This window comes from Anaerobiospirillum succiniciproducens DSM 6400 (assembly GCF_000482845.1).
Taxonomy (GTDB): domain Bacteria; phylum Pseudomonadota; class Gammaproteobacteria; order Enterobacterales; family Succinivibrionaceae; genus Anaerobiospirillum; species Anaerobiospirillum succiniciproducens.
In genome coordinates this window covers 1-57,671 of the sequence record NZ_AXWV01000017.1, presented here as the reverse complement: position 1 = coordinate 57,671, position 57,671 = coordinate 1, and the positions used below count along the sequence as shown (strand labels likewise).

At 43.9% G+C, this 57,671-nt stretch carries 36 protein-coding genes and 3 tRNA genes; 23 read left to right on the top strand and 16 right to left on the bottom strand.

Annotated elements, in window-relative coordinates:
• Window positions 1–241: 241 nt before the first annotated feature.
• Complete coding sequence (gene sstT, locus H524_RS13820; RefSeq protein WP_044121312.1) at window positions 242–1,492, bottom strand: serine/threonine transporter SstT; 1,251 nt, start codon at window positions 1,490–1,492, stop codon at window positions 242–244.
• Between the two features lie 904 nt (window positions 1,493–2,396).
• On the opposite strand from sstT, the gene H524_RS0102465 reads away from it, so the two are divergent.
• Window positions 2,397–3,311 (top strand): hypothetical protein, encoded by a 915-nt coding sequence (locus H524_RS0102465; protein ID WP_027939093.1) that lies wholly within the window; start codon window positions 2,397–2,399, stop codon window positions 3,309–3,311.
• Window positions 3,312–3,475: 164 nt separating this feature from the next.
• Here the strand turns inward: H524_RS0102465 and H524_RS0102460 are convergent, their stop codons facing one another.
• Complete coding sequence (locus H524_RS0102460) at window positions 3,476–4,306, bottom strand: sulfite exporter TauE/SafE family protein (RefSeq protein ID WP_052338859.1); 831 nt, start codon at window positions 4,304–4,306, stop codon at window positions 3,476–3,478.
• 400 nt (window positions 4,307–4,706) lie between these two features.
• Here H524_RS0102460 and H524_RS0102455 point away from each other — a divergent pair.
• From H524_RS0102455 to H524_RS0102440, 4 genes are all read left to right on the top strand, one after another.
• A tRNA-Arg gene (locus tag H524_RS0102455) sits at window positions 4,707–4,783 on the top strand.
• A 34-nt stretch (window positions 4,784–4,817) separates the two neighbouring features.
• Window positions 4,818–4,893: transfer RNA gene (locus tag H524_RS0102450), tRNA-His, on the top strand.
• Window positions 4,894–4,919: 26 nt separating this feature from the next.
• Window positions 4,920–5,003 (top strand) — tRNA-Leu (locus tag H524_RS0102445).
• Between the two features lie 380 nt (window positions 5,004–5,383).
• Entirely contained in the window at window positions 5,384–10,375 is a 4,992-nt protein-coding gene (locus H524_RS0102440; RefSeq protein WP_027939091.1) for an SNF2-related protein, read from the top strand.
• 423 nt (window positions 10,376–10,798) lie between these two features.
• On the opposite strand, the gene H524_RS0102435 is transcribed toward H524_RS0102440, so the two are convergent.
• The 3 genes from H524_RS0102435 to dacB form a co-directional block, all read right to left on the bottom strand.
• Window positions 10,799–11,089 carry an addiction module antidote protein gene (locus tag H524_RS0102435; protein ID WP_027939090.1) on the bottom strand — a complete coding sequence of 97 codons (291 nt, stop codon included), beginning with the start codon at window positions 11,087–11,089 and terminating at the stop codon, window positions 10,799–10,801.
• A 213-nt stretch (window positions 11,090–11,302) separates the two neighbouring features.
• Window positions 11,303–12,517, bottom strand: a complete 1,215-nt coding sequence (locus H524_RS0102430; protein ID WP_027939089.1) for a pyridoxal phosphate-dependent aminotransferase — start codon at window positions 12,515–12,517, stop codon at window positions 11,303–11,305.
• Between the two features lie 476 nt (window positions 12,518–12,993).
• Window positions 12,994–14,496: a D-alanyl-D-alanine carboxypeptidase/D-alanyl-D-alanine endopeptidase gene (dacB, locus tag H524_RS13815; RefSeq protein ID WP_052338855.1), complete on the bottom strand. Its 1,503-nt coding sequence runs from the start codon at window positions 14,494–14,496 to the stop codon at window positions 12,994–12,996.
• 834 nt (window positions 14,497–15,330) lie between these two features.
• Here dacB and fabV point away from each other — a divergent pair.
• The 3 genes from fabV to H524_RS0102405 all read left to right on the top strand — a co-directional run bounded on the left by fabV (window position 15,331) and on the right by H524_RS0102405 (window position 20,389).
• Window positions 15,331–16,530 carry an enoyl-ACP reductase FabV gene (gene fabV, locus H524_RS0102420; RefSeq protein WP_027939088.1) on the top strand — a complete coding sequence of 400 codons (1,200 nt, stop codon included), beginning with the start codon at window positions 15,331–15,333 and terminating at the stop codon, window positions 16,528–16,530.
• A 171-nt stretch (window positions 16,531–16,701) separates the two neighbouring features.
• On the top strand, window positions 16,702–17,559 hold the full coding sequence (gene folD, locus H524_RS0102415) for a bifunctional methylenetetrahydrofolate dehydrogenase/methenyltetrahydrofolate cyclohydrolase FolD (protein WP_027939087.1): 858 nt from the start codon (window positions 16,702–16,704) through the stop codon (window positions 17,557–17,559).
• A gap of 457 nt (window positions 17,560–18,016) precedes the next feature.
• Entirely contained in the window at window positions 18,017–20,389 is a 2,373-nt protein-coding gene (locus H524_RS0102405) for a hypothetical protein (protein ID WP_027939086.1), read from the top strand.
• 157 nt (window positions 20,390–20,546) lie between these two features.
• Here H524_RS0102405 and H524_RS0102400 read toward each other — a convergent pair whose 3' ends face one another.
• From H524_RS0102400 to aroQ, 5 genes are all read right to left on the bottom strand, one after another.
• The gene (locus H524_RS0102400; protein ID WP_027939085.1) at window positions 20,547–20,951 is read right to left on the bottom strand and encodes a hypothetical protein; all 405 of its coding nucleotides are present in this window, start codon (window positions 20,949–20,951) and stop codon (window positions 20,547–20,549) included.
• Window positions 20,952–21,167: 216 nt separating this feature from the next.
• A complete protein-coding gene (locus H524_RS13810) occupies window positions 21,168–21,566 on the bottom strand; it encodes a hypothetical protein (protein WP_211232148.1) in 399 nt (132 codons plus the stop codon).
• Between the two features lie 115 nt (window positions 21,567–21,681).
• A complete protein-coding gene (accC, locus tag H524_RS0102390; RefSeq protein ID WP_027939084.1) occupies window positions 21,682–23,046 on the bottom strand; it encodes an acetyl-CoA carboxylase biotin carboxylase subunit in 1,365 nt (454 codons plus the stop codon).
• 241 nt (window positions 23,047–23,287) lie between these two features.
• Window positions 23,288–23,773 carry an acetyl-CoA carboxylase biotin carboxyl carrier protein gene (gene accB / locus H524_RS0102385; protein ID WP_027939083.1) on the bottom strand — a complete coding sequence of 162 codons (486 nt, stop codon included), beginning with the start codon at window positions 23,771–23,773 and terminating at the stop codon, window positions 23,288–23,290.
• Window positions 23,774–24,458: 685 nt separating this feature from the next.
• Window positions 24,459–24,911, bottom strand: a complete 453-nt coding sequence (gene aroQ, locus H524_RS0102380) for a type II 3-dehydroquinate dehydratase (RefSeq protein WP_027939082.1) — start codon at window positions 24,909–24,911, stop codon at window positions 24,459–24,461.
• Window positions 24,912–26,572: 1,661 nt separating this feature from the next.
• On the opposite strand from aroQ, the gene glyA reads away from it, so the two are divergent.
• From glyA to H524_RS0102340, 7 genes are all read left to right on the top strand, one after another.
• Window positions 26,573–27,829 carry a serine hydroxymethyltransferase gene (glyA, locus tag H524_RS0102370; RefSeq protein WP_027939080.1) on the top strand — a complete coding sequence of 419 codons (1,257 nt, stop codon included), beginning with the start codon at window positions 26,573–26,575 and terminating at the stop codon, window positions 27,827–27,829.
• A 332-nt stretch (window positions 27,830–28,161) separates the two neighbouring features.
• Complete coding sequence (gene ribD / locus H524_RS16245) at window positions 28,162–29,958, top strand: bifunctional diaminohydroxyphosphoribosylaminopyrimidine deaminase/5-amino-6-(5-phosphoribosylamino)uracil reductase RibD (RefSeq protein ID WP_052338854.1); 1,797 nt, start codon at window positions 28,162–28,164, stop codon at window positions 29,956–29,958.
• A 296-nt stretch (window positions 29,959–30,254) separates the two neighbouring features.
• Window positions 30,255–30,923 (top strand): riboflavin synthase, encoded by a 669-nt coding sequence (locus tag H524_RS0102360; RefSeq protein WP_027939079.1) that lies wholly within the window; start codon window positions 30,255–30,257, stop codon window positions 30,921–30,923.
• Between the two features lie 362 nt (window positions 30,924–31,285).
• On the top strand, window positions 31,286–31,762 hold the full coding sequence (ribH, locus tag H524_RS0102355) for a 6,7-dimethyl-8-ribityllumazine synthase (protein ID WP_027939078.1): 477 nt from the start codon (window positions 31,286–31,288) through the stop codon (window positions 31,760–31,762).
• Between the two features lie 322 nt (window positions 31,763–32,084).
• On the top strand, window positions 32,085–32,543 hold the full coding sequence (gene nusB, locus H524_RS0102350; RefSeq protein ID WP_027939077.1) for a transcription antitermination factor NusB: 459 nt from the start codon (window positions 32,085–32,087) through the stop codon (window positions 32,541–32,543).
• Window positions 32,544–33,113: 570 nt separating this feature from the next.
• Window positions 33,114–34,235, top strand: coding sequence for a thiamine-phosphate kinase (gene thiL, locus H524_RS0102345; protein ID WP_084281612.1), 1,122 nt, complete (start codon window positions 33,114–33,116; stop codon window positions 34,233–34,235).
• Between the two features lie 433 nt (window positions 34,236–34,668).
• Entirely contained in the window at window positions 34,669–35,448 is a 780-nt protein-coding gene (locus tag H524_RS0102340) for an FKBP-type peptidyl-prolyl cis-trans isomerase (RefSeq protein WP_027939075.1), read from the top strand.
• Window positions 35,449–35,550: 102 nt separating this feature from the next.
• Here the strand turns inward: H524_RS0102340 and pseI are convergent, their stop codons facing one another.
• Both pseI and H524_RS0102330 read right to left on the bottom strand, forming a co-directional pair.
• On the bottom strand, window positions 35,551–36,606 hold the full coding sequence (gene pseI, locus H524_RS0102335) for a pseudaminic acid synthase (protein ID WP_027939074.1): 1,056 nt from the start codon (window positions 36,604–36,606) through the stop codon (window positions 35,551–35,553).
• Window positions 36,607–36,931: 325 nt separating this feature from the next.
• A complete protein-coding gene (locus H524_RS0102330) occupies window positions 36,932–39,460 on the bottom strand; it encodes a protein-disulfide reductase DsbD family protein (RefSeq protein ID WP_027939073.1) in 2,529 nt (842 codons plus the stop codon).
• An 865-nt stretch (window positions 39,461–40,325) separates the two neighbouring features.
• On the opposite strand from H524_RS0102330, the gene H524_RS0102325 reads away from it, so the two are divergent.
• From H524_RS0102325 to H524_RS0102300, 6 genes are all read left to right on the top strand, one after another.
• The gene (locus H524_RS0102325) at window positions 40,326–40,988 is read left to right on the top strand and encodes an FxsA family protein (protein WP_027939072.1); all 663 of its coding nucleotides are present in this window, start codon (window positions 40,326–40,328) and stop codon (window positions 40,986–40,988) included.
• Window positions 40,989–41,359: 371 nt separating this feature from the next.
• The gene (locus H524_RS0102320; protein WP_027939071.1) at window positions 41,360–42,550 is read left to right on the top strand and encodes a DMT family transporter; all 1,191 of its coding nucleotides are present in this window, start codon (window positions 41,360–41,362) and stop codon (window positions 42,548–42,550) included.
• Window positions 42,551–43,066: 516 nt separating this feature from the next.
• Complete coding sequence (locus H524_RS0102315) at window positions 43,067–43,357, top strand: co-chaperone GroES (RefSeq protein WP_027939070.1); 291 nt, start codon at window positions 43,067–43,069, stop codon at window positions 43,355–43,357.
• Window positions 43,358–43,384: 27 nt separating this feature from the next.
• Window positions 43,385–45,037 carry a chaperonin GroEL gene (gene groL, locus H524_RS0102310; protein WP_027939069.1) on the top strand — a complete coding sequence of 551 codons (1,653 nt, stop codon included), beginning with the start codon at window positions 43,385–43,387 and terminating at the stop codon, window positions 45,035–45,037.
• Between the two features lie 221 nt (window positions 45,038–45,258).
• Complete coding sequence (locus tag H524_RS0102305; protein ID WP_044121301.1) at window positions 45,259–45,903, top strand: lipid-A-disaccharide synthase N-terminal domain-containing protein; 645 nt, start codon at window positions 45,259–45,261, stop codon at window positions 45,901–45,903.
• Window positions 45,904–46,432: 529 nt separating this feature from the next.
• Window positions 46,433–49,000, top strand: a complete 2,568-nt coding sequence (locus H524_RS0102300; RefSeq protein WP_027939067.1) for a hypothetical protein — start codon at window positions 46,433–46,435, stop codon at window positions 48,998–49,000.
• A 296-nt stretch (window positions 49,001–49,296) separates the two neighbouring features.
• Here the strand turns inward: H524_RS0102300 and H524_RS0102290 are convergent, their stop codons facing one another.
• From H524_RS0102290 to H524_RS0102280, 3 genes are all read right to left on the bottom strand, one after another.
• Window positions 49,297–50,415 (bottom strand): IS630 family transposase, encoded by a 1,119-nt coding sequence (locus H524_RS0102290; RefSeq protein ID WP_027939066.1) that lies wholly within the window; start codon window positions 50,413–50,415, stop codon window positions 49,297–49,299.
• Between the two features lie 84 nt (window positions 50,416–50,499).
• Window positions 50,500–51,777 (bottom strand): MFS transporter, encoded by a 1,278-nt coding sequence (locus H524_RS0102285; protein ID WP_027939065.1) that lies wholly within the window; start codon window positions 51,775–51,777, stop codon window positions 50,500–50,502.
• Between the two features lie 127 nt (window positions 51,778–51,904).
• Entirely contained in the window at window positions 51,905–54,796 is a 2,892-nt protein-coding gene (locus tag H524_RS0102280) for a penicillin-binding protein 1A (RefSeq protein WP_027939064.1), read from the bottom strand.
• A gap of 409 nt (window positions 54,797–55,205) precedes the next feature.
• Between H524_RS0102280 and H524_RS13800 the strand changes: the two genes are divergently transcribed.
• On the top strand, window positions 55,206–55,808 hold the full coding sequence (locus tag H524_RS13800; RefSeq protein ID WP_052338853.1) for a shikimate kinase: 603 nt from the start codon (window positions 55,206–55,208) through the stop codon (window positions 55,806–55,808).
• Window positions 55,809–56,032: 224 nt separating this feature from the next.
• Window positions 56,033–57,118 carry a 3-dehydroquinate synthase gene (gene aroB, locus H524_RS0102265; protein ID WP_027939063.1) on the top strand — a complete coding sequence of 362 codons (1,086 nt, stop codon included), beginning with the start codon at window positions 56,033–56,035 and terminating at the stop codon, window positions 57,116–57,118.
• Between the two features lie 231 nt (window positions 57,119–57,349).
• Here aroB and H524_RS13795 read toward each other — a convergent pair.
• The coding region (locus H524_RS13795; protein WP_044121300.1) for a hypothetical protein at window positions 57,350–57,671 on the bottom strand (322 nt) is incomplete at its 5' end.

Here is a 57,671-nt window from a genome sequence, read left to right as displayed (position 1 = left end):
GATATGACTTTACTTTAGTTGCTTGCTACATACAAAAAACGCAGTTGCTTTTGAGGGCCACTGCGTTTTTTGTTTTGGCGCAGTTGGTTTTGATTGCAACTGCGTTTTTTGTTGGAGCCTTGTACAAGAGCTTGGCTGCTTAAGTTAATCAAGCAGCCATGCTATTAGCTCTAATGCGGACACTTAAGTGCTCTACAAAAGCAAGTTTAAGTGCGCACTGCATTAGTGGCTCTTGAAAAGCTTAGGCTTTCTTAATTGGGTCTTCAAAGTCTGCTGGAACTTCAATCTGACGGCATGCAACAGCGGTGAATACAACGTCAGATGAAGAGTTTAAGGCAGTCTCGGTTGAGTCCTGAATGACACCGATAATAAAACCGATACCCACAACCTGCATAGCAATGTCATTGCTAATACCGAAGATAGAGCAAGCAAGTGGGATGAGCATTAAAGAGCCACCAGCAATACCAGAAGTACCGCAAGCACACAGCACAGAGGCGATACACATTAATAAGGCAGAGGCAAAGTCAACCTCGATACCTAAGGTACGTACTGCAGCCATGGTCATGATAACGATGGTAACAGCAGCACCGGACATATTGATGGTACAGCCAAGTGGAATAGAAATAGAGTAGGTGTCCTTTGGCAGCTTGAGGCGCTCGCACAGAGCTAAGTTCATTGGGATGTTAGCTGCAGAAGAACGGGTGAAGAATGCAGTTACCGCACTTTGAGTGATGGACTTAAACACTAGTGGGTATGGATTCTTGCGGCAGATGATGAAAGCCATCAGTGGGTTGAGCACGAAGGCGATGAGCAGCATGGTAGCAACTAACACCAGCACTACTTGTAAGTAGTTGATAAGGTTGGCAAAACCACCTGGCTGGGTGCAGGAGTTGTAAACTAAGCCCATAACGCCAATTGGAGCAAAACGGATGATGATGCGTACTACACCAGCAACAGTCTGAGATAAGTCATCTAATACTAATTTGGTAGGCTCGTGAGCAACACGGAACATCAGACCAAAGGTGATACCCCACACTAAGATTGCAACATAGTTACCACGTAATAAAGCATTGACTGGATTGTCTACAGCCTGCATCACGAAGTTGATGAGAACTTCAGAGATACCTTGTGGAGGAGCGATATCTTTAGCTGCATCAGCTAAGGTTGGGAAGGTAACAGGGAAGATGTAGGACATGGATAAAGCCAGTACGGAGGCTAAGATCATGGAGAAGAAATACACCACGATCACAGGCTTCATATTGGTCTTAGTGCCCTTGTTGTGACGTGCAATAGCTGAGGAAACCAGCACAAAAACTAAGAGTGGAGCAATGGCTTTTAAGGCGGATACGAAGAGGCTGCCTAAAGCTGGCATCACAGTAGTATCGTGCGGATAGATTAACGCAATGATGATACCTAAGATAAGGCCGATGATGACCTGCATGATGAAAGGAATTGCGTTAAAGAACCTAGCAATAGGATTGTTTGGGCTGATTGGCTCAAGCATGACAAAGTTCCCGTGTTGAGTTGCCGATAGCTAAGACATGGCACAGTTAATAAGCGCAGGCACCGACCTACCTAAACTTAGGTAGATAAAGTACTTTGAGCTTTAGTGAATGTGCTATGTAAAGTGGCCAATTAGCTAGCAAAAATAAAAGATGCCAGGTGCTTTCTTGCACAAGCGTAAGCGAGCTTACAAAAATAAGCTAAAGTAAGCTAATGCAAGCTTCCACAAGTAAGCTAAAGTAAGCTTAGGCATCGGGCGCATAATCAGATCTTAGCAGCTGTAATTTATCAAGCATTGAAGCCTACAGAGCTAAGCTAGCTAAGTATTAAAGCCTAATACAGCTATCTTGTAATCAAGACGGTTGTAAAATGGCTTATATATGCCACTTCTGTCTCTTGTTAAGGCCGCTATTATAGCCCCAATATCATAAAAGTTAAATGTAGATCACGTCCTTTAGCTAACATATTATGCGCATTGCGCACAGCTTAGCCATTCCTTAGCTTATTAGCCTTGGCTAATCTTTTATCGATATTTGTCCGACCACTGAGTTTGAGAAACGTCACAGCATTTGCTCTTCTCAACATAGTTATTAAAGAGCAAACAATTTAATGAGCTTATCCATTTAGAGCGTGCTCATTAATCTTCTTGCGATGCATGAAATAGCACCACTTGCGTACCATTGAGATGCATATAGTGGCGAATAAAAGAAAGTTTTGGCCTAGTGTGGTAACATTTGCACAGCAAGATCATCACATAACATGGTCATAATCATGGAAAATCCCTTATATATGCAGATGGTGCATAAAGGGTGCTGTGATTTTAAGTATGATGTGGATGGCTTTGCGGGGGATGCCGAGGTCAGGCAAGAGCATCAATTGTTGGAGAAAAAGGCGTGCAACTAGGATATCGCTCAGTCTCATTTGATTTACATGGCAATGAGTATGTAGCGCTGCAAGGTGCAAATGATAAGTTTCTGGCTTTGCAGGGATCTGTAAAGGCTAATAAGAAGCGTATTACCCGACAGTTTAAGAGCACGCAGGTATTCCGTGATCTTGCGCCTAACCATATTCTTGAGGGTATTTCATTGAAGTCTGACAATGAATACACCTCTGCTGTATTTGCTTATCAGAATGTGGGTGAGTTCAAGAACTTCTTATCCGTAGTTGATCCGCACTTACAGTACGCTAACGGCAAGAAGCTAGGACGAGCCATTGCACTTATCCATCAGGATACCCTGACTGGTCCACAAAAAGATAAGGCCGAAGCTCGTCGTGATGTAGTTCATGAGAAGCTGACCTCTTATCTAACTAAGGGCCCACGTTTCAATCACGAAACCCCAATTTTATCTGCCATCATCGATCGTATTGATGGTCTGGGCGATTACAAGCTTACCCGCCGTTATGGTGGCTTACGCTTAGATAACGTCTTTTTAACCGACACTGGTAACATCATCTTAAAGCCGTCAGCTAGTTATGGTTTTGGTGATGCTATTGAGGATTTAGTGCTCTTTGAGTGTGAAGACGCCGGAGCCATGCCTTGTGCCGTTGCTGGTGTGATTGACGGCTATTTTGGTGGCGTTACTGTCCCTGCTAATTTCTGGGTTGGTTTTGCTATTTATAGCGCTATTTACTCTTTAACCCGCTGCTCCGAGCACGCACGTAAGTCTAAAGAAGAGCAGGCACGTATGGTGGCTCAGTCTAAGCGCATTATGCAGGATTTTGAGGGCTTTACTCGTCCAATTCCACGTTGGTATCGCTCTAATATCGTTAAAAAGGCACGTGCTGAGGTTAAGCGTTTAGGTATTTAATCTACGCATGCAGTGCACTAAACAAAAGGGCCGGTCTAGTTAATAAGACCGGCCCTTTTGTTTTTTGATGTTTCTTTGTTTTTTATGCTGCTTTGTTTTTAATCTGCAGCTACGGCCAAAAAATGAATGCTTCGCGGCAAGAGGCGCTGCTTCATTATTTTGCTTTAGCTAATGCCAGTTACGATCATACGTACGGACACGATGAACATGGCAACAGCAAAGATACGCTTGAGGGTAACTGGGCTGATTTTCTTTCCGATGGATACGCCAAATGGAGCAGTTAGTACGGATAAAGGAATAACACAAGCTGCAGCTAATAAGCTGACATAGCCAATGGTAAACATTGGGGCATTGTCAGGAGTTGAGCCAGTTAAGAACAGTACGATAGCACCAGGCACAGCTACGAATAAAGAAACGGCTGATGAGGTACCGATAGAGCGATGTGGTTCTTCACCGCAAGCATTGAGCACAGGAACAGTAAGGGTACCACCGCCAATGCCGAGCATTACAGACAAGAATGAGATGCAAAAGGCAATGACGCGTTGAATGAAGTTGTTTGGCATATGGTCAAGCATTGGTTTGGCTTTAGCGCGGAAGAAAGTATTGAGCGCATTTAAGATCATGATGCTGCCAAACAAAATAGCCAGCCATTTACCGCCATAGAATGAAGATATTAAAGAGCCAGTTAGCACGCCTAATAACATGCCTGGAGCCCATACCTTGATAGTGTTGAGGTTTGTATTGCCGCGTTTATATTGGGCAATTGCCGCTGTAATCGAGGTTGGGATCATACAGGTAAGGGAGGTGCCGGTGGCCAAGACCATGGCAACGTCAGGACTTACATGAAAGACGCTCATAAAGACATAGAAGAAGACTGGCACAAAGATAATGCCGCCACCAATGCCCAAAAGTCCTGCAAAGAAACCAGCTAGAAGGCCACAGCTAGCTAGCACTCCCACGGTCATAATAATTTGTGACCATTCAAGTCCAAACATTTGAATCTCCATTCGACTAATACCTAGACTGTCAAAAAGATAAGACAAATAGTTCTAGGTACCAAAAACATTGCTTGTAATAAAGTTTACTCTCAAAGCATTAAACTCGCACCTTTTGCCATTGCTTTGTTTATGAAAAGACCAGGCAAGGTAGCAAAAGGTAAAAGCTCGTGGCTATAAAGTGGGTGTAGAGGCAAAAAATTGGTAGCATTAAGTTTGTGACGGCTCCAATACCAAAGCCTAAAACAGGCTATAAATGGCATTTCTATGCTATTTTGAGGCGTGCTTGTGGCTAGATTTGAAAATAATTTTACAAACTGTTGACAAGGTAGGTTCAAATCATTATCATATGCCTCCGTTGAGACGACAGGCTTATGCGTAGCTTGAAGTCACCTGCAGGGCGTCCTTAGCTCAGTTGGATAGAGCAACAGCCTTCTAAGCTGTGGGGCGAAGGTTCGACTCCTTCAGGACGCGCCATGCGTCAACAAAAATTGATTTCTAAATCTCTATGGTGGCTGTAGCTCAGTTGGTAGAGTCCCGGATTGTGATTCCGGTTGTCGTGGGTTCGAGCCCCATCAGCCACCCCATTTAACGATTTAGTAATCACCACTCTGCGGGAGTGGCGAAATTGGTAGACGCACAAGATTTAGGTTCTTGCGCCTTCGGTGTAAGGGTTCGAGTCCCTTCTCCCGCACCATCCATCAAGCTTCGGCTTGATTTTTTTTTGCCTATACTCATAGATACAACATTATCAAGACACAACACCTACCTCATTTACTTCATTCCCTGGCTTATCTACGCCATTTTTTTTCTTCTCACTTATTTCTTTCTAGCCGCCGCACTCATCATAGCTAAATGGCATGCAATGCTCGCATTACTCTAATGATCCTTATGCGATAACTTTATCCTTTAGCTTGTCATGTGGGTCTGTCAGGTATTTTCTCGATATGAATAAGCATTATGCTTATATGCCCTTGGCTATAAAAGATCTTGCCTTTTTGTCAAAAGGTTCTACATATGCTGTAAAATAACGGGTTCGTAGATTCAACAAAGTGCAATAAGGTTAAGGCTTTTGTTATGGCAAGAAAGCAGTATGGAACTACCTGGTGGGGTAAGAAGTGGCTCGACTCTTTAGAAGGAATCGATTTAGCTAATCGTATTCCTCGAGGTCTTACCTATGCTCGTACCGACAAGGTATTTGATGTTAAGGCCGATGTTACTACAGGCCGTATTACTGCCTGCGTAGTGGGTAGATTTCATCCATACTACAAAGTAACCTTAGCCTTTGATAGGGTGAGTGCTAAAGCTCGTGATCATTTTATTGATGCTTTAATTAGCGATCTGGCAGTGATTTCACGTCTGTCTAATCGTGAGCTCGACCCTCGTATCTTTAAGATTGCACAAGAGAACGGCATCAAGCTTTTCCCAACATCATGGCATGACATTGGGATGAAGTGCAATTGCCCTGATTACGCCATTCCTTGTAAGCACATTGCTGCTGTTATCTACGTTGTAAGCGAGCTTATCGATACCAATCCTTTTATCTTGTTTGACCTCATTGGCGTCAACTTAAAAGATGAGCTAGAAAAAAGAGGTATCTTCAATGACGATGCCACTGGTGTTGAGACTCCTGATATGGATGCACTCTACATCAAGGCTCTATGCTTGCCAGGTGATATCGTCAAGATCGCTAAAAAGCTCGATTTCAATCTGAATTTATTAGCAGTATCACCAATGGATGCTGCCTCCTTATTCTTCTCAGATGACATAATTACTTACTCTGAAGATGTTGTGGTTTTAGATGAGAAGCTCAATAACGATCTTAAGAGCGTTGACTATCAAGAAGTTAAACTTAACGCCACCAAAAAAGAGATCGATGAGGCCCGTGAACGAGCTGTAAACCTCAATTCTGCCATTATTGTTAAAAAGCAGGATATCCAAGATCTTGAGATCTCTTTGTCCGGCACAAAGAAAAGCGGACGAGGTCGCCCATCAGCGAAAGCTCTTGCAATGACTGAGCGTCTAAGCGAGTTAAATTTAGAGCTTGAAGATGCACAAAAGAGCTTAACTCGCGAGCAGCTACTTATTGAAAACAATAAGCATAAGTTGGAAACCTTAGTCTCTGAGATAGCTGCCCATGTGCAAAGCTGCAAGTCACGTCTGCAAGAATACAATCAGCACACTGCCGAGGTCTTGCGCCTTGGCTATGATCCAAGTCTGTTAGATGAGGCAGAAGCTGCGCTCTATCGTGAAGATAGAATCGAGCCAGCCTTACCTAGCGATGCTAATAAAGAAGCCCCTGATGCCAATGAGAGCGCCTCATCAAATGAGGATTACATTAGCTTTGGCGATGAAGAAGGTGACAGCCTTGCTGATGCAGAGGCACAAAAGGCAGATGAGCAAATCTTAAAAGAACTGCCTGACTATGTGCGTCGTTATCAAGGCAGTATTAGCAGCTTAGCTATGCTTACTTATACCGAGATTCCAGAAATTGGCGACTCGCTTTTAAGTATGTATAACAACGATGCTAAAGGATTTACTCAAGGATCACTTAAAAGCTGGATTAGTGCCGCTTTAGAATGCGCCTCAGATTTAGCCTTTAAGCAGCTAAAGGATGTGCGTGAGCGCGAGGTGCTTATTTTCGATGAGCATCGCTTCAATCTTGATATGCAAAATGCCTTGGATATTGCGCATAACGGTACTAAGGATGATTTTGCAGCTTTATTTGGCAAAGTTCCTCTCTATGCTGACTTTATTCCAGCCTCTGAAAAAGATAGTGCTTCAGGCGATGGGGATAAGTCAAAACGTGGTCGCAAGAAGACTAATCGTTTTACTAAGACAGAGCTAAATAAACTTACTCGTCTTATCGAAAAGAGCTCACAAAGCGTTCAAGACATGTATGCCCATCAGGGTATTGTACCTGCTAATCCATTTAGCGCACAGCCTATTGCTAAACATGGCTTCTTTGCTCGTCATCCGCTCTTTTGCCTCAATAACACTGGTCTTTTAGAGATCGTAAGTCCTATCTTAGTGAAGACTACTACTAAGAGTGGCACTATCCTTAGCAATGTTGCTGTGATGCCAGAGGACTTAGATGTTGATAAGATCCGTTCGCTAATCCATTGCCCACAGCTTGGTGATCTCGACTTTGACTCAGTGAGTGCAACTGGCTTATATAACTTATTCTCAGGCTATATTCAAAATGAGAATATGCTCTCAAGCAAGGGCTCTGAGATCCACATTCTGTACTATCTGTGGTTCATTGCGACTACTTTAGTTAAAAAGCGTGCGATTATGCCGCAACTGTATCTAAGCGATCGTAATGATATGTACTGTCGCTGGGTACCAGCATCTTGCTCTGAAGAGATCGCCACCTTAGTAACTAAGGTAGGTTTGGCGCTGCAAGGTTATGAGCATTTCTTATACAACCGCTTAGATCGTCGCTATTACTTAGATCCAAAGTTTTTAGGTGAAACCGTCTTATCGGCTTTCATTCAGTCATATGTAACCTTTGCATATGAGCTTGATAAGAAGCTGCCAAAGGACATTATTGACCTTAACTTTATCTTTGGCCACGAAAGCATTGATATCAGATCTCATGAGATTGCTGAGAGTAGCTTACGTCTGCGTTTAGAGACTTATTTATCTGCAGTTTCTACTGACAAGCTGCAATATACTCCAGTACTGCGCTTTGTTGATCTGAGCAATTACAACAATTACGGCGGCACTATCTTTGGCAAACTCGAAAACGAGATTGCTCAAGCGGCTAATGAAAGCCATGAGAAAACCATTGCACGTTTGCAAGCTTATGCAGACAAGACAGGTGATGCCTCTTTAATTGAAGAGTATGAGCAGTCTTTTGAAGACGATGATACTTATTACGAAGATGATGATATGGACTATGGTTCATCATCTTTAGCCGATCGTGGTATTGGTATGGAATTAGGCTTCATTGGCTTTTCTAAAGAAAAGCTCATGGATCCAGATTACGAAGATCTCATTGATGAAACTGGCTTTGTATCTTTACATACCATCATTACCAATAGTCAGTTTGAGTCCATGCGCCAAGAGTGTTTGCGTACTTTAACTCGACTGTCTAGCCTTGCTCCATGCTTAGATGAGCTCTTTAGTTCTAAGTACAATGTAGCGATCGTGCCTATTGAGGATGTGTTCTCTACTATTAGCCAAGCACGCTCTACTCTCAAGCTCTTAGGCGTTAAGCTTGTTTTACCAAAGGCCCTGCAAAAGTTTGTCCTGCCTTCATCTACCATGGTGATGGATATGGATGACGATTCAGTCTTTGTTGCCCGTCCTTCATTCTTGAACTTAGCTGAAACTGTGTCTTTTGACTGGAGACTCTCTATTGGAGATCAAGTCATTAGCCAAGATCAGTTTAAGATGCTGCTTGCTAATGCTGGACAGATCGTGCGTTTTAACAATGAATTTGTTTACGCCGATCCTGTGATCTTAAATGCTCTTGAGAATCAGACTTATCGTTCCATGAATGATATGTCACGTGCCCAAGCGCTCGAGGCTTTATTAACAGGCGAGCATGATGGTAGCACTGTAGTGTGCTCAGATAGGCTCAAGGAGAACTTAAGAAAGCTTCTTGAAGATCAGGATGTGAGTGCACCAGTTGGTCTTAACGCAACACTGCGTCCATATCAGCAACGTGGCTATGAGTGGATGATGCGTAATGCCCGCATTCAAGTAGGCTCCATCATCGCTGACGACATGGGTTTAGGTAAGACAGTTCAGGTAATTACCACCTTATTAAAGCTCAAAGAAGAGGGCAATATTAGTAAAGAGCGTCCTGCGTTAGTCATTGTGCCAACCTCCCTGATTACTAACTGGACTCGTGAAATTGCACAGTTTGCTCCTGATTTAAGTGTCAGTGCTTACTATGGAACAGCTCGTGGTAAGTTCTTTGGTGAGAGCGACGTGATCTTAACTTCCTACGGTACTGCTAGAAGCCGTATCAAGAAGTTAAATGAACATGAGTACTCAGCCTTAGTTATTGATGAGGCTCAGGCCATTAAGAACTTTACAGCGCAAATTAGTAAGGCTGTACGTACTATCAAGGCAGATACCTTTATTGCGATGTCAGGTACCCCTGTGGAGAACAGCCTGATGGAGTACTACTCCATCTTAGACTTCGTCAACCGTGGTCTGTTTGGTAGCACTACTGACTTTAAGAATAATTTTGCATCCCCAATTGAAAAGGATCGTAATCAGCACGCTGTAGATCGCTTTAAGAAGTTAACTGCGCCATTTATCATGCGCCGTCTCAAGAGCGATAAGGCCATTATTTCAGACCTGCCTGAGAAGATGACTTCAGATCAGTACTGCGAGCTCACTCCAACTCAAGCAGCACTCTATCAGGCTGTGCTTGATGAGAAGATGAAGATCTTAGAGTCAAATAAGCTTGATCAAAACGCACGTAATCATACGATTTTAGCGCTGATCGCTAACTTAAAGGCTGTATGTAACTCACCAGCGCAGTTTGCCAAAGAAGATGATACCGTTAATCCTGAGGACTCAGGTAAGGTTGAGCGTCTTTATGAATTACTCGACAATATTATGGAGAGTAATGGCAAGGTCTTGGTCTTCACACAGTCAGTGCGTATGGGTAAGATTCTGCAAAACTTAATTGGTGCACGTTTTAAACATACTCCACAGTTCCTCTATGGCGGTCTGTCACAAAAAGAGCGTATGGAAATTGTGGATAAGTTCCAAAACGACAGCTCCGAGCGCATCTTGCTCTTATCTTTAAGAGCTGCAGGTGTGGGTCTGAACCTTACTGCCGCTAACTTCGTTATCCACTATGATCTGTGGTGGAACCCAGCAGTTGAAAGTCAGGCTACTGACCGTGCCTATCGTATTGGACAAAATCGCACCGTTCAGGTTTATCGCTTCATCTGTGCTAACACCTTTGAAGAGCGCATTAATGAAATGATTAACTCTAAGCGCGACTTAGCCGATATGACGGTTGCTGCAGGTGAGAAGTGGATTGGCAGCATGTCCAATGCAGACCTGAATGCGCTGTTCTCATTAAACACTGAAAAGTAATCAAATATAGTTCACGCACAAGCGCAAGAGTAAGCACACGCATAAGCTAGCACACGCATAAGCGTGTGCATCGCAAGCGAAGCTCAAGAGTCAGCGCAAGAGTCAGCGCAAGTGCGTGCATTCAGCGCAGCCATGCTGCGATGCAATGCCGCGCTGCTGTTAGCGTAGGCGGCATGTAGCAAGCACTAGTATGATCTTTTAGATGCGCCTACATTTAGGCGGGGAAATAGGCAGAGCTACCTTGAGGCACTAAAACAGCTGCATTTTAGGTGTGAAATAGGCAAAGCTACCTTGAGGCAATAAAACGGCAGTAAAACGCCGCCCTTAAGTATGGGGCGTATTTTAGGCTGTGCTTGATATTTAGAGCTCTAGTGGATGCTGGGCTTTGGGTTTGCTCTCTTAGCAAATTAGCAAATTAGCAAATTAGCAAATTGGCTCGACAGCGATTTTTAAATTAAGGGCCTTGAGGGTCTTAATTAATGTGTCAAGTGTTGGGTTGCCTTCTTGATTTAAGCTTTGCTCTAACTGAGACTCGCTAAGATTGCTCAGTAATGCTACCTCTTTAATGCCACGGCCACGTGCAGCAATACCTAAAGCATTGGCAATGTGGTTAGCATCGTTGCTCTGTAGTGCTTCGTTGATGAAGATAGCAATGTCTTTACTATCTGATGTGTATGCCTCGGCATCAAAGTAAGATAGATTCTGATCTTCCATAGTTAAAGAGGGCCTCTTTGAAGTGCACTTAGCGTTTTCTAAGCGTTTTCTAGATTGTTTTGTAGGACGTTTAGTATAACCCTCATAGATACAAATCAACAAAAAAAGGGCGTACATTTGTATGTACCCCCTCATTTTTTTTTCTCAAAGCTTATCTTTTTGTAATTAAGCTTACACAAGCGTCATTACGCTATATGACAAGTTTGATTAACGTTACTGATGGTAATGCTTTAAGAAGTGCTCTAAACGATTGCAAGCATCATCAATTACATCAATTTCAGGTAAGAAGACTACTCTAAAGTGATCAGGGTTAATCCAGTTAAAGCCAGTGCCTTGTACCACTAAGAGCTTTTCTTGACGTAAAAGGTCAAGGCAGAACTTTTGATCGTCCTTGATGTTAAAGCGCTTGGTGTCAATCTTAGGGAACATGTATAAAGCACCATGAGGCTTTTTAACGCTAATACCAGGGATGGCACTTAAGCGCTCGTACATGGCCGCACGTTGACGGTGGAGTCGACCACCAGGCACGATTAACTCATTGATACTTTGATAGCCGCCTAAGGATGTTTGTATAGCATGTTGTAAAGGCACGTTAGCGCATAGACGCATCGCCATCATCATACGAATGCCTTCAATATAGCCACGCATCTTAGCCTTTGGTCCAGTGATAATCATCCAGCCTTGGCGGAAACCACAGGCGCGGTAGGTCTTAGATAGGCCATTGTAGGTAACGATAGGCACATCGTCACATAAGGTGCAAACACTACGGTGAGCATAGTCATCGTAGAGAATCTTGTCGTAAATCTCGTCAGAGAAAATCATCAGCTCGTGCTCACGGCATAGCTGAATTAAATCTAAGAGGAATTCGGTGCTATAAACTGCGCCAGTTGGGTTATTTGGATTGATGATGACGATACCGCGAGTACGTGGGGAAATCTTGCGACGAATATCGTCTAAATCAGGGAACCAGTTAGCCTCTTCGTCACATAAGTAGTGCACGGCTTGACCACCTGCTAAAGTAACTGCAGCTGTCCATAATGGATAGTCAGGAGCAGGTACTAAAATCTCATCGCCATTGTTTAAAAGAGCGTTCATCGACATGGTGATGAGCTCAGAGACACCATTGCCAATGTAAACATCGTCTACATCAGCGTACTTCAGACCCTTTTGCTGATAGTACTGTGCGATCGCTTTACGCGCAGAGAAGATACCGTTAGATTCGCAGTAACCCTGAGAGTTAGGAATGTTTCTAACTACATCACGAACAACTTCTTCAGGAGCCTCAAAGCCAAAGGTCGCAAGATTACCAATATTCAGTTTAAGAATACGGGTGCCTTCTTCTTCCATGCGACAGGCTTCTTGATGGATACGTCCTCGGATGTCATAACAGACATGATCGAGTTTATGAGATTTTTCAATCGGCTTCATAGCGCGTAAGAACAGTCTTAGACTCTCTTAGAGAACAAGTTAACCGGATACATTAAAAGCTAGCTTATGCTTCGAGTAATTAGTACTTACTAATCGTCTTATGATCGAGTATGAACCTGAGGTCTAAAGATGTTTAAGACGGCTCAGTCTCCAAATACAGGATGTTAAAACACAAAACTGTCCAAGTCTCTTTGTATCGGTGCGCAATTCCTTGTATTACGCTGCCCATAACGTCGCCGGCCATCACTTTCAGACCAGCTGAGCGCCTCATAGCATTACTTTGCCATGGCAAATTAACTTGTAAGTTTCAGTCCTTGTAACGATTGTAGCACCGAATAAACACAGTTGAGCTTTGAACTGAAAGTAAGAATAATCCCTCCAAAATGGAACGGCCCCAATCTTATTAAGATCAGGGCCGTTGCATTATCTTTAGTCTAAGCTAAGGCTCAATAGCTTATGAAGCTATTGAGCTTTATTTAGCGGAAGTCTTTGCCAATCACACGCTCGTGGTAAATGTTCTCCATAACGTAACGCTCATAGCCATAGTGAGGAGATGGGGCACGACGATTACGTACATTGTCACGGGTGCGCTCAGAGTAGGTAATTGAGTTAGTGAACATCACAAATGGCACACGGTTACCTGAGGCTGTGATGATAAAGCCTGCTAAGTTGGATACATTTTGTAAAGTACCAGTCTTAGCAATGACATGCTCCTTTAAAGGCTCCGCAAAGGTAGAGGCACGCCATTGTAAGGTGCCTGATTTGCCTGAAACAGGAAGCAGCTCAATGATGCCTAAGGTTTCGTTGTTTTGATTGATATAGTCTAAGATCTCCAGCATCTTGTCTGGTGACATTAAGTTATGTGGGGATAAACCTGAGCCATCGACGATATAGGAATTGCCAAGGTCAATATGAGCCTTTTGGTTAAGGATTGAACGCATGGCGCGATTAGCACGGTTGTAAGTTGCTGGCAGGTCAAAGTACTCAGCAGCTACGTTCTTAGCAATAGCATCGGCATACAGGTTGTTAGACTTTTGTAACATGTATTGCACCAGCTCTTTAAGCTTTGGAGAGCTACGGTGGGCAATGGTTACAGTGTCAGACTCAGGAGTGCGAGAGATCTCAATGCCGCCACTGACCTTGATGCCAAGACGATTCATGATCTTCTCAGTCCAATCAATACCCCAACGCTCGGCATCGTAGATGGCTAAAGATAAAGGCCATGGGCGATTGTTCTTTAAAGAGGCTGGAACACAACCAGTTAAGTGGTATTTGTTATCGATAAAGAGGTTGGCCTCAAGCACGCAGTCACCACCGTAGTCATTTGGGGCTACTGCAGTAACGCTGGACTTAATTTCAATTGGAATACCAGCAGGGATTAAAGGAGAGGCGTGGGTGCCAGGACCTTCTGAGGTCAGCTGAGCGAAGGTGCAGTTGCGATTTAAGATGATTGGAGCTGATGGGGCGGTAAAGCAAGATGGTAAGTCATCCCATGACCAACCATTAGCACGGCTTTGGCCACTAAAACGGCTCACATCTAAAATTACGCGGCCATTGATAGCGCGTACACCGTGATTTTTTAAAACTGATAGCAGGCTTTGGTAGTGGTCAACACGTAAGGTTGGGTCACCTGAGAACTTAACAATGACATCAGAGTTTAAAGTACCAGAGCCATCAATATGGAGCTTATTGTTGGCAGCTACCACATTGTTGCGCACAGCTAAATTGGTCTTAATTTCATAATCAGGACCAAGATAGATCATGGCAGCAAGTGCAGTTACTACCTTTTGAGTAGAAGCAGGGTGAAAGAATAAGTGATTGTTCTTTCCATAGACCTTGTTGCTGTTAGGTAGCTTGTAAGCGATGCCTACTTGAGAACCTGGCAAAGGCTCGCTATCTGCAGTGATAGCTGAGGCTGTTAGAGGAGTACATAAGGCGATGCCTGAGAGCAGGCAGGATAAAAGTACTTTGCGCAACATACACGGTCTCTTAATAAAAGCGCTAAATCTCACTAGTCTTACCACAAGACAAGATAGGGCCTAAAAGCTTAGCTTCCATACACGTTCAGTGCATTTAAGCCTATCTTGCTTTACGTTATCTCAAGCTACTCACTAAATTTTAAAGTAAGTGTCCACACACGAGATGACGGTACTACCCTAAGTGCAAGCCATCTTAGGCAGTACTATGATACAAATCATTTATTATAAGGCTTAAGCGCCTTATTGCCACTGACGAAAGCGCATAAGTAGCATGGCAAGAGTGCTCATTTTTCGCGCTTTTATGCCTCTGAGCATCAAAGGCATACTTGATTGGCTTAAATAGGCCATTTTTTAATATGAGTGGTGAATTTAAAACTTAAGCTATTTTTATGAGCTAGAGCCCTTTTGAGTCCTAAATAGTGCGCAGATCTATAGGCGTATATGTTCTAGCCTCTGACTTGTATTGAATGAGCGGGCGCTTGGATATAGCTTGCAAATTAAGGACAGACAAAGCAATTTGCATTAGTTGCCTCATTTTGTCGTTGGCTTATGTGCTCAAAAATAGGCGCTTTGATCATGAGCTAGCATGACATATAATATTGTGATTTGGTTCAGCTGCTACCTTGCCAAAGTCTCTTGACAGAGCTCAAGGCAGGCACTCAACTGAATCTACAGTCGCTGCATTCTCAGGCATGTGACTAAGTATTCTAAATCAAGGTAAGAACCTTGATTGAGTCTAAAGGTTAATGCCTACACAGCAAGGTATTTAGGTCGATCCTGCTTAGGAGACTGTAAAGCTGTTGGGCAGCGATAAGTTTGTCATTGAGGTTATTTATGGTAATTGAGCCTAAAGTTCGTGGTTTTATCTGTGTTACAACTCATCCAACTGGCTGTGAGGCTAACGTTAAGAGCCAAATCGACTATGTAAAGTCACAGCCTGCAGTTGCTGATGGTCCTAAGAAGGTTCTGGTAATTGGTGCTTCTACTGGTTACGGCTTAGCATCACGTATCTCAGCTGCATTTGGTTCAGGTGCCGCCACTTTAGGTGTGTTCTTTGAGAAGCCAGGTACTGAAAAGCGTCCTGGTAGTGCAGGCTGGTACAACACCGCTGCTTTCACCAAGTTTGCAACCGAAGCTGGCTTATATGCTCGCAACGTTAATGCTGACGCTTTCTCTGATGAGTGCCGTGAGCAGGTTATCAAGATGATCAAGGAAGACTTAGGTCAGGTAGACTTGGTTGTTTACTCTCTTGCATCTCCTGTTCGTAAGGTTCCATCAACTGGTGAAGTAGTTCGTTCATGCTTAAAGCCAATCGGTAAGCCATATGTATCTACTGCTATTGATACCAACAAGGACACCATCATCGAGGCTACTGTAGAGCCAGCTACCGATGAGGAAGTACAGAACACCGTTACCGTTATGGGTGGTCAGGACTGGGAGCTGTGGATGAATGCACTTAAGGGTGCAGGCGTTCTTGCTGAAGGTTGCAAGACTGTTGCCTACAGCTACATCGGTACTGAGATCACTTGGCCAATCTACTGGCACGGTGCTTTAGGTAAGGCTAAGGAAGATTTAGATCGTGCTGCTTTAGCAATCCGTGAGAGCTTGCAGGACGTTAAGGGCGACGCACGTGTTGCAGTACTTAAGTCTGTAGTAACTCAGGCTTCTTCTGCTATTCCTGTAATGCCTTTATACATCGCTTTATGCTTCCGTGTAATGCGTGAGCAGGGCATCCACGAGAGCGTAATCGAGCACATCTACCGTATGTTTGCTACCTCTTTATACGGTGTTAAGGCTCCTGAGATCGACGCTGCTGGTCGTGTACGTATGGATAGCTGGGAGCTTCGTGATAGCGTTCAGCTCAAGTGCAAGGACTTATGGGCTAAGGTTACTACCGAGAACCTCAAAGAGATCACCGATTACGAAGAGTACAAGCACGAGTTCCTGCAGCTCTTTGGCTTCGAGGTTGACGGCGTAGACTATAGCGCTGATGTAAACCCAGTTGCTGATTTTGACTGCGTACAGCTCGTCTAAAAGCAATTTATTGACTCATTAAGAGTTAATTACAAGACAAAGGGTCTGCGTTTTTACACAGGCCCTTTGTCGTTTTTGGGGCATAGCATTATCTTGCGAGTAAAAAGGCAATGTAATTACCGTATAATATCGTTTTAGCCATATACCTTATTTAGGCAAACGAGGAAAGAAATGTCAGCTCAGATCATTGATGGTAAGGCAGTTGCAAAGAACTTACGTGCACAGCTTAAAGAAGAAGTAAACGCTCAGGTCGCTCAAGGACTAAGAGCTCCTGGTCTGGCTGTGATTTTAGTAGGTGCCGATCCAGCTTCTGAGGTTTATGTTCGTAACAAGCGTAGAGCTTGTGAAGAGGTGGGTATTAAGTCTTTTTCTTATGACTTACCTGCTACTACAACTCAAGAAGAGCTCGAGAAGCTCATTGATGAGTGCAATGCTAACAATGAAATCGACGGTATCTTAGTACAGTTCCCTCTGCCAGAGGGTCTTGATGAGCGTCGTATCATTGAGAAGATCGCATCAGATAAGGATGTCGACGGCTTCCACCCATACAATGTAGGTCGTTTAGCTCAGCGTATTCCTGTATTACGTGCCTGCACTCCAAAGGGTGTTATGACTCTCTTAAAGAGCATCAATGCTGACTTACTTGGTATCAATGCGGTAATCGTAGGTGCTTCCAACTTAGTTGGTCGTCCTATGGCTTTAGAGCTGTTATTAGAAGGCGCTACTGTTACAGTAACTCATCGTTTCACTAAGAATCTTGAGTCCTTTGTACGTACAGCTGATCTCTTAATCGTAGCCTGTGGCAAGCCAAACTTAGTTCCAGGTGAGTGGGTTAAGGATGGCGCTATCGTTATCGATGTGGGTATCAATCGTCTTGAGGATGGCTCACTGTGTGGTGACGTTGGTTATGAAGAGGCAGCTAAGCATGCTTCATTCATCACCCCTGTTCCAGGTGGTGTAGGCCCAATGACTGTTGCAACTTTAATGGAAAACACTGTACAGGCATACAAAAACCACATCGCTAAGTAATTAGCTATTGATTCTTGAGCGAAAGAATCAAGCTTTGGTTTGCAAAAATACACTCTGTGTTTCCTACTAATAAGTTGTTGTTTGCAAATTTTCACCTGCTAGTGATTTTGTATTAAGTTCATATAAACTATCGGGTGTATAGCATCTAAACATAAAAGATGTTCATGGCTATTGTTAAGTCTGTATAGGCTTAACATTTGCCGTATGTAATGGCTAATGGTGTTTATATCATTAGCCTTAGCCAAGGTCGCTTTTACCTTGGCAAACACCATGGTTGTACCTGGTGAGTTAAATAGGCCTATGAGGCCTGAGTTTGTTTACTTTGCCTTAAAGAGTTTCATCTCCTAAGATTTGGACAGCGTCCAAACAAGCAAAGTTAAGTCTGCCATGATGCAGATAAGCCAAATATATGTAATTATCCTGCTTTGGCAATCTAGCTTCCGCTACAGGTTATTTGATGATCTTATTGTTTATGAGTGTATGGGCAATTGTTATTGCCCTGAATGAGGTGCTTTTCGCAGCACAGCCGTTCACGCTTACTAGCGTGGCTGCTGCTATGCCGTCTACACTGATATTCTCTGTAATTCTCTCAGCTGCGGTTTACCTCGCTAAACGCAAGATCATTGATGCTGTAGAAAAGGGACGTCCAATTGATAAGAAGTTCGTAGCTGAACTTACGCCTCAAGTTGGCCATGAGCTCAATAGCATGCGCCGTAAGATTGAGGCTATGGATAAGAAGCAGGGTAAGGGACGCATGCGCCCAAACGGTCGTAAAAGCCGTAACTTCCCATCCGAAAGCGAGCTTGCTGAGTCGAATAAACAGATGCTCAAGTCTAATCGTGAGACTTATGAGCGCCTGTACAAAAATGCTGAAGCAGACGTACGCAAGCAGCAATTAAAAGATGAAAAAGCTCGCGCCAAGGCAAATGCTAAAGCACAGAAGCTTGCGTCTAAAGAGGCTAAAGCTGCTCAAAAACAGGCTGAAAAAGAGGCTCGAGCCAAGGCTGCATTGCATGATGGTGCTGATGCGGTTCGTAAGAAGGGCTGGTTTGGTTCAGTTAAAAGTGAGTCAGTAGGTGATCCTAATGACTTCTTAAAAGAAGCCCATGCGCAAATGCTTGAGCAGCAACAGAGTCGAACCGAAGAAGCACTGCGTCGTCATAAAGAACAGACACAATCTGCCAGCGCACAATCTCATCCAGATATTAAAGATCTCAAAGAGAAGATTGCTCGCGATAAAGAGATGCAAAAAGAGCGTCGTGAGGCTCAGATTGCCGCTTTAGGTGAGGTTTCAAAAGAAGAACAAGCTATTGCAGCCTCACAGGCAAAAGAACAGGCAGAAAAGGCTGCTAAAGAAGCAGCACTCAAGCGTGAACAGCAAGAAGTTGCTATGAAAAAGCAGGCTGAAGAAATTGCCAAAGCCAGATCAGCAGCTGAACAGAAGAGTATTGCGTTAAAGAAGGCTCGTGAAGAGGCTATTGCTCGTGCTAAGGCTCGTTCAGAGAGTATTGCCAAGGCTGCGATGCAGCGTCAAGCTGAAGAGCAAGCTAAACAGGCAGCTCAAGCGAAACAAGCTGCACAAGCTCGTGTCCAAGCTCAAAAAGCAGCTCAAGAGGCTCAAGCATCACGCAATATCTCCTCTCAAGTTCAACAGGAGCATGCTTCTGAAGATTTAGCGAATATCTATCAGTCTGAGGCTTCAGCAAGACAACCAAAGCAAAAGGTAGTTACCCCAGTACAATTTGGGGGAGGATCTGCCAATACTCAAGGTAATGGCATGGCAATGCAAGCATCTTCTAGCAATGAAGGTCTTGCATATCTGATGAATGAGGCCAAGAACGCCAGTGCATCCTCTGTTTCAATGGGCAATGCAGCTCGAGCTAAACAGGATAATGTGCAGCAAGGCAATAAGCATCGTGTCGATACTTCTGCTTTAAGAGGTCCAATTACTCCAAAGGCAGGTGCAGGTCTCGATACCTCAGCTTTAAAGAAAGCAACCTTACCGTCCTCTCGCCGAGCAGCAGAAAGTGGCTTTTCTGGTAAGTTCTTGAATAGCTCAGGTACTAGAAGCAATGCTCCAATGCATGGCCGTTCAATGCAGATGAGTTCATCAAGGCCAACTGCAGCACAGGCCGGTGCTGCTATGAGAGCAACGCTGCAGAACGATACTTCTTTACAAAGAGGTAAGGTAAATACTCAGGAGTTTACTAACTATCAGGCTAATGCTCGTGATAGAGCTTTAGCACGTGCTCAGGCTCCAAAGTCACAAGCACCTATGCCAAGTTCTCCAAATAGAGCTACAAGCGCACCACGTGCTGAGAGTCCTGCAGTCAATAAGGCTAGTGCTCAATTAGCTGCAGGGGCAAAGCGAAGTGGTCCTATTGGTATTGGCACTGCCATGGCTCCATCAATGGATAGTGGTCTTGGCTCAGGCGTACAGAACATTGGTTCAGAGGCAGCCGTTGCTCGCAGAGTGGTAAGCACCTCTAATACTGTGCAAACAGGCCCTGCACAGGATAAGATGCCAAAGGTTGCTCCTTCAGATCCACTTGGTGGCATTCAGACTGCTCCAAAGATGCGTTCAAGCAGCAATGTATCAGCGCAGCAACGCGACAATCTCTTTAAGCAAGAGGTTAAGTTTGTTGACGGTGGTATTGATGCTAGTGGCTCAAACTTAACTGGAACTGACCGTATCCACGCTCAGGCTAATGCAGCTACATATCAGCAAATGCAAAAGAGTGCCCCTCATGCTGAGGTAAGTGCCGAGCATGCCTCCAAGCGCAAGCGTGTACGTCCATCCGATAAGCTTCGTGCCGACGAGTCCGTCTAATACAAAAAAAAGCCTAGTACCGCCACGTGTTGTACTAGGCTCTTCACACCACATCCCCACACTCCTTTTCAGTCTACAAGCTAACGATACTAGGCTAACCCATCTATATCTATTCCTATGCCCTTTTATCTGCGGCAGCGCTCTATCTGTTGTGTAGCTACTTGCAGTCAGTCGTGCTGATTTGAATTGATTTGCACAGTACAAAGCCATTCAGGCCTAAGGATGAGTCGATAACAAATACTCTTAAGTGCTCTGTATGCATTCTTGTGTGTAGCTCATCAAGACTGCAGCAACATGGAAAGCCATAGCATAGAGTTTTGTCTAATAGTCCTTGGTAGTTAGCAAAGAAATCTTCTACGCTAATTTCATCAATGCCAAAAAGTATGTTGTCCTGAGATACATGCTCAAAGTGATGCGCCAATAGTCCTGCAAAAGTAAGGAGTATTTGGTGGCCATCAGCCTTTTGAGTCTTCAGCTTTAGAGTATGTTCTTGGAAGTCTACGGCATAACTTAAGATGAAATTGTCATGCACCTTAGATAATGCTGCTATTAGGTCACTCATTACAATTCCTCGTCAATAAGGTTTCTCTAAGCTTCTGCTATGGGCTATCTGCTAAATCAATAATGTGCCGTGCTTATGCAAGCTCTATATCAACAAACTGAATTAGCTTACCTGACTCATTCACATAGAATAGAGCTATGTAGTCGATACCATCTCGTTTTAGCTGCTCCCACGATATAAGATCGCCGTTGACTAGTTCGACCTTATCGTTCTCATCTACATCGAATATTCCTTTTCGTCCTCATAGTCAATGCTGTAGCCCAACTCAATCACTAGCTTAGAAGCTGGTATATCGAGGCGGGTAAGTTTTCGTTTGGACATTTGTGTTGCATCAAAAGACTCACACACCATGCTGTTATAGCCATGTTTGCCTTCGTCGAAAACAACAAATTCCTCATCAGATCTGCTATCTTTAGCTACGATTAGCAACGGAGCAGTATCAGTAGCTCCAATATATGGCTGACTTTCACCTTTTACTTGAAACATATCGCCATAGTAGTAGACCTCAAGTAGGTCATTACCACTTGATGAACACAAGGTGACAGTAGGCAAACGTTTGTGTTCATAGCGCTTAATATGACCTTCAAGCCATGTTGGGTATATTTCTTCAGCCATAGGTATTCTCACTAAATTGTTTGCAAGTAGAGTTTTTTATTTTTAAGTTACTGGCTAAAACAAAAAAAGCGCCGGAACGGCGCTTTTCTTGGATGATTGAAATCTTAAGCTAAGACTACTTCTTTGCGTTAGCAGCGTCAGCTTCGAGCTTCTCTTCGAGATAGTGGATGGATACGCCACCCTTCATCTCGTTCTCATCATTGAGTAACTCTTTGTGTAGTGGGATGTTGGTACGAATACCGTCGATAACCATCTCATCAAGAGCCTCACGGGCACGAGCCATTGCAAGCTCACGGGTGTCATCGTGAACGATGAGCTTACCTACGAGTGAATCGTAGTGAGGTGGTACGGTATAGTTCTCATAAATGTGAGAATCCCAACGTACGCCTGGACCACCTGGGATGTGCAGACGCTTAATGAGGCCTGGGCATGGCATGAAGGTTCTTGGGTCTTCAGCATTGATACGGCACTCAAAAGCGTGGCCACGCAGCTTGATATCCTTTTGGCTGAAAGATAAGTTCTCGCCAGCACAAACAGAAATCATCTCTCGAACTAAGTCGATACCGGTGATCATTTCAGTGATCGGGTGTTCTACCTGAATACGGGTGTTAACTTCAATAAAGAAGAACTGGCCGTTTTCATATAAGAACTCGAAAGTACCAGCACCGCGATAGCCAATATCGATACATGCCTTAACGCATGACATACCGATGGTTTCACGTTCCTTTTGAGTAATGAAAGGAGCTGGAGCCTCTTCTAAAACCTTCTGATTGCGGCGCTGCATGGAGCAATCACGCTCACCTAAATAGCAAGCATTACCACGACCGTCAGAGATTACCTGGAACTCGATGTGACGAGGGTTCTCAAGGAACTTCTCCATGTAAACGGCAGGGTTGTTGAAGAACATGTCGGCCTCACGACGAGTCAGGCTGATGGATTCTTCAAGTTCTTCTTCCTTGCGTACTACACGCATACCGCGACCGCCACCGCCACCTGCGGCTTTAATGATGATTGGGTAACCAATCTTAGCGGCGATCTTCTTGTTCTCTTCCATGTCATCGCCTAAAGCTCCTTCTGAGCCTGGAACGCATGGAACACCAGCCTTTTGCATTGCTCTTTTAGCTGATACCTTGTCACCTAACAGGCGAATGGTGTCAGCGCTAGGGCCGATGAAAATAAAGCCTGACTTTTCAACCATTTCGGCAAAGTCGGCATTCTCAGATAAGAAACCGTATCCTGGGTGAATTGCAGAAGCGCCAGTGGCTTCAGCAGCTGCAATGATGGTAGGGATATTTAAATAAGAATCCTTAGCTGCAGCAGGACCGATACAAATAGTTTCATCTGCAAGCTTGACGTGCATCAGATCGCGGTCAGCGCTTGAGTGCACTGCAACAGTCTTGAGGCCAAGCTGACGGCATGCACGTAAAACACGTAAAGCAATTTCGCCACGGTTGGCAATGAGCACCTTTTCAATTTGCATTCTGTTAATGTCCCGGTTGTGAACTCTTTCCTGCCTATTAAGCTATCAATTACTAGCCACGTAAGTATCAGCAAACAAACTGATAACTTATGTTTACAAACGTCCGATAGTCTTGGTACTTGATAGTGTTGTCGTAAGACTTGTGCTTATTTGACAGGCTTAGCTTGCTCAAGTGTTTTCTATAAGCTAAGGGAAATACTCCCCTTAGCTTCGAGCAAGTTAATCAGGATGATGTTGAGTCTTATTCAAACTCGAAAATTGGCTGGTCGAACTCAACGGTGGAGCCGTTGTCAACCAGGATCTTCTTGATAACGCCGGAGCGGTCAGCAGGGATCTGGTTGATCATCTTCATGGCTTCAACGATGCACAGAGTCTGGCCTTCCTTAACGGTGTCACCAACCTCAACAAATGGCTCGGAGGTAGGGGATGCAGCACGGTAGAAGGTACCGACCATGGTAGAACGCATGACCTTGGAATCATCGACAGCAGCAGGTGCGGCTACGGCTGCAGGGGCAGCAGCTGGAGCTGGTGCGGCGGCAGGAGCAGCTGCAACAGCTGGGGCGGCAGCAACAGGTGCAGGAGCAGCAACTACGGTTTGTACGGCAGGTGCAACCACAGTAGACTGGCGAGAAATGCGGAGCTCTTCCTCACCTTGCTTTAAATTGATTTCTGCAACATCGGAGTTGGATACCAGATCAATCAATTTAGCGATCTTGTGAATGTCAATTTGCATGTAGATTCCCAATTTAAACGCGCAGTGAACTGCAACTAACCTAAAGACCAAATTAAATCATTAAGGTTCTTCTTCTAGTGAAGCTACGTAAGCGACACTGATATTTAAAGAAGGTGCAGAACTGCTGTGAAAAACAGTTGATGCAACTTAGCCACCTGTAAAGCACGATTAGATGTGCAATTAAAATTAAGTGGCTGAGCATAAAAAAGTTCAGTTTTTAAACTAGAGCTGCTTTTTTTATGCATGTAGCTAAAGCACCTTGTTTAAGGGCACTTTTAACTACTTGTTTGGTGCAAAAACTTAAAAACTAGCGATGCATTACAGCGCAACAGCAACCTGATGCGTACAACGTAAAGCGCAATATTCATACAACAGCTTAGTACTTAAGCAGATACTGTGCGTATCTGAAGATACGATGCTGTTTTGTACTCACTAAGCTATTTAACACAAACAAGCTAGGTGCTTAATGAGTAGCTAATCAAAAGCGATTATTCTATGACCTGTAGACTAAGGGTAAAGTTCCCAAAGCTTTTAGTGCTTATGATGATGGATTGTAAAAATGTGATTTAAGCTCAAAGTAAGCTTGCGCTAATCTCATTATCAAAGCTCATGTCGGTCGTAAAGTAGCATCTCTTTGAGATCCTACTTAGTCCATCTCGTAACGAGATGCAAAGCTGCTTTAGCTTTTTGATGCCTCTAGTAGGTGATAAGCCTGTTCTAGGGCATATGAGTAACCGTTTAAACCAAAGCCTACAATCACGCCAACAGCTTTGGCTGATAAGTAGGAGTGGTGTCTAAACTCTTCACGCGCATGCACATTAGAGATATGAATCTCAATGAACGGCGTATCTACCGAACTTAGTGCATCTAACAGAGCTACAGATGTATGAGTGTAGGCTCCAGCGTTAATTAAGATAAAGTCTACTTTACCGTAGGCTTGTTGAATCCTATCAACTAAGGCACCTTCGCTATTAGATTGAAAGTCCTCAAGCTCAATGCCAAGCTCACAAGCTTGCTTACGCAGCTTATTAATAAGATCCTCAAGGGTCTCTTTACCGTAAACCTTAGGCTCACGGATGCCCAAGAAGTTTAGATTTGGCCCGTTGATAACCAATACTTTGTATTTGCTCAAAGTACGTCTCCAACAAACAAAATTTTTACAATTTTACCAAAAACCGCGCATTTATTTCACTGTTTAAAACTTTTTAAGCGTTTTTAAGTCGAATTCAGCGTGCAGCTTTTGCTACTAAAACCAGTCAGATATAACACTAGAGTGCTGTGGCATTGACCTTACAATCGATGAGTAAAATTACTGTATCCATAAGGATCATTGTTTACTATCAGCGTATCTTGAGATGATGCTGATAGGTGAAAAGCCATTTTAAGCACCTAAAACAAATGCATTGGTGCACATAACTAAAGTTAGAGCTGCATTTGTAGGATTATGGCACCTAAAGATTACAAGGCTTAAGACATAGTTAAGAGTCTTGATTAAAGCCGTTGTTGAGCCTGTTTGTAGTACTTACTCGTAGTAAGTTGTACGTGACAATATCTATCCTGGATTAGTTAAATACAGTGTTTATGCTTGTAGACACTATGTTACAAATTTTCAGTGCCAGAGAGCATAATTGTCTATTTGACCTAATGAGAGGGCAAAAGTGCACAATCTCGTAAAAGACTTGTGAACAAGTGCACAAATAAAGCTAAAAGCGTCAAATCTGTAAAAAATCACTTGATTTGTTACTCTTTTTCACCTTTTTAGTCAAAAAGTAGGCAACTTAGCTCACTTTTAGATGCAAAGAGGGGCTCTACTCTAAGCCCTCTTTTAAATTATGTACAACGAAAAGTGTAAAAAGTGTATGTAAATTTATTTCATGGACGTATTGCTTGTGTTCCTAAGCTTTTATACAAGTAATGCTCTTCAAACATACTTACCAATGCCTCTTGCCATGACGAAGTTTCGAGTAAAACTTTATGCCTGAGATTAGAGGCATACGCATAAGGTGTATACACTGCTTTGGTTTAGGCATGTCCATAGCCATAGAGTGAAAGTCTATGGTCTAAAGAGCTTCATGTTGATCTTGATATTATCTAGAGTGATCCTGCCTTAGAGAAGTTTCTGCATTTTGCTGATAATAGTTGAATCAGCTGTAAAATCTTTGTGCTGAATATTGGGGCATTTTCAGCATGTTGAGGACTTATAAAGGTTTGTTGAGGATGTTAAAAGTGAAGTTGTAATTTTTTAGCGCCATGACAATGAGATCTGCTTATCATTTGGCATGTTTGTGTTAAAATTTGCGTCGTTCCGTTCGTCAGGTCATCTGAAGCCCAGTCAGCGCTGCAGATGTATCACAGTCGAACATCTCCCTGTCATTAACTTAGGGTTTTTCGCCGAACCCATTCTCATCCATTATTCACCCTTGATGCATTAGCTTGTATAAAGCGCCATTAATTGGTGAATGTAGCGGTATTTCTCAAAAAAATGGCTACTCTTTGAGTAGCGATAACTGTTAAACGATACCTTTTTGCATGGCATAGTTGTTTACTTCATGCAATGGTGAATGGTTTGGGCAAAGAGTCCTAAAGATGTTTTAGTGACCTTTATTAAAGACAATCGCACGATTGTCTTGCACTTGTTGGTTATTGTGATGCTTTTGCATCGCAGTTTGGCGCGACTGAGGATGTGGCGAAGTTTACTAGCTGCATTTGAAAGTTGCCTGACGCTTTATCAGGAGAAGTCCTCGTTGCAGTGTTGTGTACATGGCGCTGTAGCGGACAGTAATCACGCATATGATGATCAATAATTCCAAGTCTATCGCCCAATACGATCCAGAACTTTTTGCTGCAATGGATGCAGAAGATCGTCGTCAGGAAGATCATATTGAGCTTATCGCTTCTGAGAACTACGCTAGCCGTTGCGTAATGGAAGCTCAGGGTTCTCAAATGACCAACAAGTATGCTGAGGGTTACCCTGGCAAGCGTTACTATGGTGGTTGTGAGTACGTAGACGTTATTGAGAGCTTAGCAATCGAGCGTGCTTGCAAGCTGTTCAAGTGCGAATACGCAAACGTACAGCCACACGCTGGTTCCCAGGCTAACTGTGCAGCCTACATGGCTCTGTGCAATCCAGGTGACACTATCTTAGGTTTATCCTTAGCCTCCGGCGGTCACTTAACCCACGGTGCATCTGTAAGCTTCTCTGGTAAGGTTTACAACTCTGTTCAATACGAAGTAAACGAGGCAGGTGAGCTTGACTACGAGAACATCCGTAAGATGGCTCTTGAGTGCAAGCCAAAGGTTGTAGTAGCTGGCTTCTCTGCTTACTCAGGCATCGTTGATTGGAAGAAGATGCGTGAGATCGCTGACGAGGTTGGCGCATATCTGCTCGTTGATATGGCTCACGTAGCAGGCTTAGTAGCTGCTGGCATATACCCATCTCCAATCGACCACGCCCACGTAGTTACCACCACCACCCACAAGACCTTAGGTGGCCCACGTTCTGGTCTTATCTTATCTAACTGCCACGACGAGAACATCTACAAGCGTCTGAACTCTGCCATCTTCCCTGGTTCACAGGGCGGTCCTTTAATGCACGTTATCGCTGCTAAGGCTGTTTTATTCAAGGAGGCTATGGAGCCTTGGTTCGTTGAGTACCAAAAGCAGGTAGTAGCTAACGCTAAGGCAATGTGCGAAGTTGTTATGCAGCGTGGTTACAAGGTTGTATCCGGCGGCACTCAGAACCACTTATTCTTATTAGACTTCATCGGTCTTGAGATGACTGGTAAGGATGCTGAGGCAGCTTTAGGCGCAGCTAACATCACCGTCAACAAGAACTCAGTTCCTGGCGATCCACGTAGCCCATTTGTTACTTCTGGTCTGCGTATCGGTACTCCAGCTTGCACCCGTCGTGGTTTCAAGGAGGCTGAGGTTCGCGAGTTAGCTAACATCATGTGTGATGTTTTAGATAACTACAAGGATGAGAGCGTAATTGAGGCTGCTCGTGCTAAGGTTCAGGCCTTATGCGCTAAGTTCCCTGTATACGCCGACTAATTTAAATTACGATCTTTGTAAGTAACAACTGCCATTAGCCATGTTTTATGGCTTTTGATAAGTTACAGATGCACCAAGGGTGCAAGTTTATGTAGACTTTTTTGTAGTTGTTTAACACTATTGGCATTTGTGTAGCATACTTTCTTTTAGGTTGTGTAAAATCACACATACTAAGATTTAATGCTGCAAATGCAAGATCGATAAACCTAAATAAGCTTTAGGTTCAATGTGAGCTGCATCTGAAGGCAACATGCTTAAAGATGTGGCTCTTTGTTTTTTTATGGGTACTAAAAATACCTGGGTGTGTGGCAAATCGGCTTTGGAGTTTCGCTATGGGTAAGCAAAAGCATAGTGATGAGTATTACTTAGAAATGGCTTTAGCTGAAGCGCAAAAGGGGCGCTTCACTACCTCGCCAAATCCTGCTGTAGGCTGTGTCATTGTTCGTGATAGTAAGATCCTAGGTATGGGTTATCACCACTGTGCAGGTCAGCCACATGCTGAGATTATGGCACTCAGAGCAGCCGACTATCAGGTCAATAACGCTACTGCATATGTGACTTTAGAGCCATGCTCTCATTATGGCCGCACTCCACCTTGTGCTAAGGCACTAATTGATGCCGGTATCTCACGTGTGGTGATTGGTTCAACTGATCCAAACCCAAAGGTCTCAGGTCGTGGCATTAAGATGCTTGAAGAGTCTGGTATTGAGGTCAAGATTGCATCAGGCAAGATCGCTAAAAAGTGCGTTAAGCTCAATCGAGCCTTCTTTAAGTCCATTAAGAGTGGTAGACCATTTACTATCTTAAAGTACGGCATGTCTTTAGATGGCAAGGTAGCTTTATCCACTGGAGAGTCTAAGTGGATTACCAATAATGCCTGTCGTTCGGATGTACAGCGTTTAAGATTATGGTCAGATGCCCTCATTACCTCGCACAAGACTATTACTTCAGACAACCCAAAGCTCAATGTGCGTCTTGAGGATGTACCAATTAAGCTCTTAACTGGTTTGGATACTACTTTAATTACCCAGCCAATCAAGGTAATTATCGATAGCCATGCCCAGCTTTTGCCAAATTACTCTTTAAAAGATTTAGACAAATACGCCATCTTTACCTCTGGTGAGAACTACATAGTCGTAGGCACTAATGAGTCCTTTGCCGATCCAAATGCTGCTCCAAAACGCACTAGCAAAGTAAAGAAAGCTGCACAGACCTCATCTCAAGCTGACGCTACAACAGATTGTATGTGTTGCGCCGCAGGAGATGGTACTGAGTCAAAGGCAAGTGCCGCCACTAAGTCACGAAAAGCCAAGGGAGCTTCATCATCTAAGAGCGCTGATGCTAAGGCCACAGCATCAAAAACAACTGCAGATAAGAGTACTGCCACTAAGAGTACTGCCACAAAGGCAGCTGCCGCCAAGAGCAGCAGTACAAAGGCCACTTCCGCTAAGAGCAGCAGTACAAAGGCCACTTCCGCTAAGAGCAGTGGTACAAAGGCCACTGCTACTAAGAGCATTGCTGCAAAGTCATCTGCTACTAAGAGCACTGCAGCAAAGGCTACTGCAGATAAAGCTAGCAAGTCTAGAAAAGCAGCCACTACAAAGAAGGCTGATCGTAAGCGCGTGGAGGTGAGTGCTTCAATCGAGCCAAAGGCAAAGACTACAAAATCTGCCTTAGCGGCGAAAAATAAGGTTGCTCCCAAGGAGATGTGCGTCAGCTGGCATATCAATCAAGATAAGGTCATAGCTCGAGGCGCTAACTTTGTTGTCGAGCAGTGGTCAGAGCGTGTCAAGATTCTCGTAGTCCCATTTGCCTTGGGTACTGATGGTAAAGAGCATGCTTCACTTAACGCTGTCATGGACTTCTTAGGCTCTAAGGATATTCGTGTGGCAATGGTTGAGGCTGGTTCTAATTTAGGCTCTTCGTTCCTAGAGCAAGATTTAGTCGATGAGTGCTATTGCTATATCGCCCCAATGCTCTTAGGCCAAAATGCTAAGAGTGCCTTTGCGATCGCAGAGCCAAAGCGTCTTGCTAATGCGATGAAGTTTGATAAGTGTAAGGTACGTACTTTTGGTGACAACATTGGCCTAGTACTCACTAAAAAGCGCAGCTCCAAAAAGAAAGCCTAACTATTCCAAAAAGAAAGCCTAACTTTGAATAGTGAGGTTCACGAGACTAAGTAGTGATGTGGTAGCACCTCGTGTAACTGAGCTTAATTGTTTGTATGTTTTTATCGCGCGGTTGAAGGCTTATGAGTCTTTGGCAGCGCGATTTTTGTATGGTCTTAACAAGACATTCATGGCTTACCCCTTAGCTTGTTGTGTTGTGGTAAGCTAAGCAAACTTTAGAGCAATTAACAGCAAATGAATGTGCTTTAGCTTAATTTTTGCTCTTATGTGCTGCAGAACTTAGCAAGGGTTTGATCATGTTTACAGGAATTGTAGAGAGCAAAGGCGTTATTCAGACTATCGAGCAAAACGGTAAAGGTGCGCATATTGTGGTACGCACTAAGCCTGAGTTTTTAAAAGACAGAGTACGCTTGGGTGATTCCATTGCTACTAATGGCGTATGCTTAACTGCAACTGCTCTGCATGAGGATGCCTATGAGGCCGACTTATCCTTTGAAAGCGTGGACTTAACCTGCTTTAAGTATTACACCGTAGGTACTGAGGTGAATTTAGAGCTTGCATGTACTCCACATACTCGTCTTGGTGGTCACATCATGCAAGGTCACGTCGATGGTGTAGGTACTGTGCTGCAAAACTATCGCGTGGATGAGGCCCTGACTATTTGGATTCAGGCACCTGAGCACCTTAAGCGTTATATTGCTATGAAGGGATCAATTGCGGTTGATGGTGTATCCCTTACCGTAAATGAAGTACGTGATACTGATTTTCGCTTAACCTTAATTCCGCATACCGTAAGCGAAATTGCGACTAGCTTTAGACCAGGATCAAAGGTCAATCTTGAGGTTGATGTGCTTGCTCGTTACTTAGAGCGTCTTATGAGTGCTAATGCACAAGATGAAAAAGCAGATGGTCAGAAAAAAGAGGGTTTAACATTAGAAACCCTGCAGCAAAACGGCTTTTTCTAACAGTTAGTCAAAGCGTGCCTTTTCTAAAAGTAAGTAACAGCGTACTTTGCATAAGCGCAACTGCTTGCGTTTATCGCTGTGTATATCACGATGTGTTTTGTGCCGTCTTTTGACATTGGTCAGATAGGCTCTTTAGAAATCGTGCTATACTTTTAAAGTTAAAAATGGCGGATGTGTGCGCTTTGATCCGTCGTTTTAGATGACTAAAGATGCCATGATGTGCTCTTTAGCCATAATTAAGAGCGCCAGATTTCTAGCAGCATTGCTGCACAACATGTTTTGAAAAACTCTAGGAATTTGATATTTAGCAGGTTTGTTTAGGTTTTTCCTGTTATCTCCTAGAGTCTACCGGAGTCCGTTTAATGGCCGTTAAGTTCATTGAAGGCGTTAAGCCTTGCTCTGATGCTAAAGTAGGCATCGTAGTTTCACGTTTCAACAGCTTCATCTGTGAGCCTTTACTTGCAGGTGCTATTGATACTCTGCACCGCGACGGTCTTATCGAGGATGACAACATCACTGTAGTACGCGTACCAGGTGCTGTTGAGATTCCTTTAGCTCTTGAGGCTATGGCTAAGAGCGGTAAGTATGACGCTCTCATCGCATTAGGCTGCGTAATCCGTGGCTCAACTTACCACTTTGAAATCGTTGCCAATGAGTGTGCTAAAGGCATTACTCAGGTTACCCTGTCTAATCAGACCATCGTATCTAACGGTGTTCTGACCACCAACACCATTGATGAGGCTGTTCAGCGTGCTGGTTCTAAGGCTGGTAACAAGGGCTCTGAGGCCGCTGCTGCAGCTTTAGAAATGATCAATGTAATGCGTCAGCTCAAGAACTAATTTATTAGTCTCAAGCTCGTATTACTCTTGCGCTTTGCAAGCTAAGAGATGGTGGTGTTTTACTTAAATAATACTCCATCTTTAGTGCCGTCATGCTCATGAATATTATGAGCGTTGCGATTGTCTATTTAGGCACACTATCATGTGCTTAAGTTTGCTTTGCTCTAAAGCTTGTGCAGGACGATGAGTCTGAGCACATCGTCACAAAGAAGTAATTCTGCGATCTAATGCAGGTTGGTCGCCTCATATGATTTACAGCCGCTGAGGCTGCAAGATGAGGATTAGATATCCTGCTAACGAAATAATCTTATTAGAGGTTTATATGGATCAAACAGAGGGTTCAGCTACCCCGGCCATGCGTCACAAGGCACGTCATTTTGCCTTGCAGGCTATTTATCAGTGGCAATTGACTGGCATGCCTGGTCACACCATTGAAGAGCAGTTCCTCGAAGATCAGCCAGTTCAGGGTGCTGATCTTGAATATATGCACGATCTGATTCAGGGTGTTATCGCTAATTGCGATTTCCTCGATAGTGTATTTGAGCCTTACCTGTCTCGCCCACTCAAGGAGTTAGATCAGGTAGACAAGGCCATTTTACGCCTTGGTACTTTCGAGCTTAACTACCGTCAGGATGTGCCATTCAAGGTTGTCATCAATGAGTCCATCATGCTGGCAAAGTCATTTGCAGAGCAGGACAGTCATAAGTTTGTAAACGGTGTACTCGACAAAGTGGTTAAGGCCATTCGTCAGTCACCAAACAAGCCAAACGGCCAAAACTAATAACTATCGATAAGGCAGCATAAGCTTAAGCATGCTTATGTATGCCTTGTTAAGACAGTTAAGTTCAGACCTGCTTGCAGGTCTGAATTAATAGCCCATCTAAATACTTCAAAACGTTAAGCTTAGCTTAGCCGTGCGCACTAGAGTAAGCAGCCCATCTACTTATCCATCATCTCATCAAGCCTCGAGCTTCAAGCTACGCATCTCCCCATCAAGCATCAAGCCTAAAGCTGAGCATCTCCCCATCAATCTAGCGGTCGGTACGCCCACCATTTTCCAATCTGCAACTAGCAGTTACCACTCTAGTAGATTTGTTCATGGCAGCGCTATATTGCTCTTATATAATTCTTCTCATTACTGATCTTCTCTTATTTGGCATAATGCATGAGCTAATGTGCTGTAGTTGAGTTTAGATCGCCATGGTGCTGCATATGCGTCTATTTTTGGTGTTGCATATGCGTTTAGACCGCCATAGTTTTGCAAATGCTTCTAGACCAAAGCTGCGCAATGGCTTGAGCGAGTCTTTTTGGACTTGTTGTTAGTGCAATATGATGCGATTGAGTGGGGAAAATGATGGCCATTGATGAGTTTGACTTTATCCATAAGTACTTTGCTAATCTCAACTCTGCCTTTGACGGTCAGGCCCGTAAAAATGGCTTGGATGTAGGTATTGGTGATGATGCAGCCTTGATAAAGTTTGATGGAACTTATGCCGTTACCACCGACTCACTCATTGAGGGCGTTCACTTTTTTAGTGGCTTTAATCCATTCTTACTCGGATCTCGTGCGCTTGAGGTTAACTTCTCAGATGTCTATGCCATGGGATCACAGCCTCAGTTCATTACTTTAGCGCTAGAAGTGCCAGAGCGTTACATCGGTCTTGATGAGTTTTGGACACCATTTTCTAAAGGCATCGAGGATGCGCTTAAGCGCCACAAGTGCGCACTCATTGGCGGCAATATCACTAAATACACCACTAAAGATGCTCCTTTGTCCATGAATATCACGGCTTTTGGTAAGCAAGTTGATCCTAACGCTCGCCTCTTGCGTTCAGGTGCTAAGGTTGGCGATCTCATCTTATGTACCGGCTCAATTGGCGGAAATGGCATCTACGTTGAGGCAGGCTATAACGGAAAGCTAAAGCTGTTAGATAAAGATGTCTTTGCATCCTTTGAACAAGCCTCTTATGGCTATGATGAGCGCATGCATCGCTTTGTTGAGATCTTAGTTAAATACTGCAAGTGTGCTGTTGATGTATCCGATGGCTTACTTGGCGATCTTAGCCACATCCTTAAACACTCTAATTGTGCTGCCAAGCTAAACTGCAACAAGCTGCCATTAGTAAAGCTAGATAAATCGATTAAAGATACCTTGGGTCTTGATGATGCCAAGATCTTACGCCATGGTCTTAGCAGTGGCGGTGACTACAACTTGCTCTTTACTCTAAGATCTGAGCACGAAGAAGCTTTCTTTAATGAGCTTAATGCAGATGCCGAGCTTAAAGGCTTTTTAGTTAGCGTCATTGGAAAGATTGAGGCAAAGGACACTGTGCTCAACAGCTCTGATACCAATGCCCCATCTGCACAAAACTTACTTAGTACCGACAGCAGCCTCATTAGGCTTATCGATGATGATGGCAATGATTTTTCTATTAATCTTGCTGCAAGCTCGTACAACCACTTCACAAGCTAATTTTCACAAGTATTTATCTACTTATCCCATCAATATAGAGGTATAGGCCTTAAGCGCCTTTGGCTATGCTGTGTGAGCCTCATTGTGGCAACTGCAACTTGCGCTAATGAGTTTAAGTAACATGGACGTAGACATTTGCGCTTATGTGCTTTTTTTTGTTTATCTTTTGCACACAAAGCGGCGTCTGTGGCATTATTAGCATGCTTTTGCTGTTGGACAGTACAAATCTGAGCTAGTCACAGTCAAATCAGATTTTATGTGACTAAGCTTTAGCTAATACAACAGTGATAAGCTACTGACAACAAGAGAGATAACTCTCTTAAGAACGCACTTAACTTAAGTGTCATTTTCTAATGTGTTATGCGTTGAGGCGGTATTCCAGGGCTGTTAGATGACCTTCCTGGAATACCCGGCCTTGCGCTGGGTGTTTTTGATGAAGAAGAATATTTTAGCCATTTCCTTACTGGCAGCTTCAGTATTTGCAGTTACCGCTTGCGGTGGTGATGACAAGAAGGGTGCTGATGCATCTGCAGCTGTTAGCGCAGCAGCTAACGTAAAGGTTGATGAGAAGAGCTCTTTTGAGGACAAGGTTTCCTATTCTGTAGGCGCTTCTGTTGGTTCTTACATTGCAACCATTCACCGTGAGCAGAGCGAGTTCATTGGTAGCCTTAACAACGACATTGTTATTAAGGGTTTCATCGATGCATTAAACTCTTCAACCACCTTATCTGACGAAGAGATCTCTGACACCTTAGTAACCTTAGACAAGAAGGTTCGTGAAGGCGTAGATAAGAAGCAGAAGGCTGATGCTAGCAAGACCTTAGAAGATGGCAAGAAGTTCTTAGAGGAAAACGCCAAGAAGGAAGGCGTTAAGACTACTGAGTCTGGTCTGCAGTACAAGGTTTTAAAGGAGGGTAAGGGCAAGACTCCTACCCCAACTGATACCGTTCGTGTAACCTACAAGGGCACCTTAATCGACGGTACTGTTTTTGATGAGCAGCAAGAGCCTATCTCATTCCCACTGGCTAACATCATCCCAGGTTGGATTGAGGGTCTGCAGTTAATGAAGGAAGGCGGCTCTATGGAGCTGTACATCCCATCTGATCTTGCTTACGGCGAGATGGCCGCAGGCGACTTAATTAAGCCTAACTCAACTTTAGTATTCCGCATTGACTTAGTTGAAGTTGTTGCTCCAGAGGCTAAGAAGAAGTAATTTTCTTAAGTCTATGATACAAGCCTAGCTTGTAGCAAAATGAAAAAAGGCCCTAAGGTAGATTACTTTAGGGCCTTTTTTCGCTTTTGACTTAGTTAGATGTTATAGAGGTCTAAAGTCATCTACTGCCAGAGGGGTTGGAGCTTCAACATCTTTGGTAGCTCTCTTGCCAAGGAAGTCTTTTAATCTACGTGGCTCCAGACCGCAACCAGGGCGCACAATACGCACGTGATCTTCAGTGAGCACATCACCAGCTTTTAAAGAACGCACTAAGTATACCGAGCGGCGATCAACACGCTTTTGCATGTCGATATCACCAAGCTTAATGCCTTTGACGCCTAAGGACATAGCTGCAATAACGCTTTGATCTTTGAGATCACGCAGCTCTTGAGGAGTCATAGAAAAAGCTGCATCAATACCGCTGTCGCGATCGCGAGCAAAGTGCTTTTCAATCATGTCAGCGCCCAAGGCAGTCGCTGCGATATCTAAGGTATGGCCGATAGCGTGGTTAGAGAGGCCTGCCTTGCAGCCATAACGCTCTTTGAAAAACGGAATAGAGTTGAGGTTGAAAGTCTTAGGATCAGCTGGATAACGGCTTTCACAGTGCAAGATAGTCAGATCTTTACAGCCATTATCTTGAGCAACTTTCACTGCATAATCGATTTCTTCTAAGGTAGCTAAGCCTGTAGACATGACCAGAGGCTTTTTAGTCTGAGCGCAGTAGGCGATGAGCTGAGGGTAGTTAAGCTCAAATGATGCAATCTTATAGACTGGGCATCCAGCCTTTTCAAGCACGTCAACATCATCAGGGCAGAATGGGGAGCTAAATAAAGAAATGCCTTTAGCACGAGCATGGGCAAATAAAGGATCCATCCACTCACGTGGAGTTTTAGCCTCTTTGTACAGATCATAGAGCTTATATCCACTCCACAGTCCGCTATTGATTCTAAACTCAGGGCGATCACAGTTAATGGTAATGGAATCTTCAGTATAGGTCTGAATCTTTACCATATCGGCACCACACTCATGCGCAAGTTCGATAAGCGCAATGGCCTCTTCAATACGACCCTGATGGTTGCCCGAGATCTCGGCTACAATGACAGGAGGACGTGGCTCAAAAGTTTCGTCAGTACCCTCAATAGTAAATCTCTCGCCCATTAGTAACTCCTTAAAGAAATCTAGTTAGTGCCGTTGGCACATCCACGCCATTATAAACCGCTAGCACTCAATTAGTGTCTAATACAGCACGCCAAATGCCAATAAAGCTGCATTCATGTGCAAAAACCAACAATGCACGTTCTCATGGTATGTTGCTGAAAAAATAGGCCCAAATGAGCTATTGTGTAGCTGAAAACAAAACAGGCCCAAATGAGCTATTGTGCAGCTGAAAAATGAGGCCCAAATGAGATATTGTGTGGCTGAAAACAAAACAGGCCCAAACCTGATGGATTGGGCCTGTGTGATTGTCAATTGTGTCTTTGTGCTATGGCAACTTGTTTAAGTTTTCCACGGCTTTGAGTACTTGCTCTTGAGTGGCTAGACCTAAGCCCGAATCTACGACCTTGCCAGCCTTATCAAGAGTTACAAAGAATGGCACGCCAACTACGTGGTACTTGTCTACTAATGCCTTGATGCTTGGGTCGGCTGCATCAGTGATATTGATGACTACACGACGCATGCTTGAGGTAGCATCTAAGAAAGGCTTTTGTGAGTAAATGGTCTTCTCCATGTACTTACAATTGGTACACCACTCAGCTGTGAAGACTACGTATGACTTGTTATTAGCAGTTACATTCTTTAAAGATGACTTACTTGATGCGCCATAGAACTCAGAGTATGTATTATGGTCATTGTTCTTTTGAATGTATGGCAGCGACATGAAAGTCAGAGCTGCGGCAGCAATACAGCTTATGCTAGTGGTTAATACCGCCATCTTCTTACGTACGATAATGTATAAGATGGTGCTCAAGGCATATGCGCTACAGATAAAGATGGTAGCTGCAGCAAAGAGTGATTCAGAGCGGCCCATCATATGACGGGTAATGACATAAGCGGTAACGACTAGAATAATGGCCATAACACGCTTAATAACCTCACCTGCGATACCTGAGTGCTGTAAGAACTTAGAGCCAAATACACCAATAATAAATAAAGGAGCAGCCATACCTAAGCCAATAGCAAAGAACACTAAGGCACCGATCATGAGGTTGCCACTTTGCATAACGTACAGCAGAGCACCTGCAAGCGGTGCTGAGGTACATGGGCTAGCAATTAAAGCTGAGAGCAGGCCTAAGAGGAATGCACCAGAGAAACTTCTGGTGTTGAGAACTGAGATCTTAGACTGCAGTTTATTGGTAAAGCCTTGCGGTAGCTTGAGCTCAAACCAGCCAGCACAAGCTGCAGCACAGATTAAGAGCAAGATGGCGATCAGAGCGGTTAACACAGGGCTTTGCAGGAGGCCATGCAGCTGAGCACCTAAAAGTGAGAATGCCACGCCAAGAACGGTGTAGGTTAAGGAAAGACCCATGGCATAACCAAAGTTTTGCCATGCTAGATGTTTTAGGCGTTCGGCACGTGACAAGAGATCTAAATCGACATTAGCCTTTTTCTGATTAGGACTTGATGGATCCATTGGGCGACGATTGCCATTTGGTCCAATGATCATGGCAGAGAAAATTGGCAGCATTGGCAGCACACATGGAGTGAGGTCAAGGCCAATACCCAAGGCAAAGCATAACAATAAACCGATGAGTAAATTTTCAGTCAGCAATGCACTGATCGCATCTGACTTGCCCTCAGTATCAATCATGTAATCCATGACGCTACGCTTTTGCGCAGGTGGATTAAATGATTTAGTTACGGTCTGTTCACTAGAGGTAGTGGCACTGTCAGAATCGCTAAGCTCATCTTCATCTTTATCATCTGCATCAGTGGATGTAGTTTCGCCTTCAAAGTTATAGTTACCAGTGGCGTATTTAGATAGCTCCTCAACTGAAGTTACACCAATCTTATTGAGATCTTCGGTGCTGTACATGCTTTGAGTTTTGAAGTTGTAAACATCTTCATTAGAGCTATTGTTGTATTCACTAGCATGACGAGAAAGGTTGCTAAGGAGCGCACTACCAACAGCTACGGTAGGCTCAATACCATTAGGAGGGTAGTCTTGATCTAATGGTGCCTCATGCATCTTATCCATGTCATTTTCAGACATGATTGCAGCTACATTTGCCTCAGAGTCGGTAGTTGTGTTTTCAGAGGCCTTGGTTGCTAAAGCTTTAGCTTCATCTTTAGCTTTGGCCGCCTTGCTTGCCTCTTCTCGAGCCAGGAGTACTTGATCCTCGCTCATGGTCTTTTTAATGACAAAGGTAAAGCGTTGTGGCGGATAGCAAATACCTGACTCGTCACAGCCTTGATAGTTAAAGTCTAAGACTGCGCCAGAGGTAGCCTTAATTAAAGGGACGCGAATATCTACACGATCAAAGTAAACCTCGGAGGTGCCTAAAGCATCTTTGTGGATGACAGCTTCAGGCATGATTGGGTCACTAAAGCGTACTTGATCTTTATTGCCATTGATGAGGATAGAGCTTTTATAAACGTATGACTTATTGCGCATCGAGATAGTGAAGACAACATCTCCACCATCAAGGTCTGCATCCAGATAAAAAGGTAAGGTATTGACTAAAGCAGGAGCTCCTGCATAAAAGAAATTGTTCTCTAGTCCACCAGAGCCATTTAAAAAGTCGGTATTGACGGTAGGAGGCGCGTTCTTGAGTACTCCGCCAGTGTCAATTTCATTGATACCAAAGCCGCCAGAGAATTGTTGTGAGTCAATTACGACAGGATCGGTAAGTCGTTGCTCGCTTACTTTTGCCTTGTGGTTATCGGTAGCAGCATTAGCAGCGCCTACACTTAGAATGCTACAAAGTGAGATGGCACTAGCTATGGCAAGGCTCTTCACTTTTGACAAGGTAAGAGCAGATAAGGGACGGTTAGCTAATGAAATAAGCGTCATAATCCTCATTTAGCGCGTATACCCCTGGCTATATCAAGCGGAGAATGCGCTTATCTCCTTTAAAGTACAGTTAAGAAAGTTTTCGTTTTCAACGATCTTTGGGCTTATGTAGCTGATGAATTGCTGATTAACTACTTGCAACAGTTGCTAATATTACAACGCATGATACGGTTTTTTCTTAGCAACTTGCTAAGTAATGTCAGTCACAGGCATAAGATTCTCATTGTACAGATTTGAATACCAGCCTAATAAGATGCAATCTTAAAGATGAGCTTGCATAGTAGCACGATACAAGGAATAAGCTTTTGCATGCACAAGCAGTCGCCTTATGTTTTCTTGAGTGGATCTTCAATAAGCTGTAAGTAAGATTAGTCAAAACACCTTATCTTGTACTTTGTGTACTGTAATATCGCAACGGCTCTAAAACGTGAGATAATTAGGAAATAATGAATGCTGTAAAAGCCTAGGCTAACTCAATTGATTTGAGTAAAACTGCATAGATATGTGCTTGTGTGTGGTATGCCAAATTGCCGCAAAGGATCTTTTAGTAGTTGAGAAAAATTTGCACTAATGATCCATCAGTATAATTTTGCAAAGCCCAATATAATAGAGGTACAGACCTATCATCTGTTAAAAGAAAGCTGCTTCGACAATTCATAAAACGTCCTTTACAGTATGTTTTAGCAGTCGAAGAATAGGTTTGCATGGCAAAACTTATAGATAAGAGGCTCTCTCTTATCCTTACCCCCGCGCATCAGAACAAACTTAAGCTTGGCGCTATTGCACTACAAAGAGTACGCCCTCGAGCGTGCTTTTTTAGTTTATATACCATTAAACGCCTGTACTTGCCTTTCAGGAGCTCCGTATGCCATTACTTGTCATCTTCTTTTTATGGTTTGCACTAGAGATTTATGCATTCGTGCTCGTGGGTGACGCTTTAGGCTACTTAGCTGCTATTTTCCTTATTTTTGCCATTGGCTATATCGGTGTAGCAATTACTCGTAAGGTTTTAGCCCATGACCTTAAGGTATTGCACTTTGCAATGCAGATCTTAATGAATACGGGGGCGGGCGATGAGTCTGATCCTTTATTCAAGAAGGTTATGAGCACTATTGAAAACACTGATGCTAGTGCTAGAGGCGCATTCATCTCCTCCTTACGTATGCGCTGCTTAAAAGATCAGGGCATCATCGCTTTATTTGTGATTCCAGGTTTTATTACTGATGCTTTTGCACTGCTGTTTTTATTACTGAGCTTAAAGTCAGGCTTAGTTGAGGGCATGTTCTCAGGTAAGGTCTTTGAAAAGGCAAGCGTCTTTGGCTTTGCTAGCAAGGGTACAGATCCTTATGGCAAAAGTGCTCGTGATTTAGAAAAGGAAGCTGAGGCATTTGCTAAGGAACAACAGGGCAATATTCCAACTATGCGTCCAGATGCAGGCAAGGCCACAGTAGAAGAAATGAAGTCACGTTTCCAAGCTGAAAAAGAAATCAAGGATGCCAAATTCGAGGAGATAAAGGATGACGAATAACTCTCCTCTTCAAGCTCTAAAGTCGCAATGTCAGTTGATACGAGTGGCAAGATTTCTAGAGCGACGATGCTCTTTTAAATAAGTCTAGCCTTACTCATGATTAGGCAGACATTACATTAAGCTAACTTTCATCAGCACATGCTCTTAACAGCTTGAGTGCACAATGTGCGCTGGTAGGCTTTTTCCATGGCTTTATAGCCAGAGTTATTTTTAGAGCGTGCAATAGATAGTTGTCTACCATTACAAAACTCAAAGACCAAAGTATTTTCAAGAACAACTTCAGTTAGGCTGCTTTGAGTTTTCAAACATGACTTACTCTTGTGGTGAAGAGTGTCATGTTGTTTTATTTCTCGTTTTGCAGAGGTCAAAAAATGTCCCAAGCTAAGTACTACATACTACTGCTAGTAGTATGCTTGATTTGGGGTGCTACACCGGCTAGCGGTAAGTTCACCGTAGAGGCCTTCTCTCCTTTACTCATTACCGGCACTCGTTTTGCCATCATGGCTGCGATCTTATTCTTATACCTAATCATTACAGGCAATAAGAAAGACTTAAAGCCATCGCGCGAGGTGCTCTACATTGCAGCAGCAATGGGCTTTATGGGTATCTTGGTTCACAACGGCTTGCTCTTTTATGGCCTTAACTACACCACTGCTACTAATACCGCTTTAATTGAAAGTATCGGCCCAACTGCTACTACCATCTTGGCTTTCTTCTTCTTAGGTGAACGCCTTAGCAAAGGTGGCTGGGTCGGTATTGCTATTTCATGTGCCGGTGCTGTAACCATCGTATCTAAGGGATCTATCAACAATTTGTTAAACCTCGAGTTTAACTATGGTGACATCATGATCTTGGTCTGTGAAATAGCATGGTCAGCCTATGCTGTTATTTCATGGAACATTCATGGTCGCATCGGTACTATCGGTATGACAGCTTGGTCAGGTATGTTCGGTGCACTGATGTGCTATAGCGTTGGTGCTGTTACAGGTACTTTAGAAGTCTATACCGTTACTCAAGAGGCTATTTTAGGTTTTGGTTACTTAGTGTTCTTCTCAGGTCTGTTTGCATTCGTATCCTGGAACTACGCTATGTCCATCGTGGGTGCATCTAAAGCCGGCGTATTTGTTTACTTAGTTCCTCTAACCGGTGGCTTTGTAGGCGTGCTTTTCTTAGGCGAGGAGATTCTACCTGCTCAAATCATTGGTGCTTTCTTGATTTTATTTGGTGTCGTGATTACTACCCGCGCCAAGGTTAATCTTAAAGTTGCCAAAGATGTTAAAGCAGCTGAGAAAGGTCTGCCTACCTCAGCTGAAAAAGATCTGCTGCAGCGTTTCCCAGAGCTTGCTCAAAAGCACAATGAAAAGCTCGCTGCTAAGGGCGTAGAGATTCCAAATGCTAGCGATGTGGCTAAGTCCATTGAAAAGGCTACCATTGTCAAAGATAAGCTAGCCGCCCAAAGCGCAGCCACCTTAGAAAGTGCTACTGCAGATACCGAAGCTGCAGCCACGCTAGAGGATGCTACGACAGCTAAAAGTTCTGACAAGGCGCAAGCTAAGGGCTAGAAATAAAAGACTTAACAAGCGATGAGGGAGCAATTAACAGCATAATGCTCCCTCTTTGCTTTTTAGGGGTACGGAAAATCGAATCAAGGCATTTGAGGCGCATAAAAGATCTTTTAGTTGATACTAAATCTCAAATACAGCATTTATTCTTGAAAGTTGGTGGGCATTAAAACGGCATATTTATGCGCATTCTAGGGTGAATGCTGCAATTTTTATAAAGTATTTAGGAAAAAATTTTGTAACTTGGCCTTGAAATGCAAAATGCCCATCCCCACTTAGTATTCTGTACGGATAGATTGTCATTAAAGATCGACGTACTTAAATGATTGGTTTGCATGAGGGGCTGTTTGAGTCCTTTAGATTTACAAACGAGGGCAATGGGAATTGTTCCTCACAAACCAGTCAGATTTGAAGCACCTAGCTTATAAAGCAGGTAGCCAGAGTTTTTAGCATATGAGTTTCATCAACATGCACTCAGGCACAGATTGATGAAACCTGGAATTTTCAGGCATAAAAATGAAGTTAGTTCCTTTATACGACCGTGTAATCATCAAGCCATTTGAGGTTGAGACCAAGTCCGAGGGCGGCATCTTATTAGGTTCTGCTGCTCAGAAGTCAACTCGCGGTAAAGTTATTGCCGTTGGTAATGGCCGCATTCTCGATAACGGTACCACCGCTCCTTTAAGCGTTAAGGTTGGCGACGTTGTTGTTTACAACGAAGGCTACGGCACCAAGAAAGAGCGCTTAGACGGTGAAGAGGTTTACATCCTCTCCGAGAGCGACATCTTAGCAATTGTTAACGAGTAAGATTTCAGGTAGTAAGGATTAAGAAAAATGGCTGCTAAAGACGTATTTTTTGGTAACGAAGCACGCGCTCAGATGTTAGAGGGCGTAAACACCTTAGCTAACGCTGTTAAGGTAACCTTAGGTCCTAAGGGCCGTAACGTAGTTCTCGACAAGGCCTACGGCGCTCCATTAATCACCAAGGACGGTGTTACTGTAGCTAAGGAAATCGAGCTTGATGGCAAGTTCCAGAACATGGGCGCTCAGATGGTTAAGGAAGTTGCTTCTAAGGCCAACGACGCTGCTGGTGACGGCACCACCACTGCTACCGTTTTAGCTCAGGCTATCGTTACCGAGGGTTTAAAGGCTGTTGCAGCTGGCATGAACCCAATGGACTTAAAGCGTGGTATCGATAAGGCTGTTGCAGCTGCTGTTGCTGAGTTAAAGACCTTATCTACCGAGTGCAAGGACTCTAAGTCAATTGCTCAGGTTGGTACCATCTCTGCAAACTCTGACACCACCGTTGGTAACTTAATCTCCGAGGCTATGGAGAAGGTTGGTCGTGACGGCGTTATCACCGTTGAAGATGGTCAGGGTCTTGAGGATCAGTTAGACCTCGTAGAGGGTATGCAGTTCGACCGTGGCTACTTATCCCCATACTTCATCAACAAGGCTGACACTGGCTCTGTTGAGCTTGAGAACCCATACATCCTCCTTTGCGACAAGAAGATCGCTAACATCCGCGACATTCTTCCTATCCTCGAGGGCGTAGCTAAGGCTGGTAAGTCATTACTGTTAATCGCTGAGGACGTTGAGTCTGAGGCATTAGCTACCTTAGTTGTTAACAACATGCGCGGCATCGTAAAGGTTGCTGCTGTTAAGTCCCCAGGCTTTGGCGATCGTCGTAAGGCTATGTTACAGGATATCGCTATCTTAACCGGCGGTACCGTAATCTCTTCAGACTTAGGCATGGAACTCGAGAAGGCAACCTTAGATGATTTAGGTGTTGCTAAGCGCGTAGTTATCACCAAGGACAACACCACCATTATCGACGGTGCTGGTGAGGCTCAGGACATCGCTGACCGTGTTGACCAGATCCGTAAGCAGATCGAAGAGTCAACCTCTGAGTACGATCGTGAGAAGCTCCAAGAGCGTGTTGCTAAGCTCGCTGGCGGTGTTGCAGTAATCAAGGTTGGTGCTGCTACCGAAGTTGAGATGAAAGAGAAGAAGGCTCGCGTTGAGGACGCTATGCACGCTACCCGCGCTGCTGTTGAAGAGGGCGTTGTTCCAGGCGGCGGTGTTGCTTTAGTTCGCGTAGCTTCTAAGATCTGCGGCAAGATCGACGGCGACAACGAGGACCAGAAGGTTGGTATCAAGGTTGCCCTGCGTGCTATGGAAGCCCCATTACGTCAGATCGTTGCTAACGCTGGTGAAGAGCCATCAGTTGTTGCTAACAACGTTCGTACCGGTGAGGGCAACTACGGTTACAACGCAGCTACCGACACCTACGGTGACATGATCGAGATGGGTATTCTTGATCCTGCTAAGGTAACTCGTTCTGCTCTGCAGTTTGCTGCTTCTATCGCTGGTTTAATGATCACCACCGAGTGCATGATCGCTGACGCTCCTAAGAAGGACGAGCCAGCCATGGCCCCAGGCATGGGCGGCATGGGTGGTATGGGCGGCATGGGCGGCATGATGTAATAGCCCGTCGTAAGGTTATCCATACGTACTTAAGACCTAAAGGCATCTAAGCTTAATCAAGCTTAAATGCTCTAGGCATCAAATGGCTCCTAGGCTCACGCTTAGGAGCCTTTTTTATGCTCATAAACTAAGGCAAATCTAGGTTTGTTTTGCTATCTTAAGTGGCTCTTTAATGCTTTAGCTAGCAATAGCTAGAAATGCTTGAATTTTTGGAGATAGCAATGGAGCTAGTTTCATGGTTTACCATCGTCGGTGCGGCAGGGCAATGTGCCTTTGGTGCACGAATGCTGCTGCAGTGGCTGCTCTCTGAAAAAGCAGGGCAGGTGGTAAATCCTGCTATGTTTTGGTGGCTGTCGCTCTTAGGCGCAGTATGTATGAGCGTGTATGGCTTTTTACGCAATGATGCGGCCATTTTGCTCTCTCAAGTGCTTGCCTATTATGTGTATGTTTACAATCTACATCTGAAAGAACAGCTCAAGCACTTAAAGAGAGTCGGCACTATTGCTATTTGTATCCTGCCGCTTGTCTTGCTTGCCTGCCTATTAACTGATAAGGATGCCTTTGCTAGCCTCTTTTTAAATGACGAGCACATACCAAGCGCCTGGCTCATTTTTGGTACCGTAAGCTACTCACTCTTTACGATCCGTTATCTTTATCAGTCATACATGTCTCATCATGCTGGCCAATCACTGTTGCCACTACCATTTTGGTATATCAGTATTGTTGCCGCTGTATCGGTTCAAGTTTATGGCATCTATCGTTCTGACATTGTTCTGATCGTCAGCCAAGCAGGCGGTCTTATCGTCTATATTCGCAATATCATGCTTCACTATAAGCACAAGCGTGAACAACAAATCAACGCCTAGTGAATAGGGCTGCTAAAAACTGCTTATTAGCTAGGTATGCCAATGCTAGCTAAAAACTGCTTATTAGCTTGGTGTGCCAATGCTAGCTATAAACTGCTTATTAGCTTGGTAGGCCAATGCTAGCTATAAACTCATAACATAAACTATTAGTTAATACACAAGCTCTTTTGCACAATTGCCGCTTTAGCATAATGTCTATACTGATGTTGCGCCTTAACAGGGCGTAGACATGGTAAAAGGCCTATATTATCGCGCTGTTCATTTCTTTCTTGTTTGTAGCGCTTGGCAACTTTGGTATATTAGATTCACTTTTCTACTTGAGCGTGTACGTTTCTTGCTTAAGTATCTATTAAGCTACGTGTGGTAGCTATCAATGCCTATGAGCTTTTAAGGTTAGATATCCTCTATGCTCATTTGGGTAATGCTCAGAAGTCATCTTTGATTTGTATAACGGCCATCTAAGTCCGGCGTTATTTTCTTGCTCGCTATGAAATCTAATCGTGTCTACCTGTTGTTGCTTTTGGGAATTATGGCAGCTTTCATGCCTGCGCTGCTATTACGTGACTTCAGTGTCGACTTAGAGTTACCTTTCATTGCTTTAGCATTAGAGACTTTAGAGCAAGGCTCCATTTATGCCTTCAATGACTCATCCTTAACCTACGCGCAAAGCTCGCCGGTTTACTTATGGATAGTGATGCTCTCTTTAAGCCTGTCAGCACACTATGCCCTGCCGATACTCTTATTTATCTCGCTCCTTTCGTTCCTTGTTATTCTTTCGTCCTTAGATCGTCTTTTGGCCTCAGAGTTTAGACATCAAGAGCGTCTTTTGATTATTGTCGGCATGTGTTCCATGCTGCTTTTAGATGTTGGCGTACTCACAGCTCGCGTTGATATGCTCTTTGCGGCTGTGCAATTGCTCGCATACACCAAGATTATCAAGCGCTATCAACTCATTCATGACACTGCTGTAGGTCAATTGCGTCCAAAGTTTGGCAATCTGTCCATCCCGCTGCTGCTCTTTGCAGGCATCTTTATTACTGGTTTTGATGCTTTAGTAGTGATTATGGTGTCTCTGCTGGCTCTGATGGCTGTAAATAAAGAGATAAAGCGCTTTTTTGAGGTGTTTAGACCTCATTACTTTGTCATTATTCTTTTATGCTCAGGATTAGTCACTCTCTCAATCTATATTGATTGTGGTTCTAGTGGCGTGGGCTTATTTTTCGACAAGTTCATCAAGAATCACAGCTTAGTCAATGCATTCATGGGGGCTCCAGAGTATTGGAAAGAGCAAGCTCAAGTGGCAGGATCGGCTCTTTCACCACTCTTCATGAGCGCATCTTCAGGTCAGGGTATCCTTGCCGCTTGGCTTACTGGCGATGATTTATTTAGTCTTGGACTAAGACTCTTTGTGCTTTTAAATCTGCCAATTGGTCTGTGTGCTCTGTACTTTATCGTAAGACAGCTCTTTACCCGCAATTGCACTAACTTAAAGATTCGCGCCTGCATTATCTTTGTATTAGTGTCATCTTTGACCGTAATCTTGCCTAATGCTGAGCATGACTTGTACTTCCTGCCAGCAGCACCACTACTTTACTACTATGTGATTCTTTCTTATCGCAGCATGCAAGAAAAGGCTATGTTGCGTCGTATTTCGCAAAATGTTTTTGATGAGCTCTCGGGCAAGAATCACGAGATAGATGATTTAAGCGACGCACAGAATACAACTAAGCAAGAAGGCCCAGTTATCGCCTATGAAGTGAAAACAGGCTCAGCTTTCTTAGCCTCAGCTGAAGACCTCAAGTCTTCATCTGTGCAAATGAGCAAGCCACATATGGCCTCATATGAGACTGACTTTGAGGGCAATGAGCACGAGAGCCACACTAAACATGATGTGCGCTTACAAAACAATAATGATGAGCATAGTACCTCATCTAGCAAGGTCGACTCTTACAAACACTCTAGCGTTGCAAAAGAGGCAAAAGACGCAGATTCAACCGAGATTAAGTCTAGTGCTGAGCATGCATTTAGTGTAGAAAGTGGGAGTGCTTCTTTAGTATTGCTTGATGAGTCAGGCAAGCCAGATGAGAGCGTAATGACCGAGGAACAGCGTGCTGCAGCTCGTCGCGAAGAGAAGAAGCAAAAGGCACGTCTTAAGCAAGATATGCTTGCTCGTGAACAAGAGCTTAAGAATAGAGAGCAGGCCATCTCAGAGGTGGGTAGCGCTGTTCAAAGAGTAGGCGAAATTCAAGTTGAGATGATTAAGAATGCCCCTGATGGATCACAGGCAATGTTACATGCATTGGCTGCGATGCAAGGTGGCAAACGTATTGGTATCGAGATTACCGGTAGCGGTCACTTACTCTTTGGTTTAAGTGCACGTACTGAGCGCAATCCATTGCCAATTGCTTTAACTGCTGCTTTGATACTCCCAATGTTTGCTTATGCAGCATTGTTCTTCTTATTCATCACCGATTATGGCAACTTCCCGGTAGCAAATGAGCCAATGATTGGTATTGGCCTTGGCTTCTTAGTCTTTATGTGTCTGCCTGCAGCTATGTTTGTCATCAATAGACTGATGATCTTTGCCATAGCTATGCTCGGTTTAGGTACTCTTGGCTTTGTGTTCTTATCATCTTTCGCTCTGCCATATGTGAATGCATCCATTGCTATTGGCAAGCAGGCTCAGGCTGTTTCTACACGCATTGATAAGGGCTCATCAAATGTCCTATGCTACTTTGGCAATGGCAAGGCTGCCCCATTCTACGTTTATGACAGTCGTATCATCGTGCGTGCCGATGACTCTAATCTAGAGCTGTGCTTAAAGAATAACTTTAATATCATCATCACCAATGAGCGTCTTAGCAACAATTTGCAGTGGAATGCTTTGCTTGAGCATCAGAAAGTAGTTGATTTTGGCTCTGCTTTATTCGTTCCAGCCAAGCTCAAAAAAGGCTCAAGTGAGACTCTCAACTCATCAACTGACAAGGGCACTCTGCCGCTGCGTTCTTCAGCTGAGGGTGCAAGTATCAGCACAGAGGTAGCAGGTAAAGCACGTCTGCAGCTACCTTTGCACGAGGATGCGCCTAAAGCAGAGTAGCAGTCTGACTAGCACTTCCGCTCCGTGTAGCTCCGCTCCGTGTTGCGCCCACCGTTATCTCGTTGGCACGCCACAGTGATAGAGCCTTTTGCTCTACGCCAAGCGCTCGCACCACACGCTCAAGCGCCATCTCTCTATTGCCTCACGTTTTAAGCCAGATTCTTGCGCCCACTAGCTAAGGGCGCTATTGCCCAATAATTTAGGCTATAGCTCTTGAGCTGAATAATCGATCATCTCAAACCATTCCCATCCATCATGAACATGCAATCAAATTGCTTGAGGCATTTTTGTTGAGGTTAAACATCAACTTCATTTGTTTGGCACTTCCAGCGAGATGCTTCTTGACAGTCGTTGATAAGGTCTATGCATTCAGTGATACGACGTTCTAGTTCTTTCTCGTTCGCTACTTTAATGCTTTGAAGCAAAATTCTAATAACTTTGGCAAACCATGCTTCAATCAGATTTAGCCATGCACCGTGCTTAGGATTCATAACAAACTCAAAGCGGCTATTCGTACTTTGAATAAATGCCTGAGTTTCTTTTGAGAAGATGAGTCTATGGTTATCAAGAGCCACCTTTATAAGCTTTTCTTTTGCATATGTCTTATCAAGCAGTTTTAGAAAATCAACAAACTCATAGCTTCTATGATGCTCACGAACAACAGCTGTTACTTTGCCAGAAATGAGATTAATGGCTGCTAGCAGGTATAAGGAGCCATGGCGCTTGATTTCGCTATCTCGTGATGTGGTTAAATGCTGCGCATTTGCTAAGCTGCCTGCATTAGAAGATGAATGTCTTTTAACCAAAGATTCGTCATCATATGAGACACGGTAATAAGCATCCTTAAGATTATATTCAACTGCTAGATTGATGGCTTTGTAGAGAACAAGAACATTGTTAACGTTGTCTATAGAAGAGTCGTCAGTGCGCTCAAGAAAGTACTTATTATTTTGAGGTTTTGACTTGTTCAGTATCTTCCAAACAGTAGATTTGGACACATTACTAAGCTCTGTAAATCCCTTATCTGAACAATGATTTTTTATGTATTCTCTAAGTAGGTTGATACTCCACAGCTCATGCTTGTAGCCTAAGTCCTTAGGATTAGTACAAGCAAGCTCTATTACATAGCCCTTTGCATCATCACTAATAGTAATTGGTCTGCCAGAGCGTTCAAGGTCAGCCCAACAAGATGCTATACCATGCTGTAAGTACTTGTTGATAACCTTGTGAATAGATTGACGTGAGAGTTTAACTTCGCTAGCGATCTCTGATGGAGTCTTGCCTTCATGAGCAAGCTTAAGAATAGTTGCATTCCTAAATGAGGTATGACTTTGTGCTCTGCCTTTTAGGATAGCTCCTACTTCTGACAACTCATCTTCAGTGAGCTTAATAGTCTTTTTGATTGGACGAGACATGCTAGCAACTCCTCAAAGTCTCCCTGATACGACACCATTACTATGGATCCGCATTAAAGCAACAATCTAATGCAAAGCTGTTTGCTAGTCCTTGGCCTTGTCTTTGGATAGCTTAATTAGAATTACGCTCATTACGGTAACAAAAAGAACGCTCATAGCCTGACAGAGGTAGGTATAAGGAAGGGTAATGGCGTGTGCAAGGAAACCAATGAGCGCAGGGCCAATCAAAATGCCAGTAAAGCCGATGGTGTTGACTATAGTCACCGAGATATGAGTTGGCACTTCTTTAATGCGTGCAGTGATTGAGACGAGTTGAGGCACAACATTAGATGCTCCAACACCAATAAGTGCAAAGCCTAAGAAAGCGGCGCTGTAGTGAGGAATCACTACCGCTACTATAAAGCCTGCCATGATAAACATTGTGCCAATGATAATGACTTTGCCGCGTCCAAATTTAGAAACGACCTTATCACCAGTTAAGCGGCAGATAGTCATCATTACCGCAAAAGCAGCATAGCCATAGCCTGCATGCTCAAGTGCTAAGCCTCTTTGTGAGTGCAAGAAGACACCTGACCAGTCGAGCATGGAGGCCTCAGTCATGAACATGATGAGACACATAATGCCAATGAGTAAAACTGTTGGGTGGGTGTAGTACTTTAAAGTGCTGCTCTGTTGACCATGAGATAGCTCTTGCTCGCAGTTTTCTCGCTGTCCGCTTGCGTTCTGTTCACCTTGCGCTAGTTTGCTGTCAGCTTCTTGTTCACTGCTTGTTGCCTGTTCGACACTCTTGCCAATATGTACATTGGTTATGAGGTATTTGCATCCACCCATAACCAGTAAGAGGATAAAGACTGAGGCAATGCCACCCACTAAGGTGAGGTCAAACTTAATGGATAAAAGGAAAGTTACAGACAGTGAACCTAAGAGGCCGCCCACGCTATAAAGACCATGTAGACCTGACATGATATTGCGCTCAGTTACTTCTTCAACGAGAGCTGCATTGACGTTTGAGACTACATCTATGGTAATGGCAGCTATTCCCATGACAAATAAGATAAAAGCCATTACATATAGGTTGTAGGTAAAAGGAATGGCTCCGATGCAGGCAGCTGCAGCGATAGCGGCTAAATAAATAGGGCCTCTGCAGCCAAACTTTGAGGTGAAGTAGCCATTTAGCGGCATAGCGACAAAAGAGCCAATACCCACGCACAGCAATAAGAGTCCTAAGGTATGCTCATCTAAGCTAAAGCGATCTTTAACGTATGGGATCATGGGTGCCCAGGCAGCAATAGAGAATCCCGCTGCTAAAAAGGAGAGGCGGTTAGAAAAGATTAGCTTGCGTGCTTGAGCGTCTGAAGTCATCTCATATTGCCTGTTTAACTAAATACAAAAGCCGCAGCTATACGGCTGCGGCTTTGGAATGTAGCTATAGAGCTACAGCATCATCTTATGCATATGCTGTTGTGCAGCATAGACAAAGCTAGGTGCACTAGAAGATCTCGTCGCCAGAAACGTCTGATGAATCGATACCAGTGTTCTTAACTGAGCTTGAAGCTGAACCCTCGTCGATAATCATCATGCCTGGTACAGAGGCTTCAGTGATTCCACGGTTGGTGGTGTAAACAATACCCTTTGGACGTGGGATTTGGGCCTCAGGTACACCCTCTTGAGCCTTCTTGAAGAAGTCAGCAAAGATAGGAAGTGCGGTAGCACCACCAGACTCTGAGCCCTTGCCAATGGAATAGCCAAGGTTACGATCGTTATCAAAACCAACCCATGAGGCTACTACTAAGTTGCCATTAAAGCCTGAGAACCAAGCATCATGCACGTTGTTTGTAGTACCAGTTTTACCGTGTAGGTCGGTACGACCAGTAATAGTGCCAGCACGCGAGCCAGTACCCCAATATGGGCCGTTGATACCGACGCCACCGTAGATATTTGACTTCATCAATGAGGCCACAATATAAGCATGACTATGACTTAAGATCTGAGGTGCATACTTGTATGGGCCGCCATCGTGTGCAAGGGTATCTAAGTCAGATAAAGCAGCAACCGATGCTTGAGGACCAGTTAAATCTTTAGCAGGGTAGTTAATCAGCATGCTGCCGTTTTCATCAACTGGTGCAGCGATAGTGCCAGTAGGCTGACCATTCTCATCGAGCTTTGGAGGCTTCTTATTGGTGTTATTAATGAGCTCAGCTAAAGCTAAATCACGTGGATTTGGCTGATAGTTCTTCACATACTCAAGCGGAATACCATTTTGAATGATATCTGGCAGATTAGGATCTGCAAGTCTTGGGTGAGCTTGGTATAGAACCTCACCATTTTCAAGTTCAATACGGTCGATTAAGTATGGGGTGAGCTTGTAACCACCATTAGCAAAAGCTGAGAAGGAGGTTGCCATCTGCAGCGGTGTAAGCTCCATAGAACCTAAGGCCATGGACTCACTTTGCTGGAATGGAGGCACAAAGATATCAAACTTGCGTAAGTGCTTAACTGCATTCTCAACACCCACGTGACGGATGGTACGAATAGCAATAGAGTTCTTACTTCTAGCTAAACCTTCACGTAAGGTCATTGGGCCGTCAAAGCGGTTTGGTGAGTTACGTGGCTCCCACCAAGTACGTGAGCCCACATCCCAAGTCTTAATTGGTACGTCTGGGATCACTGAGTTAGTGGAGATACCATAAGCAATCGCTGATGAGTAAATGAATGGCTTGAAGTTAGAGCCAGTCTGACGTAAAAGCTGAGTAGTACGATTAAACTTTGACTTCTCGTAGTCAAAACCGCCAGCCATAGCTCGTACAGCACCATTACGTGGATCTAAAGCAATCAGAGCACTTTCTACATCTGGAAGCTGAGTTAAGGTAATGACCTCATCAGTACGTGCAGGCTGATTCTTGGTAGCTTTGCGGTCTACATAATTGATGAAAGTAAAGACAATGTCACCAGGGAGTAAGAACTCGCTTGGATAAGTAGGCAGAGCACCTTGGCTGCGATCAGTCTTGAAAGCACGTGCCCAAGACATACCTTCCCAAGTTAATACTTTCTCTGAGCCATTAGGATAGAGAAGCCCCACTTGCTTGTTGGCATCATCAATAACGGTAACTAAGGCAAGATCGATACTCTCATACTTGTCTTCTTTCATGAGGCGATCTAAAAGCTGCTCACGAGACATAGCCTGAATAGCTGCATACTCAGCGCTGCCCTTGAGTAGGTTGCGCTTGTCAATCTCTGCAACTACCTGCTGATAGCTAAGAGGCTTGCCGCTTTGTGCAGCAGATTTTCTTAGGCCTTCACGTGCATCCATGATAATGCCATTGTTTGCATTTGCATTCAGGCCAGTTTTCTCAGTGGCCTTCTTAGCAGAGCCGCGAATACCACGGGTTGAGTCGTAGATATTGTATAAAGGTCCACGATAGCCATGGCGCTGATCATAGGCAGTTAAATTCTTAAAGATAGCATCATGGGCATAGCGCTGATAATTAGAGTCTACAGTGGTGTAGATCTTAAAGCCCTTGGTATAAGCCTCTTCGCCGTATTTTGCTAATACTGCAATACGAGCTTCTTCAGCTACATATGGCGCATAGGCCTCAAGTGGGGTTGAGTGGAAGTAGGCCTTAGAAGGAGCGGCATCTGCGATCTCAAATTCTTCGTCAGTAATGAAGCCTAAAGTACGCATACGCTGCAGTACTAAGTGACGACGGTCGCGAGCACGCTCAGGGCTAGTAATTGGGTTTAAGGTAGATGGGGCTTTAGGCAGACCTGCGATAGTTGCAATTTCTGCTAAAGACAGATCCTCTAAGGACTTGCCATAGTAAGTTTGTGCTGCAGCAACTACACCATATGATCTGTGGCCAAGAGCAATCTTGTTTAAGTAGAGCTCAAAGATTTCTTCTTTAGAGAGAACTTGCTCGATACGCCAAGCAATGAAGACTTCTTTAACCTTACGCTCTAAGGTCTTATCACGGGTTAAGAAGAAGTTTCGAGCTACCTGCTGAGTAATAGTAGAAGCACCTTGAGAGGCACCACCAGAGGTTACGGCAACTGCAAGAGCACGTAAGATACCGATAGGATCGATACCTGAGTGTTCATAGAAGCGAGAGTCTTCAATGGCCAGGAAAGCTTGCTGCATCTTTTGAGGTATTTGCTCAAGCTTTACAGGAATACGCTTGTGCTCACCGAACTCACCAATTAGCTTGCCATCACTGGTGTAGATCTTCATTGGGGTTTCAAAAGTAACCTGCTTTAACTCGTCGACGTCAGGAAGTTCCTCGAGAGTCGAGTAGTAGGCAGCAGCAACCACGCCGCCTGATAAGGCAGCGCCCAACAACATTGCCCAAAGTCCATAACGCATCAGCTTAAAGGCTTTATCTAACAACGTAGTGCTCCTGAGTTAAGAAAACCTGAATCGAACATTCTAACAAATTACTGACATCATCTAACACTTGCAATTTTCGTTCTAGCTATAAAAGGCCTATTTACCTCATTTTTGGCCTTAACTTTCTCATCATAAGATACCAACGATCTCTTAGCACTAGCTTTAGATCTGCAAAGCTGACGGTGCATTTATTAAGCATAAAGATGGGGCAAATGCTTCTAAACAGAGCAAGTGTGGAGCTGTAGTGCTTTTAGTTGGCCAATGTCTTAATAATCAGGCACAATGAGTTGATAGCTTGAGACAGTCAAAGAGGCAATGTGTATAGCATTTTGCACAAGTAGCGCCTTTGTTGTCTCGTAGTTTGCTATGACACTTGTTGGTGTTGCTAATGTTAAGGAGAGTTTGTCTGATGTGTAGTGATCACAAGGCTGTGTTTCTTGTTGGGCCGATGGGCGCAGGAAAGTCGACAATTGGACGACAGCTTTCGCAGCGCTTTGAGGGCGGCTTTGTTGATTTAGACAACTACATTGTCAAAGTTGCAGGTAAGTCCATTCCAGATATCTTTGAGCAAGATGGTGAGGCTTACTTTAGACAACTTGAGCATGACTGCTTGGAGGCAATACTCACCGGAGTATCTACACGTTTAACGCAAGAGCAAATACCTAATCCTCTCCCTGCAATTGTGGCTGGCGGAGGTGGCGTAGCCATGCGTGAGGATAACCGTCAGTTAATTAGCGACCACTCTTTATGTATTTACCTGTACTTAGATGTAGACAAGCAGTACGAGCGAGTTAACGGCGATAGCAATCGTCCTATGATTAAGGTGGATGATGTTAAAGAGCGACTTAAGAATCTTTTTGTCTCACGAGACCCACAATACCGTGAGATAGCCAATATCGTCCTTGATAGCTCAGGCTCGCTTAAGGATTTAGTGCGTCGCACTGTCCACTCAATTAAGCTACGTAAGTTGCCAGGCTTAAAGCTAAAGAATAATAACGAACAGACCAACTAAGTAATATAGGCATGCCGTAAGCTAAATCATGCGCCGATGCCTAAAGCTAAAGCTAAAGCTAGAGCGCAAGCTAGATATCAAGCTCAAGCTCAAGCTCAAGCATAAGGCTATGCAGCTTTGCAGATGCTAAGCTTATGTGGCCTTGCCAATGCTAAGTTGTGGCGCGGGCGCTGAGTGATGTAGGCTTAAGCTTGTGTGTAAGAAAAAATAGATCAGGAGCACTCATGGAAAAGGTACATATCGCTTTAGATGAAAACTCATATGACATTTTCATCGGTCATGGTCTTGATAGCGCTGCCATAATTAAAGATGCTTTGCCAAAGACTAAGGATCTTTTGATTGTCAGCAATGAGACTATTGCTCCTTTGTATCTTAAAAAGCTTGAAGATGCGCTGACCTCAGTTGGTTTTCGCACTAAGAGCTGCATTTTAAAAGACGGCGAAAACTATAAGAACATCGATAGCTATATGCAGATTATGACTGCGTTGCTTGAAGATGGCTTTGGTCGAGACTGTGCCTTAGTTGCTCTAGGCGGCGGTGTCATTGGAGATATGACTGGTTTTGCTGCAGCTACTTATCAGCGCGGCGTGGACTTTGTACAGATTCCAACCACCTTGCTCTCATTAGTTGATTCTTCCGTGGGTGGCAAGACTGCAGTAAATCATCCACTTGGCAAGAACATGATTGGCGCATTCCATCAGCCAAAGGTGGTGGTAGCTGACCTTGATTATTTAAAGACCTTACCTGAGCGAGAGATTGCAGCTGGTATGGCTGAGGTCATTAAGTATGGCGTCATCTTTGATCATGAGTTCTTTAAGTATCTTGAAGATGCTCAAGATACAGAAGCTTTAGATCTTACTTATGTAGTTAAGCGCTGCTGTGAGCTTAAGGCCTCTGTAGTTTCACAAGATGAAAAAGAGCGTGGCTTACGTGCTCTGCTTAACTATGGCCATACGTTTGGTCATGCCATTGAGGTTGGCATGGGCTTTGGAACCTATCTGCACGGTGAGGCCGTTGCTGTGGGTATGCTCATTGCCGCTTTTGTTTCTAACAAAACTAACAAGGGCTTAAGTGAGGAGGATGTGTCCCGTATTCAGGCCATCTTACCTAAGTACAAGTTGCCATATGTATCTCCTGATAAGCTTACAGGTGAGGACTACATCAAGTTCATGCGTCATGACAAGAAGGTAAAAGCAGGCGTCATTAACTATGTCATTCCAAAAGCCATTGGTGAGGCTTATGTAGCAAAAGATCTTGCTGATGACACCATCATTAAACTCATTGAGGAGTTTAAGCAGCGCTTTAACTAGCAAAAGCTGGTGTTTTACGCATCATAGCCTTAGTTTTTCTGTTAATTGCTCTCAAATCAAACAAGCATCTTAACGATGAGATTAACATTGGTAGCATAGTAATAGCGCATGAGTATTAACAAGCCTCGGTTTATGCTGGTCCTTGCGCTATTGGTGCCTAAATGTCATAAAAATCTTAATCAACAGAAAACTTTTTGTGGTCTAGAAATACCAGTTTTAGACCACTGTAGATTAGATTTTAGTAGGCTTTCTGCCACGCATATTTTCTTTTAAGAGATTGGTTAGATTTTGCTGCTCCATCAGAGGCACCAACTTCTTGAGGAGCTTTTCAGGTTGGTCTTTGTGTCGAATTTTAGTTGCACTCATGTTGCCTTTGTAAAAGGTGGCTGCTGCTAGACGGTAGATTGCAAATACCACGTTATTGAATGTTGATATAGCTTCCATGCTGCTTTCATCCAAATCTGTGCGATCATCTTTGTTTAGTTCAGTATCCATAAACGACTCTATATCAGACTCATAGTGCCAGCGCTGATCTATAGCCTCCATAATAAGC

Bases quoted from the DNA above. Each gene is read 5' to 3' on its own strand.
- H524_RS0102305 (WP_044121301.1), top strand. From the start codon at position 45,259: ATGGAGCTAGTTTCATGGTTTACCATCGTCGGTGCGGCAGGGCAATGT.
- H524_RS0102360 (WP_027939079.1), top strand. From the start codon at position 30,255: ATGTTTACAGGAATTGTAGAGAGCAAAGGCGTTATTCAGACTATCGAG.
- thiL (WP_084281612.1), top strand. From the start codon at position 33,114: ATGATGGCCATTGATGAGTTTGACTTTATCCATAAGTACTTTGCTAAT.
- folD (WP_027939087.1), top strand. From the start codon at position 16,702: ATGTCAGCTCAGATCATTGATGGTAAGGCAGTTGCAAAGAACTTACGT.
- H524_RS0102440 (WP_027939091.1), top strand. From the start codon at position 5,384: ATGGCAAGAAAGCAGTATGGAACTACCTGGTGGGGTAAGAAGTGGCTC.
- ribH (WP_027939078.1), top strand. From the start codon at position 31,286: ATGGCCGTTAAGTTCATTGAAGGCGTTAAGCCTTGCTCTGATGCTAAA.
- H524_RS13800 (WP_052338853.1), top strand. From the start codon at position 55,206: ATGTGTAGTGATCACAAGGCTGTGTTTCTTGTTGGGCCGATGGGCGCA.
- H524_RS0102460 (WP_052338859.1), bottom strand. From the start codon at position 4,306: ATGTTTGGACTTGAATGGTCACAAATTATTATGACCGTGGGAGTGCTA.
- glyA (WP_027939080.1), top strand. From the start codon at position 26,573: ATGATCAATAATTCCAAGTCTATCGCCCAATACGATCCAGAACTTTTT.
- H524_RS0102435 (WP_027939090.1), bottom strand. From the start codon at position 11,089: ATGGAAGATCAGAATCTATCTTACTTTGATGCCGAGGCATACACATCA.
- accC (WP_027939084.1), bottom strand. From the start codon at position 23,046: ATGCAAATTGAAAAGGTGCTCATTGCCAACCGTGGCGAAATTGCTTTA.
- H524_RS0102300 (WP_027939067.1), top strand. From the start codon at position 46,433: ATGGCAGCTTTCATGCCTGCGCTGCTATTACGTGACTTCAGTGTCGAC.
- ribD (WP_052338854.1), top strand. From the start codon at position 28,162: ATGGGTAAGCAAAAGCATAGTGATGAGTATTACTTAGAAATGGCTTTA.
- H524_RS0102285 (WP_027939065.1), bottom strand. From the start codon at position 51,777: ATGACTTCAGACGCTCAAGCACGCAAGCTAATCTTTTCTAACCGCCTC.
- H524_RS0102330 (WP_027939073.1), bottom strand. From the start codon at position 39,460: ATGACGCTTATTTCATTAGCTAACCGTCCCTTATCTGCTCTTACCTTG.
- pseI (WP_027939074.1), bottom strand. From the start codon at position 36,606: ATGGGCGAGAGATTTACTATTGAGGGTACTGACGAAACTTTTGAGCCA.
- H524_RS0102320 (WP_027939071.1), top strand. From the start codon at position 41,360: ATGTCCCAAGCTAAGTACTACATACTACTGCTAGTAGTATGCTTGATT.
- dacB (WP_052338855.1), bottom strand. From the start codon at position 14,496: ATGTTGCGCAAAGTACTTTTATCCTGCCTGCTCTCAGGCATCGCCTTA.
- groL (WP_027939069.1), top strand. From the start codon at position 43,385: ATGGCTGCTAAAGACGTATTTTTTGGTAACGAAGCACGCGCTCAGATG.
- H524_RS13810 (WP_211232148.1), bottom strand. From the start codon at position 21,566: ATGGCTGAAGAAATATACCCAACATGGCTTGAAGGTCATATTAAGCGC.
- H524_RS0102400 (WP_027939085.1), bottom strand. From the start codon at position 20,951: ATGAGTGACCTAATAGCAGCATTATCTAAGGTGCATGACAATTTCATC.
- nusB (WP_027939077.1), top strand. From the start codon at position 32,085: ATGGATCAAACAGAGGGTTCAGCTACCCCGGCCATGCGTCACAAGGCA.
- aroB (WP_027939063.1), top strand. From the start codon at position 56,033: ATGGAAAAGGTACATATCGCTTTAGATGAAAACTCATATGACATTTTC.
- H524_RS0102290 (WP_027939066.1), bottom strand. From the start codon at position 50,415: ATGTCTCGTCCAATCAAAAAGACTATTAAGCTCACTGAAGATGAGTTG.
- H524_RS0102430 (WP_027939089.1), bottom strand. From the start codon at position 12,517: ATGAAGCCGATTGAAAAATCTCATAAACTCGATCATGTCTGTTATGAC.
- H524_RS0102315 (WP_027939070.1), top strand. From the start codon at position 43,067: ATGAAGTTAGTTCCTTTATACGACCGTGTAATCATCAAGCCATTTGAG.
- H524_RS0102325 (WP_027939072.1), top strand. From the start codon at position 40,326: ATGCCATTACTTGTCATCTTCTTTTTATGGTTTGCACTAGAGATTTAT.
- H524_RS0102405 (WP_027939086.1), top strand. From the start codon at position 18,017: ATGATCTTATTGTTTATGAGTGTATGGGCAATTGTTATTGCCCTGAAT.
- H524_RS0102340 (WP_027939075.1), top strand. From the start codon at position 34,669: ATGAAGAAGAATATTTTAGCCATTTCCTTACTGGCAGCTTCAGTATTT.
- fabV (WP_027939088.1), top strand. From the start codon at position 15,331: ATGGTAATTGAGCCTAAAGTTCGTGGTTTTATCTGTGTTACAACTCAT.